The sequence below is a fragment of the Rossellomorea vietnamensis genome (assembly GCF_025398035.1).
Lineage (GTDB): Bacteria > Bacillota > Bacilli > Bacillales > Bacillaceae_B > Rossellomorea > Rossellomorea vietnamensis_B.
Genome location: NZ_CP104558.1, coordinates 401853 through 459523, shown reverse-complemented (window position 1 = coordinate 459523; position 57671 = coordinate 401853). Strand labels below are relative to the sequence as shown.

The 57671-nt window shown below is 42.0% G+C and carries 62 protein-coding genes, 1 other RNA gene and 1 riboswitch (1 of these 64 only partly in view); of the genes, 19 read left to right on the top strand and 44 right to left on the bottom strand.

Translation table 11 applies throughout. From position 1 onward, the window contains the following. Nucleotides 1–17: 17 nt before the first annotated feature. The 5 genes from N5C46_RS02470 to speD all read right to left on the bottom strand — a co-directional run bounded on the left by N5C46_RS02470 (nucleotide 18) and on the right by speD (nucleotide 4036). Nucleotides 18–413 (bottom strand): DsrE/DsrF/DrsH-like family protein, encoded by a 396-nt coding sequence (locus N5C46_RS02470; RefSeq protein ID WP_224519904.1) that lies wholly within the window; start codon nucleotides 411–413, stop codon nucleotides 18–20. Nucleotides 414–485: 72 nt separating this feature from the next. Next, nucleotides 486–785, bottom strand: coding sequence for a rhodanese-like domain-containing protein (locus tag N5C46_RS02465; protein WP_224519903.1), 300 nt, complete (start codon nucleotides 783–785; stop codon nucleotides 486–488). A 129-nt stretch (nucleotides 786–914) separates the two neighbouring features. Beyond that, nucleotides 915–2009, bottom strand: a complete 1095-nt coding sequence (locus N5C46_RS02460) for a PRK06851 family protein (protein ID WP_261750774.1) — start codon at nucleotides 2007–2009, stop codon at nucleotides 915–917. A gap of 268 nt (nucleotides 2010–2277) precedes the next feature. Next, nucleotides 2278–3075 carry a TIGR00266 family protein gene (locus N5C46_RS02455; protein WP_034759112.1) on the bottom strand — a complete coding sequence of 266 codons (798 nt, stop codon included), beginning with the start codon at nucleotides 3073–3075 and terminating at the stop codon, nucleotides 2278–2280. A gap of 148 nt (nucleotides 3076–3223) precedes the next feature. Then, a complete protein-coding gene (gene speD, locus N5C46_RS02450; protein WP_261750773.1) occupies nucleotides 3224–4036 on the bottom strand; it encodes an adenosylmethionine decarboxylase in 813 nt (270 codons plus the stop codon). A 191-nt stretch (nucleotides 4037–4227) separates the two neighbouring features. Between speD and N5C46_RS02445 the strand changes: the two genes are divergently transcribed. Further along, complete coding sequence (locus N5C46_RS02445; RefSeq protein ID WP_261750772.1) at nucleotides 4228–5358, top strand: CAP domain-containing protein; 1131 nt, start codon at nucleotides 4228–4230, stop codon at nucleotides 5356–5358. Between the two features lie 115 nt (nucleotides 5359–5473). Here the strand turns inward: N5C46_RS02445 and N5C46_RS02440 are convergent, their stop codons facing one another. The 4 genes from N5C46_RS02440 to N5C46_RS02425 form a co-directional block, all read right to left on the bottom strand. After that, nucleotides 5474–6193: a DsbA family oxidoreductase gene (locus N5C46_RS02440; protein WP_261750771.1), complete on the bottom strand. Its 720-nt coding sequence runs from the start codon at nucleotides 6191–6193 to the stop codon at nucleotides 5474–5476. Nucleotides 6194–6278: 85 nt separating this feature from the next. Next, nucleotides 6279–8855, bottom strand: a complete 2577-nt coding sequence (locus tag N5C46_RS02435) for a helicase-related protein (protein ID WP_261750770.1) — start codon at nucleotides 8853–8855, stop codon at nucleotides 6279–6281. Between the two features lie 164 nt (nucleotides 8856–9019). After that, nucleotides 9020–9466: an SRPBCC family protein gene (locus N5C46_RS02430; RefSeq protein ID WP_261750769.1), complete on the bottom strand. Its 447-nt coding sequence runs from the start codon at nucleotides 9464–9466 to the stop codon at nucleotides 9020–9022. 163 nt (nucleotides 9467–9629) lie between these two features. Continuing rightward, the gene (locus tag N5C46_RS02425; RefSeq protein WP_261750768.1) at nucleotides 9630–10421 is read right to left on the bottom strand and encodes an HAD family hydrolase; all 792 of its coding nucleotides are present in this window, start codon (nucleotides 10419–10421) and stop codon (nucleotides 9630–9632) included. 150 nt (nucleotides 10422–10571) lie between these two features. On the opposite strand from N5C46_RS02425, the gene N5C46_RS02420 reads away from it, so the two are divergent. Next, nucleotides 10572–10868: a DUF948 domain-containing protein gene (locus tag N5C46_RS02420; RefSeq protein WP_261750767.1), complete on the top strand. Its 297-nt coding sequence runs from the start codon at nucleotides 10572–10574 to the stop codon at nucleotides 10866–10868. Nucleotides 10869–11009: 141 nt separating this feature from the next. Beyond that, nucleotides 11010–11660, top strand: a complete 651-nt coding sequence (locus tag N5C46_RS02415) for an MtnX-like HAD-IB family phosphatase (RefSeq protein WP_261750766.1) — start codon at nucleotides 11010–11012, stop codon at nucleotides 11658–11660. A 247-nt stretch (nucleotides 11661–11907) separates the two neighbouring features. Here the strand turns inward: N5C46_RS02415 and ssrS are convergent. Continuing rightward, nucleotides 11908–12095: non-coding RNA, 6S RNA (ssrS, locus tag N5C46_RS02410), on the bottom strand. A 97-nt stretch (nucleotides 12096–12192) separates the two neighbouring features. Further along, a complete protein-coding gene (locus tag N5C46_RS02405; protein WP_034759086.1) occupies nucleotides 12193–12630 on the bottom strand; it encodes a peptidylprolyl isomerase in 438 nt (145 codons plus the stop codon). Nucleotides 12631–12819: 189 nt separating this feature from the next. Between N5C46_RS02405 and N5C46_RS02400 the strand changes: the two genes are divergently transcribed. Next, nucleotides 12820–13116, top strand: a complete 297-nt coding sequence (locus N5C46_RS02400; RefSeq protein WP_051758260.1) for a phage holin family protein — start codon at nucleotides 12820–12822, stop codon at nucleotides 13114–13116. Between the two features lie 58 nt (nucleotides 13117–13174). Here the strand turns inward: N5C46_RS02400 and N5C46_RS02395 are convergent, their stop codons facing one another. Further along, nucleotides 13175–13696 carry a type 1 glutamine amidotransferase domain-containing protein gene (locus N5C46_RS02395; protein WP_261750765.1) on the bottom strand — a complete coding sequence of 174 codons (522 nt, stop codon included), beginning with the start codon at nucleotides 13694–13696 and terminating at the stop codon, nucleotides 13175–13177. A 413-nt stretch (nucleotides 13697–14109) separates the two neighbouring features. Further along, nucleotides 14110–14991 carry an NAD(P)-dependent oxidoreductase gene (locus tag N5C46_RS02390; protein WP_261750764.1) on the bottom strand — a complete coding sequence of 294 codons (882 nt, stop codon included), beginning with the start codon at nucleotides 14989–14991 and terminating at the stop codon, nucleotides 14110–14112. Nucleotides 14992–15159: 168 nt separating this feature from the next. Between N5C46_RS02390 and N5C46_RS02385 the strand changes: the two genes are divergently transcribed. Then, on the top strand, nucleotides 15160–15420 hold the full coding sequence (locus N5C46_RS02385; protein ID WP_261750763.1) for a hypothetical protein: 261 nt from the start codon (nucleotides 15160–15162) through the stop codon (nucleotides 15418–15420). A gap of 43 nt (nucleotides 15421–15463) precedes the next feature. Here N5C46_RS02385 and N5C46_RS02380 read toward each other — a convergent pair whose 3' ends face one another. The 5 genes from N5C46_RS02380 to N5C46_RS02360 form a co-directional block, all read right to left on the bottom strand. Beyond that, nucleotides 15464–15820: a YidH family protein gene (locus N5C46_RS02380; protein WP_034759077.1), complete on the bottom strand. Its 357-nt coding sequence runs from the start codon at nucleotides 15818–15820 to the stop codon at nucleotides 15464–15466. 87 nt (nucleotides 15821–15907) lie between these two features. After that, the gene (locus tag N5C46_RS02375; RefSeq protein WP_261750762.1) at nucleotides 15908–17035 is read right to left on the bottom strand and encodes an MBL fold metallo-hydrolase; all 1128 of its coding nucleotides are present in this window, start codon (nucleotides 17033–17035) and stop codon (nucleotides 15908–15910) included. 107 nt (nucleotides 17036–17142) lie between these two features. After that, nucleotides 17143–17439 carry a rhodanese-like domain-containing protein gene (locus N5C46_RS02370; RefSeq protein ID WP_034759071.1) on the bottom strand — a complete coding sequence of 99 codons (297 nt, stop codon included), beginning with the start codon at nucleotides 17437–17439 and terminating at the stop codon, nucleotides 17143–17145. 39 nt (nucleotides 17440–17478) lie between these two features. After that, nucleotides 17479–17844: a rhodanese-like domain-containing protein gene (locus N5C46_RS02365; protein WP_174523045.1), complete on the bottom strand. Its 366-nt coding sequence runs from the start codon at nucleotides 17842–17844 to the stop codon at nucleotides 17479–17481. Between the two features lie 155 nt (nucleotides 17845–17999). Further along, nucleotides 18000–18371: a hypothetical protein gene (locus N5C46_RS02360; RefSeq protein ID WP_261750761.1), complete on the bottom strand. Its 372-nt coding sequence runs from the start codon at nucleotides 18369–18371 to the stop codon at nucleotides 18000–18002. 236 nt (nucleotides 18372–18607) lie between these two features. On the opposite strand from N5C46_RS02360, the gene N5C46_RS02355 reads away from it, so the two are divergent. Together N5C46_RS02355 and N5C46_RS02350 are read left to right on the top strand one after the other, a co-directional pair. Next, on the top strand, nucleotides 18608–19288 hold the full coding sequence (locus N5C46_RS02355) for a response regulator transcription factor (protein WP_261750760.1): 681 nt from the start codon (nucleotides 18608–18610) through the stop codon (nucleotides 19286–19288). Next, nucleotides 19285–20688, top strand: a complete 1404-nt coding sequence (locus N5C46_RS02350) for a sensor histidine kinase (RefSeq protein WP_034759063.1) — start codon at nucleotides 19285–19287, stop codon at nucleotides 20686–20688. The genes N5C46_RS02355 and N5C46_RS02350 overlap by 4 nt, the downstream gene beginning before the upstream one ends. 37 nt (nucleotides 20689–20725) lie before the next feature. On the opposite strand, the gene N5C46_RS02345 is transcribed toward N5C46_RS02350, so the two are convergent. The 12 genes from N5C46_RS02345 to N5C46_RS02290 all read right to left on the bottom strand — a co-directional run bounded on the left by N5C46_RS02345 (nucleotide 20726) and on the right by N5C46_RS02290 (nucleotide 30831). Further along, on the bottom strand, nucleotides 20726–21646 hold the full coding sequence (locus N5C46_RS02345; RefSeq protein WP_229592774.1) for a DUF1002 domain-containing protein: 921 nt from the start codon (nucleotides 21644–21646) through the stop codon (nucleotides 20726–20728). A 242-nt stretch (nucleotides 21647–21888) separates the two neighbouring features. Beyond that, nucleotides 21889–22665: a sulfite exporter TauE/SafE family protein gene (locus tag N5C46_RS02340; RefSeq protein WP_034759056.1), complete on the bottom strand. Its 777-nt coding sequence runs from the start codon at nucleotides 22663–22665 to the stop codon at nucleotides 21889–21891. A 78-nt stretch (nucleotides 22666–22743) separates the two neighbouring features. Next, nucleotides 22744–23871 (bottom strand): MBL fold metallo-hydrolase, encoded by a 1128-nt coding sequence (locus N5C46_RS02335; protein ID WP_261750759.1) that lies wholly within the window; start codon nucleotides 23869–23871, stop codon nucleotides 22744–22746. Nucleotides 23872–23895: 24 nt separating this feature from the next. Beyond that, complete coding sequence (locus tag N5C46_RS02330) at nucleotides 23896–24468, bottom strand: sulfurtransferase TusA family protein (RefSeq protein ID WP_261750758.1); 573 nt, start codon at nucleotides 24466–24468, stop codon at nucleotides 23896–23898. 49 nt (nucleotides 24469–24517) lie between these two features. Continuing rightward, nucleotides 24518–24997: a DsrE/DsrF/DrsH-like family protein gene (locus N5C46_RS02325; RefSeq protein WP_098440256.1), complete on the bottom strand. Its 480-nt coding sequence runs from the start codon at nucleotides 24995–24997 to the stop codon at nucleotides 24518–24520. A 49-nt stretch (nucleotides 24998–25046) separates the two neighbouring features. Then, entirely contained in the window at nucleotides 25047–25274 is a 228-nt protein-coding gene (locus N5C46_RS02320) for a sulfurtransferase TusA family protein (protein ID WP_034759045.1), read from the bottom strand. A 75-nt stretch (nucleotides 25275–25349) separates the two neighbouring features. Then, nucleotides 25350–25610, bottom strand: a complete 261-nt coding sequence (locus N5C46_RS02315) for a metal-sensitive transcriptional regulator (protein WP_261750757.1) — start codon at nucleotides 25608–25610, stop codon at nucleotides 25350–25352. A gap of 181 nt (nucleotides 25611–25791) precedes the next feature. Beyond that, a complete protein-coding gene (locus N5C46_RS02310) occupies nucleotides 25792–27045 on the bottom strand; it encodes a M24 family metallopeptidase (protein ID WP_261750756.1) in 1254 nt (417 codons plus the stop codon). A 131-nt stretch (nucleotides 27046–27176) separates the two neighbouring features. Next, nucleotides 27177–28136, bottom strand: a complete 960-nt coding sequence (locus N5C46_RS02305) for an ArsA family ATPase (protein ID WP_261750755.1) — start codon at nucleotides 28134–28136, stop codon at nucleotides 27177–27179. A 19-nt stretch (nucleotides 28137–28155) separates the two neighbouring features. Further along, a complete protein-coding gene (locus tag N5C46_RS02300; protein WP_034760674.1) occupies nucleotides 28156–28413 on the bottom strand; it encodes a cory-CC-star protein in 258 nt (85 codons plus the stop codon). A 70-nt stretch (nucleotides 28414–28483) separates the two neighbouring features. Next, nucleotides 28484–30223, bottom strand: coding sequence for a carbon starvation CstA family protein (locus tag N5C46_RS02295; RefSeq protein WP_261750754.1), 1740 nt, complete (start codon nucleotides 30221–30223; stop codon nucleotides 28484–28486). 203 nt (nucleotides 30224–30426) lie between these two features. Continuing rightward, the gene (locus tag N5C46_RS02290; protein ID WP_261750753.1) at nucleotides 30427–30831 is read right to left on the bottom strand and encodes a sporulation protein; all 405 of its coding nucleotides are present in this window, start codon (nucleotides 30829–30831) and stop codon (nucleotides 30427–30429) included. A gap of 133 nt (nucleotides 30832–30964) precedes the next feature. Between N5C46_RS02290 and N5C46_RS02285 the strand changes: the two genes are divergently transcribed. Continuing rightward, nucleotides 30965–31300, top strand: coding sequence for a YckD family protein (locus N5C46_RS02285; protein WP_261750752.1), 336 nt, complete (start codon nucleotides 30965–30967; stop codon nucleotides 31298–31300). Nucleotides 31301–31363: 63 nt separating this feature from the next. Here N5C46_RS02285 and N5C46_RS02280 read toward each other — a convergent pair whose 3' ends face one another. Next, nucleotides 31364–32383: a threonine aldolase family protein gene (locus N5C46_RS02280; RefSeq protein ID WP_261750751.1), complete on the bottom strand. Its 1020-nt coding sequence runs from the start codon at nucleotides 32381–32383 to the stop codon at nucleotides 31364–31366. Between the two features lie 228 nt (nucleotides 32384–32611). Here N5C46_RS02280 and N5C46_RS02275 point away from each other — a divergent pair, with 228 nt between their 5' ends. The 8 genes from N5C46_RS02275 to N5C46_RS02240 all read left to right on the top strand — a co-directional run bounded on the left by N5C46_RS02275 (nucleotide 32612) and on the right by N5C46_RS02240 (nucleotide 43537). Further along, entirely contained in the window at nucleotides 32612–33868 is a 1257-nt protein-coding gene (locus N5C46_RS02275) for a helix-turn-helix transcriptional regulator (protein WP_261750750.1), read from the top strand. Nucleotides 33869–34126: 258 nt separating this feature from the next. Continuing rightward, entirely contained in the window at nucleotides 34127–35359 is a 1233-nt protein-coding gene (locus tag N5C46_RS02270) for an aminopeptidase (protein WP_261750749.1), read from the top strand. A 225-nt stretch (nucleotides 35360–35584) separates the two neighbouring features. Then, entirely contained in the window at nucleotides 35585–36421 is an 837-nt protein-coding gene (locus N5C46_RS02265; protein ID WP_261750748.1) for an alpha/beta hydrolase, read from the top strand. Between the two features lie 111 nt (nucleotides 36422–36532). Further along, nucleotides 36533–37726 (top strand): class I SAM-dependent rRNA methyltransferase, encoded by a 1194-nt coding sequence (locus N5C46_RS02260; RefSeq protein ID WP_261750747.1) that lies wholly within the window; start codon nucleotides 36533–36535, stop codon nucleotides 37724–37726. 146 nt (nucleotides 37727–37872) lie between these two features. Further along, nucleotides 37873–38409 (top strand): D-glycero-alpha-D-manno-heptose-1,7-bisphosphate 7-phosphatase, encoded by a 537-nt coding sequence (locus N5C46_RS02255; protein WP_261750746.1) that lies wholly within the window; start codon nucleotides 37873–37875, stop codon nucleotides 38407–38409. A gap of 125 nt (nucleotides 38410–38534) precedes the next feature. After that, nucleotides 38535–40709 (top strand): MMPL family transporter, encoded by a 2175-nt coding sequence (locus tag N5C46_RS02250; protein WP_261750745.1) that lies wholly within the window; start codon nucleotides 38535–38537, stop codon nucleotides 40707–40709. Between the two features lie 165 nt (nucleotides 40710–40874). Beyond that, nucleotides 40875–42791 carry a DUF294 nucleotidyltransferase-like domain-containing protein gene (locus N5C46_RS02245; RefSeq protein WP_261750744.1) on the top strand — a complete coding sequence of 639 codons (1917 nt, stop codon included), beginning with the start codon at nucleotides 40875–40877 and terminating at the stop codon, nucleotides 42789–42791. Continuing rightward, nucleotides 42791–43537, top strand: a complete 747-nt coding sequence (locus tag N5C46_RS02240) for a 3'-5' exonuclease (RefSeq protein WP_229592742.1) — start codon at nucleotides 42791–42793, stop codon at nucleotides 43535–43537. Before N5C46_RS02245 ends, N5C46_RS02240 begins: the two co-directional genes overlap by 1 nt. A 55-nt stretch (nucleotides 43538–43592) precedes the next feature. On the opposite strand, the gene N5C46_RS02235 is transcribed toward N5C46_RS02240, so the two are convergent. From N5C46_RS02235 to N5C46_RS02180, 13 genes are all read right to left on the bottom strand, one after another. Further along, nucleotides 43593–44855, bottom strand: coding sequence for a glutamate-5-semialdehyde dehydrogenase (locus N5C46_RS02235; RefSeq protein WP_261750743.1), 1263 nt, complete (start codon nucleotides 44853–44855; stop codon nucleotides 43593–43595). Between the two features lie 75 nt (nucleotides 44856–44930). After that, a complete protein-coding gene (gene proB, locus N5C46_RS02230; RefSeq protein WP_261750742.1) occupies nucleotides 44931–46040 on the bottom strand; it encodes a glutamate 5-kinase in 1110 nt (369 codons plus the stop codon). Nucleotides 46041–46161: 121 nt separating this feature from the next. Then, entirely contained in the window at nucleotides 46162–47007 is an 846-nt protein-coding gene (gene proC, locus N5C46_RS02225) for a pyrroline-5-carboxylate reductase (protein WP_261750741.1), read from the bottom strand. A gap of 462 nt (nucleotides 47008–47469) precedes the next feature. Continuing rightward, nucleotides 47470–48420: an LCP family protein gene (locus N5C46_RS02220; protein WP_261750740.1), complete on the bottom strand. Its 951-nt coding sequence runs from the start codon at nucleotides 48418–48420 to the stop codon at nucleotides 47470–47472. A gap of 163 nt (nucleotides 48421–48583) precedes the next feature. Further along, nucleotides 48584–49312: an ATP-binding protein gene (locus N5C46_RS02215; protein WP_261750739.1), complete on the bottom strand. Its 729-nt coding sequence runs from the start codon at nucleotides 49310–49312 to the stop codon at nucleotides 48584–48586. A 44-nt stretch (nucleotides 49313–49356) separates the two neighbouring features. Then, nucleotides 49357–49938 (bottom strand): cob(I)yrinic acid a,c-diamide adenosyltransferase, encoded by a 582-nt coding sequence (locus N5C46_RS02210; protein ID WP_261750738.1) that lies wholly within the window; start codon nucleotides 49936–49938, stop codon nucleotides 49357–49359. A 14-nt stretch (nucleotides 49939–49952) separates the two neighbouring features. Beyond that, nucleotides 49953–50381, bottom strand: coding sequence for a bifunctional adenosylcobinamide kinase/adenosylcobinamide-phosphate guanylyltransferase (locus N5C46_RS02205; protein WP_261750737.1), 429 nt, complete (start codon nucleotides 50379–50381; stop codon nucleotides 49953–49955). Beyond that, nucleotides 50333–50950: a histidine phosphatase family protein gene (locus tag N5C46_RS23280; RefSeq protein WP_420720448.1), complete on the bottom strand. Its 618-nt coding sequence runs from the start codon at nucleotides 50948–50950 to the stop codon at nucleotides 50333–50335. Before N5C46_RS23280 ends, N5C46_RS02205 begins: the two co-directional genes overlap by 49 nt. Beyond that, entirely contained in the window at nucleotides 50920–51708 is a 789-nt protein-coding gene (cobS, locus tag N5C46_RS02200; protein WP_261750736.1) for an adenosylcobinamide-GDP ribazoletransferase, read from the bottom strand. Before cobS ends, N5C46_RS23280 begins: the two co-directional genes overlap by 31 nt. Continuing rightward, nucleotides 51705–52259, bottom strand: coding sequence for a bifunctional adenosylcobinamide kinase/adenosylcobinamide-phosphate guanylyltransferase (locus N5C46_RS02195; protein WP_261750735.1), 555 nt, complete (start codon nucleotides 52257–52259; stop codon nucleotides 51705–51707). Before N5C46_RS02195 ends, cobS begins: the two co-directional genes overlap by 4 nt. A gap of 36 nt (nucleotides 52260–52295) precedes the next feature. Then, nucleotides 52296–53747, bottom strand: a complete 1452-nt coding sequence (locus tag N5C46_RS02190; RefSeq protein WP_261750734.1) for an adenosylcobinamide amidohydrolase — start codon at nucleotides 53745–53747, stop codon at nucleotides 52296–52298. Beyond that, nucleotides 53744–54802 (bottom strand): FecCD family ABC transporter permease, encoded by a 1059-nt coding sequence (locus N5C46_RS02185; protein WP_261750733.1) that lies wholly within the window; start codon nucleotides 54800–54802, stop codon nucleotides 53744–53746. The genes N5C46_RS02190 and N5C46_RS02185 overlap by 4 nt, the downstream gene beginning before the upstream one ends. Then, complete coding sequence (locus tag N5C46_RS02180) at nucleotides 54765–55730, bottom strand: ABC transporter substrate-binding protein (protein WP_261750732.1); 966 nt, start codon at nucleotides 55728–55730, stop codon at nucleotides 54765–54767. Before N5C46_RS02180 ends, N5C46_RS02185 begins: the two co-directional genes overlap by 38 nt. A gap of 135 nt (nucleotides 55731–55865) precedes the next feature. Continuing rightward, a riboswitch (cobalamin riboswitch) is annotated at nucleotides 55866–56065 on the bottom strand. Nucleotides 56066–56284: 219 nt separating this feature from the next. On the opposite strand from N5C46_RS02180, the gene msrA reads away from it, so the two are divergent. From msrA to N5C46_RS02165, 3 genes are all read left to right on the top strand, one after another. Continuing rightward, a complete protein-coding gene (msrA, locus tag N5C46_RS02175; protein ID WP_261750731.1) occupies nucleotides 56285–56815 on the top strand; it encodes a peptide-methionine (S)-S-oxide reductase MsrA in 531 nt (176 codons plus the stop codon). Between the two features lie 53 nt (nucleotides 56816–56868). After that, nucleotides 56869–57021: a hypothetical protein gene (locus N5C46_RS02170; protein ID WP_224519829.1), complete on the top strand. Its 153-nt coding sequence runs from the start codon at nucleotides 56869–56871 to the stop codon at nucleotides 57019–57021. Nucleotides 57022–57115: 94 nt separating this feature from the next. Further along, on the top strand, nucleotides 57116–57671 hold the 5' portion of the coding sequence (locus N5C46_RS02165) for a glycosyltransferase family 2 protein (RefSeq protein WP_261750730.1). Its footprint extends 560 nt past the window's final position; 556 of the gene's 1116 nt are visible here — the first part of the coding sequence; the start codon lies at nucleotides 57116–57118; its stop codon lies beyond the right edge, outside the window.

Sequence of the window (57671 nt, the reverse complement as noted above, 5' to 3'; positions counted from 1 at the left end):
TGATTTATTTCAATGGATTAGAATGTTAATGTGACATCTGCGTCCTTTGCGAATTCAAGGAATGTGACTGCTCCACCCACTTCGATTCCATCCACAAATGCTTCTTTATCCAAGCCCATTACATCCATCGTCATTTGGCAACCAATAAAGGAAACCCCCATCTCTTGCGCCATTTCCACTAACTCGGGAATACCGGGTACATTGGCCTTGGCAAATCCCTCTTGGAAGTGTTCTTTTCCTTCGGGCATCGGAAGCTGTTTGTGACCTTCTTTATGGATAAGATTTAATCCTTCAAATGTAAAGAAAATGGCTACTTCCTGATCGGTGGCTGCCGCCGCAGTTGCAATATTAAATACTTTATACGCATCAAATAATCCACCGTTACTTGCGATGATCGCTACTTTTTTACTCATTTTCCATTCCTCCAGATTTCGGTTTTATTCTTCCTAATTTTTGTTGTGACCCTGTGGTTTCAATAAAGAAGATTATTTCGTAGGACCTTCCCAAGACATCATTCCACCGGTCATATTAATGACATTGAACCCCTGACTCTCAAGAAATTGTGAAGCTTGTCCACTTCTTCCTCCAGAACGGCATACCATGATATATTCTTTCGTCTTATCTAACTCACCCATACGACTTTCAATCGAACCCAACGGAATATGTTTAGCAGCCGGAATCATTCCTGAAGCGACTTCTTCATCTTCACGAACGTCTATTATGTTTAAAGATTGATTGCCTTCAGTTACTAATTCTTCAACTTGTTTTGCGGTTAATTCTTTCATAATGATTCCTCCCAATTCTCTGATATGAATAACTGTATGTACATATAATATACCTGCATGGGTATTTTGTCAACCCAATAAAAGCGTGATGACATAATGATCACCACGCATGGCCCTTTCCTCTATACCCTACTTCTTTATAAACTCACTTATTTCCTGAAAGATTTCTTCTCTAATCATATTAACCTTTGCAAAGTCCATGGCCCCTATATAAATGGATTCGAGTTGTTCACGAAGCTTCTTAGCTTCTTTTAAATATGAGATTGCTTCATTCATTTTATCCTTATAGGCTTTTGTCGTCCGTTCGATATCGCCAGCATATTTTTCATCTGTCCCCTCGGTAATACATCTTTCATACATATCGATGATTTCGTCTGATTCCCGATCAGGAAAATATTCATGTGGTGCGGTGCTATCAAATATAGCGATCCCTATTTCTCTGATGATCAACATATCAAGACTATTCGGGTCAAAACCGCAATGATAAACTTCTACGTCAAATCCTTTCTCTTCTGCAGCAGAAGCAATTTTCTTTAACATCGTTGACTTTCCGGAACCTGCACGCCCTTTGATAAAGTAGCGCTTCCCGACATCCTCCGTTAAATTCTGAATGTAGTCAACTGCCCCATCAGGAGTAGCGGCACCCAAGAACCGATGTTTGACTGTGGAGGATTTAGGAAGGCTGTCTTCTTCAAAAAAGAGTGAAATCAACTCGTTTGTCAATTCATTGGCTTTTTCGAAGTCCATGTTCGCAATGTAGATGTCTTCAATGTCATCATGGGCACTCAGGGATGACGCAAAGGTATGATACGCTTTCTGAAAGAGTGAGGCAATGTGATCATTTAAGGCAAGGATTTCTTCCTTGTGCCCGGTCAGTTCATTACGGTCCCATGCCACTCCTAAATTCACATACTCTTCGATCACGCCGGGTGCTTTTGGTTCAATAATATGAGGAGCTGTCCCATCTACAATCCCCACACCGAATTCAGGGAGGAGAACACCGTCGATGGATTGATTATCGGAAGCACAATGCAAATAGTCTACGTTTAACCCAATTTCTTCAAACCGTTTTCCAATCGTTTTCATCAATGAGGATTTCCCTGTTCCAGGACCACCCTTTAAGATATATACCCGCTCTAATCCAGCGAGTACTGAATCATATAAACTGTAGAATCCTTTTGCCGTATTCCCTCCAGCATAATAATGACGAATCTTCCCTGTCATGAAATCACCCTTTCACATCATTTATTTAAACATATGATGCGGGATCTAAATAGGTGAATACCCACACCTAAAGCGGAAGCGGCTTGAACAGAGGCGACCAGCATAAGGCTAACATGCCGGAAAGGCGCCCTTTGCCTTTTTGGCATGTTAGCCTTATGACCTCGAGCCTCTAGCCGCTGGAGCTGGATGAAACTAAAGCGGAAGCGGCTTGAACGTAAAAAAAGCACTTCCACGAATGGAAATGCTCTTTTATATGATTATACGTGAATCAATCATCTCCGTTTAGGAAATCCCCGATTCCACCAAGTATACTTCCCTCACCCGTCGAACGCCCCCCACCTGGAGCGTTTGCATAGATCCGTTCCGCTAACCGGCTGAACGGAAGAGACTGTATCCATACCGTACCCGGTCCACGGACAGTAGCAAAAAACAGACCCTCTCCACCAAGGAAAGCCGATTTGATTTTGCCGACATATTCAATGTTGTAGTCCACTTCTTTTGTCATGGCCACTAAACAACCCGTATCCACCCGCAGCACTTCCCCCGGCTGGAGCTCTCTTCTATAAATCGTTCCCCCGGCATGAAGAAAGGCTAAACCGTCCCCTTCAAGTTTCTGCATAATGAAACCTTCTCCCCCAAAGAAGCCGGTTCCCAATTTCTTTTGAAAATCGATTCCGACAGACACTCCCTTAGCCGCACAAAGAAAGGCATCCTTTTGACAAATCACTTTACCGCCTAATTCACTTAAATCGACCGGAATGATTTTTCCCGGATAGGGAGCCGCGAAAGAGACGTGCTTCTTGCCCATTCCTTCATTGGTGAAGACGGTCATGAATAAGCTTTCGCCCGTCAGTATTCGCTTACCCGCTCCCACAAGCTTGCCAAGAAATCCTCCTGTACCGCTTCCTTTTGCTCCATCCCCAAAGATCGTTTCCATTCCGATACCGTCTTCCATCATCATCATACCACCAGCTTCGGCTACGGCACTTTCACCTGGATCCAACTCTATCTCGACAAACTGCATATCATCCCCGTGCAATTTGTATTCTATTTCATGTGAATTCATTCCCTTTTCCTCCTCTATTTACATGCATATTAACCTATTCTTCAAGAGGGGGGGATTTCCCTTCTCAAATCCCATTTTCATAATAATTAGAAATCATGGAGAAAACCCCTTTGCGCTAATGGTCGCAAAGGGGTTTCAAAGATCACTTTTACGGTCGGGGAATATTTTTACCGTAAAAGATTTCATCCATTTCCATTTTTAGTTTGTCTGTAATCTCGTCGACCTCATCCTCTTCCAGTTTGTCCTTTGTATAGCCGAATAAGTAATTGTTCAAATCAAATTCTTTCAATTTGCATTTTGTGTGGAAGATGTTTTGAGGATAGACATTCACATCGATCATGTCATACTCATCCTTAATTTCTTCCGGAATGTAATTCTGAATGGAATTGATGTCATGGTCGATGAATAGTTTTCTTCCATTAATATCCCTTGTGAATCCTCTCACGCGATAATCCATTGTCATGATATCGGTGTCGAAGGAGTGAATTAAATAATTCAATGCCTTCAGGGGAGAAATTTCCCCGCATGTAGAAACATCGATATCTGCCCTGAATGTAGAGATCCCTTCATGTGGATGATACTCCGGGTAGGTATGGACCGTAATATGGCTTTTATCAAGATGCATCGTCACAGTTGAAGGCAAAGGACCGGGTGATTCATCAAAATGCTCCGTCGGCACTTCGACGATCGGCCCTTCCGATACCAGGATGGTGACACTTGCCCCCTGGGGAACATAGTCCTGTTTCGATACGTTCAGTACATGTGCCCCGATGATATCCGAAACATGGGTGAGGATTTTCGTCAATCTATCGGCGTTGTATTGCTCATCAATGTATTCAATATAGGCTTCCCGTTCTTCACGGGTCTTTGTATAACAGATATCATACATATTAAAACTCAACGACTTCGTTAAGTTATTGAATTCATGCAGTTGAATCCGTTCTTCATGAGATAATTTCATTGCTATTTTCCCCCTTTATGTAAATGGTGAAGATACCCTATTTAATTATCTTACCCAGAGCCATCCAAACTAAAACAGGCAGACCTGATTGAAAATGGTGTAGAATGGGTACTGAGCAAAGAGAGTAGCCTTTCTCTTTTTACTTCTATATTATTTTGGATACAATGGAAGGTAGAATGGAGTGTTAGCATTTGAGACGATTATTTATACTTATCATGATTATTGTGGTTGCCTATATATCAAAACCCGCCTGGGAAGAGAAAGTGGAAGCGTCAGGTTTTGACACTGTCCTCTCCAAAATCGAAGAAATGAAGAACAACCCTAAGGTTCAGGATGCCTTTGATCAACTCTATCAGGAAGTGAACCTGCTCCTGGTAAAGCTGGACGAGTCGTTCCGTGACCTCGAGAACACCTCTGATACCAAGAAAGAAGACCCTGTGGAGAAGCCTGCTTTAACAGTCCCAAGCGATCAAACGTTTTCAATCTATAATATTGAACTCGGGGATTCCAAAGAAAGTGTGGAGGAAGAAGTAGGCGAAGCCAAGAGAAAATCCAGCAATGAATACGGGGTTTCATGGTATGCCTACCATGAAAATTATCGGAACTTCTTCATGGTCTCCTATGATCAAAACCAACAGGTAAATGGACTGTTCACGAATCAAGATCTTCTCTCCTCTGATTCAGGGATCAAGATGGGTGTTTCCAAAGAGGTGGTACAGAATGAACTTGGTGAACCATTGACCAATATCCGGAAAGGACTGACATTATATCAGTTGCAAAATAACGGGGAACAGGATGTGTACCAGATCGATGGGAGCTATGTGACGATCTTTTATGATAAGCATGAAAATGATACCGTAACCGCCATCCAGATCATCGACGGGAACCTGGAAACGAATAAGAAAAACTTCTATACGGTGGGAAGCTCTGAATTGAAAGAAGGGTTTGAATACCAACTCTTCGACCTTACGAATGCCACCCGTGTAGAGAAAGGACTGAATGTCCTATCATGGGACAGTTTGGTGAGGGATACAGCACGTAAACATAGTCTGGATATGGCGGAACAGGATTATTTCAGTCACACGAACCTAGAGGGTCAGTCACCATTTGATCGCATGGAAGAAGATCAGGTAGCCTTTCGCACTGCTGGGGAAAACCTCGCCTACGGTCAGTTAAGTTCGATTTTCGCCCACGAAGGGCTGATGAATTCCAAAGGTCATAGAGAAAATATCCTCCAGCCACACTACGAACATTTAGGTATAGGGGTAGCCTTCAACGAAAAGTCCCAGCCTTATTATACAGAGAATTTTTATAGTAACTGACATTATTTCGAGCGCCTTTTCGTCCCTGGCCGCTGGAATTTCATGAAAACCAAAAAACACAAGCGGGTGCATTCTCCCGCTTGTGTTTTTTGGTTTATTAAAAGTGGTGTAAAGATCATGACTTGGATGGAGGAATCTCACATCCGTTTTCATCACATGCCATTCCATCCGTTCCAAGGGGCTGTAGAGCTGAAGGTTCATTTTCCTCTTCCCACACCTTTTGTATGGAATTCAAAAACACATCACTTGGTTGAGCACCTGAAATCGCATACTTACGATTGATAACAAAGAACGGCACACCTTGGACACCGATTTGCCTCGCTTCTTCCTCATCCTGGCGAACCTCTTCTGAGAAATCACTGCCTTCAAGGACGGAAACAGTCTCCGCTTCATCCAGTCCAGCCTGTTTTGCTAATTCCACGAGCGTTTCTTTGTCACCAATATGTTTAGAAAGAGTAAAGTGGGCATACAACAGGATTTCAGTCATCTCTGCTTCTTTCCCTGCTGTTTTCGCATATTTAGTCAGGCGGTGGGCATCAAACGTATTAGTCGGTATGCTTGAGTCAAACCGGAAATCAAGACCGACAGAGGCTGCTTGCCGGCTCATGCCATCGGTCATGTTTTTAGCTTCCTCAAGAGATGTTCCGTATTTTTTGGAAAGGAGTTCTTGAATACTATATTCTGTGTTGACCGGAGCGCCGGGATCGAGTTCAAAACTTTTGTATTCAATTTCAACAGTATCCCTCTGAGGGAAATGCTCCAATGCCTTCTCTAAATGACGTTTTCCTATATAGCAGAATGGACATACATAATCTGACCATACTTCAATTTTCAATCTTACCACCTCTATCATCGTTTTCAGTTCGTACTAGATCGTATCACATAACCTTTCATCTTACATAAGATTTGCTCACGATTCACTAATATCGCGGTTTCCCCTTCGTTCTTCTTTTAACCCTCACGGCATGACAGCGATCACAGATAGGAAAACCGAAGTTCGGAGGAAGTTTTTTTCCGCATTGCCTGCACGATGTTAAACTTGTGACTTCTGTCCGCAGGCTTTCGTGAACACCATCGGCAATTTCACTCCTGATCCGTTCCCAATAGTAAGCTTCCGTCTGTCTGCCCAATCGGTATAAAAATAATAGATGAAGCCCGACAGCTTTATATGAAACTTCTTTTTGCTCTAGGTTCGTACTCTTCAACTGTGGTTCAGGCAGTTCTTCACCCTCTACAATCGCTTGCATGCACTGGAGCCACTGCTCCGTTAACTGTGTTTCCTTCTTGGAGAAAGGAAGATGGAGAAAGCCGTATAGGTCATTTAATGAAAGTTTAGCCTCGATTTCAGTTCCACGGATCAATTCATATAGTTCCCTTTCTTCAAAAAGGGTCGCTTTTTCCGTGCCGAATGGACTTTTGAACTTGTCCCATAAGAAGAAGAACGTGTCCATATCATGGTAATGTCTTTGAAAACGTTCAAACACACCACTCGTGGGGGCGATGGCAAACGTTTCGAGGGCTTGGTCAGGCTTTTCGAGGAGCTGCTTCATCACCTTAATATCCTTTGAGAAAGCTACTTTCCCCTCATTGTAAATTCCTTTTCTTCCTGCGCGGCCGGCAATTTGCTTAACTTCCTGTGAAGTCAGCCTTCTCCTCCTCGTCCCATCAAATTTATCCGTTTCCAGGAAGACGATTCTGCGTATGGGCAGGTTCAGTCCCATCCCGATTGCATCGGTCGCAACAATCATATTCGTTTTCCCTTTAATGAACTGCATCATCTGCCTCTTCCTTGTTTCAGGAGGCATACTTCCGTAGATCATGCTGACTTTATGTCCATTATTTTGTAATCTTGAAGCGGTATCCAACACTTTCTTCCTTGAAAAACAAACAACTGCGTCCCCTTTTTTAGCATGTCTCAATTGAAATTCTTTTGATTCGACCTCAAGGGGGATGTCTCGTTTGTAATGATGAATCTCGACGTTGCCTTCCCCGACCAATCCCATCAGTAGATCCCGGACGTTTTCACTCCCGATGATATGGACCTCTTTGGCTCTCGCCTTTGTAATGGCACGATACCAGGAGAATCCTCTATCCTGATCGGCAAGCATTTGGGCCTCATCGATCACGATCACTTCATATTCATCTTTTTCACGAAACATTTCAACTGTTGATGAAACATGGTGTGCAGAAGGAACTTCTTTCTCTTCTTCGCCTGTTTTCAGATTACACGGGACGCCGTCTGCATTCAATGTATCGAATACTTCCAGAGCGAGTAAACGGAGGGGGGCCAAATACATACCGCTTCTGGCTTCTTTCATCCGGCTGATTGCATGATGCGTTTTCCCTGTGTTGGTTTCACCGATATGAAGGATATAATGGATATCACCTCTGAACGAAGGGCTATATTCCCGTCCAAAGATTTCTTCCAGTATTCGTTCTTCTTCCTCTTGCTTCCGTTTTAATTCAGCGAGTTCAGCTGCTTTTCTTTCCTCGCGCTTCTTGAGATCTTTTTCATATAATGAAAGATGAACATCTGTATCAAAAGGAATTTCTGTCAGTCTGTATAAATCATCCATATACTCCTCTTGAATCTTGCTGAAAAAGTTGGATTTCAGCGTCAGGAGAAAATGGTGACTGAGCCTGCTCAACCTTTCTTCTGTAAGTTCCTGGCCGTACACCGTCTCATATCCCTTCCTTAATTCTTCGGGCATAAGCTCGGATAAGGACCGATAGACCACCTGCTCTGTGTGATAAAAGACAAAGCGTTCATAGGGATAGAAATAGGTTTCATATTCCCACACATGTCCATCCCAATGCTCACTCTTTTTGTGAATCGAACCCGTGAATTCTGTAAGAAAATCGGAAACGGTGACAAAGGAGTCCTTCGTATAGCGTCCCTCTTCTTCTAATTTCACTTCCAACATATACGGTTCAACCGATCGGAATTTGGTTTTGGTCCGTATATCACTCATCCATTTATTGGCGAATAAAAATCGCAATTCCACATACCAATGAGTCTCTAGCTTGTCCATTTGTTGGCTGATGAAAGAAAGAGTCTTTTTTTGACTCTCTTTTTGAAGGACCGCCTTCTTTTTTTCTTCTTGATTCTTAACAAATGTCTTTCGGACCTCACGATGTCGTTCTGTCCAATCTTCTTCGGATATAGGATGATCCTGTATCCAGGTTAAAATATGGAAAGGTTGATACTCTCTGATTTCATTCCGGAACAATTTGTTGATCAATTTTTTATCCGTACCTTCAATATCGTACCCTTTATCTCTGAGAAATGCTTTTTTATGACTCCGCAAGACATCATTGGTTACTTTATTAAGCCAAATATTCAGCCATATTTGATGAAAGAAAGCACTCCTTTCCTTCAAATAATCCTGAAATGAAGGACATTTTTCGTGTTTCTCCAGGAAAAGTGTCATATCCTCCTCGATTTTTCGTTTCGTTTCCTCTATTGCTTCTTCTCGAAGTATGTGAAGCTTTTGCATAATAAGACCCCTTTTTATCGTGATACAGATTCCGCTACTATTTACTTTATAGTGTATGTATTTCTTCTCTATCTAACAATTCACTTGCTCAAATAAGTCATTATATCACATATGCAAATCATCTATCATTACTATTTAGGTGCCTGCGTGAAGATTAAAGTGCATCAGGTTTTACTTCTTTCAATGGCTTCTCCCACGGCAACCGTTAGTTCCCTGGTAAGTTCGGCAACCATTTTATCGAATGCATGTTGCAGCATCTTTGCCACCGGGCTGGTGGATACAATGGATAGGCTTCCAGTCATGCTTGTGACAAAGGTGTCTACTTCTTCCGCTTTGAAAAATCCTGAACCCGTGAACCTTTGATTTATACCCTTTAACGTGAACTTCACTTCAGATGGTTCCTTCCAATCTGTAATTCTCACATTCACATGGATCTTTTTTGTCACCATCCCATAATGAACGGTGAATTTCCACGTTGATTGATTATTGGAATAAATAGTATGCTCCCTGTATCCCGGCACAAGTGGCGCCCAAGCATTCATATCACGAATAAAAGTCCATACATCCGATCGCGATGCATGGACTTTGACTTGATGTATTCCATTTCCCATAAGTCATCTCCCCCTTTTTAGAATGAAATCATTTCCTCATTCAACTCATTTCTCCCGTATAGGTTGCCGGGACTTTGATGAATAGTATGAATGGGAATGGATCATTATGACAGGTGAACCTAATAAATAGAGAGGCACCGACAAATCGGAGCCTCTCTCATTGTTATTTGATGATATTCTGGACAATGCGGGGCACTTCTTTCAGTGCCTTCACTTCATAATCCGGGACAACCTTTTGTGGTGTTTGCCCCCGTCGATTAATCCATATCGTTTTGATACCGATTCTTGATGCCCCCAGGATATCCGTGTTTAAGTTATCTCCAACCATAATCACTTCATCCTTATGAAGCTTCAACCTTTCTAATGCATGATGGAACATGGCAGGATCCGGTTTTCCTTTACCGACATCCCCGGAGATGATGATTTCTTTGAAATAAGGGAGAAGTTCAGGAGTTTTATCGAGCTTTGTATTTTGTAAATGAGGGGAACCATTCGTTAATAACAACAGTTGGTAGTTTTCCTTCATTTCATTTAAAACCAGGAACGTATCTTCATATACATATGGTCTTTGTTTTCGTTCCTGTCGAAATTTCTCGGATAATTCTTCACCAAGTACGGAATCCGTTATACCCATAGAATTCAATCCCCTGGTCCATGATTCTTTGCGGTAGGAAGGGACGGTTTCTTTCATCTTCAGGAAATTCTCATCATGTTCATCGAGGAAGTCCCCCCAAAGGCCTTCAAAAGGGTTAATTCCAATATTCTGCGTGAACTCATATGTATCATATGTTGCATACAGCTCCCTGGCTGCTTCCCTGACGCTTGACTCCAGCGCTTCTGGATCGGTTCCCGCCTTCTGATGTGCATAGTGGCACGTTGCTTTGAAGGCTTCTTCAATGCTTTTCGAATCCCATAGTAAAGTGTCATCTAAATCAAACAGGATGGCTTTGATCACTCTCATCTCTCCCTTAACGTATTCAACTTATCATTTAGATTACTAGCTAAATCTGAAATAGTAAACCAGAAGGATAAAATAATTTATGCGTTATTTTCAACAGTATTAGGGAATATAACTAAAAACAGAGTAAAACGAGGTGAAATCAATATGTGGATCGTTTATGCAAGCATTGCCTTATTTGTCATTTCCCTGATTATGCTGGGTGTGGCATTGATGAGGACCGTCAAGACCACACGTCCCATTGTGAATGAAATGAATCAAAGGGTAGCCACTATTCAATCGAGGATGGAAAAAATCTCTTCAGAATCAACTCAGCTACAGGAAACCCAGGGAGAGATTCAACATGATATCGAATATAAAAAGTCCACTATTACGGATACCATCCAAGAGGTAAAACGTACGCCTGAAGTATTAAAAGAATTTGTAAAGAGTATGAAAAGATAGTGTTCTGTCACCTTGCTTGATGCAGGGTGATTTTTATTCCACATAAAGTTTACATAATATTATTATGATTGATAGAGTTCCTTTCTTCCCCCCACGTATTCATGATACAATCGACTACATTCGTTACGAGGAGGAAAAGCTGTGAAAAAATGGGCATTTGTTTCAGACTTCGATGGAACCATTTCTAAAAAAGATTTCTACCATCTCGTCATGGAGAAATATTTTCATGAAGGAGAGGCCTTATATACCAAATGGAAGGCTGGTGAAATGAAGGACATCGATTTTTTGTCTACCGTCTTTTCATCGATTCATCAAGACGAAACTCAAATTATTGAGGATATCCATTCATTGGAAATCGATGAACATGTCACTGCCTTCATCCGTAAAGTCCAGGCTCAAGGAGGGGATTTCTATATCCTCAGTGCGGGAACGGATTATTATATCCACCATATTCTTCAAAAATACGGAATCACGGATGTGAAGGTATTCTCAAATGAAGGCTATTATATGGAAAAGAATGTACACATGAAGATCGATCCGGATCATCCCCATTACTCAGAGCGTTATGGGATTGACAAGTCCACAGTGATTTCTGAGCTTAAAGAAGAGTATGAGATGATTTACTTTGCCGGTGATAGCGAGCCGGATAGCCACCCGGCTGAGGTGGCGGATGTCACCTTTGCCATGGAAGCACTGCAGGGGATCCTTGAGGAACGCGGGACCCCATTTATTAAAGTAAATGATTTCTATGACATAGACCGTCATTTAACAGAAAGAGAGGTATTAAAGTAAACCACTTTGCACTTTTATTTCATGCATGATACACTTAATCTGCCTCTCCCGGACATTCGCTTGTTGCGGGACACTTAACCATGTACGGACGGGAGGGGCCTCGATATACTAATACAAAGACTGAGTCCATCATTTTTGGATTCAGTCTTTTTTAGTTGAATGGCCTACTTATTATGGTGTTGCTAGCATTTAACGCAATAAAATAGAAAAGCCAGCCCCCGATTGGGAACTGACTTGAGATACTAAGGTTTGAGCCACAGTTGCCGTAATGTGATATAAGAAAGTTTTAAACCACCACTCCTCAAAGTGGGTGTTTGCAGAAGGTTTCCTGTCGTCCTCAGTCGTGGAGGCTTGACATTCCAACTTCAATGTAAAACTCCCTATTACAGTTTAAAGGTTAAAACTTCGTTATGATTACGAACAACGCAGCCTGTATTAGTATGATACAACATCAATTGTATTATTTCAACTGTTGTTTTTCTTCTAGTTGATTCAGAGTGATGCGAACGAAGCAAGGTCCGTCCCTCAACAATTATGCATCAAATACTTCGACTTTCTCCATTACGTCGCCGTTTTTCATTGATTTGGCGATGTCGATCCCTGAAGTCACTTTTCCGAAGACAGTATGAACGCCGTTAAGGTGAGGCTGTGGCTCATGTACGATGAAGAATTGGCTGCCTCCTGTATCTTTACCGGCATGGGCCATTGATAAAGAACCTTCTTCATGCTTATGCGGATTCCCTTCTGTTTCACATTTGATTGTGTAACCAGGACCACCCATACCGTTACCGTTCGGGCATCCTCCTTGGCTTACGAAACCAGGGATGACACGGTGAAAGCTTAAACCGTTGTAAAAACCTTCGTTTGCCAATTTTTCGAAGTTTGCCACTGTTCCAGGTGCTTCATTTGGAAATAAATCAAATTCAATTTTTTCACCTGTTTGGAATTGTATGTATCCTTTTTTCGCCATATTAAACAGCTCCTTTTTTATTATAGGTCAATCAATATAATATCATTGAACATTTCTCATGTCACTTTAAAGGTTAGCCTGCACCCAATCGTTTTTATTTTGTCATTCAGCCAAACTGGTTGTCATGAAGCTCCCGGGGGTGTGAATAAGCTATATAGAAGTCATTTATCATTATAGGGAGTGGACCAAATGATTGAAAACTTATTAAGCGGCATTTCCATTGATCCTCAAGTCACCGTGCTCGTTCCCGTGTTATGGGTACTTGGGTATGCTTTGAAGCGGACCCCCCATATCCCGGACTGGCTCATCATCTGGATTCTTTTACTGGTGGGTGTTGGAGCGAGCGGATGGACGTTAGGATTTGACTTTAACGGGATCGCAAATGGATTTATCGCAACGGGGGCTGCCATCACCACCCATCAATCAGTCAAACAGACCTTTTTCGAAAGGGTGAATGATCGAAATAAGAGAGACAAGAAGAAATAAAGAAAAAAAGACTGGCCTACAGGGAACGATCAGAGTTCCCCCGGCCAGTCCTTTTTCATTATTTAGCCAGCGTGTCAATGAATTCTCTCATATAATCAGGCAGATCAGGTGGTCTTCGACTGGAAACGATATGGCCGTCTGTCACGACCGGTTCATTCATCCAGATAGCCCCTGCATTTTCCATGTCGTCCTTTATTCCAGGTGTGCTTGTGACTTTTACACCCTGAAGAATCTTCGCTGAAATCAAGACCCATCCTGCATGGCAGATTTGGCCGATTGGTTTCTTACGTTCATCCATGGATTTCACCATGGCAATGACCTCTTCATACCGACGAAGCTTATCCGGGGACCAGCCTCCCGGAACAAGAATGGCATCATAGTCCTCCGGGTTTATGTCTTTAAATGCATATTCAGAAACAATCGGCACTCCATATTTCCCGATATACTCCTCATTGCCCTTTTCTCCGACAATATGAACCGTCGCCCCCTCTTCCCGCAGACGCAGGACCGGATACCACAGCTCCAGGTCTTCGAAGTCTGCACTGACCAATTGGATGACTTTTTTTCCGACTAACTTCATTTGATTCCCTCCTCTATTATGTACACGATTATTGGAATCAGCACATTTTGCAACCGATAACCTTAATTGTATGGACTATATTTCTTTATCGCTTTAATGATGGTTTTCGTTTGGAAGTAGGAGACAAAGAAGGCAACCACGGTCATCATGGTACCAAATATGTATATCAACCTGGAAAATTGCCTGAATGAATTTTTTTTCAAGAGAATCACCATACTTTCAGTAAATTTATGCATGCTCACCTATTATTCCCATATTGGATTGAAATATAAAGGGAAACAGACAATGTTTTCAAGCATATAGTGCAGCCCACTAGTATCCTGACTTATTCGGAAAAATTCAAAAAACACCCCATAAAAGTTAGATTGGTTTCTAACTTTTATGGGGCAGTTCATTTCCTGAAACGTTTTATATTAAGCTTCCAATAGTTTGATTAATGCTTGAGTGCCACTATTTTCTTCGCCTTCTGCAGCAAGCTGCTCATATAATGAGAGAGCAAGTTCAAGACCAGGTGTCCGGAGTTCCATCTCTTTTGCTGAATGAAGGGCAATCTTAAGGTCCTTGATAAAATGTTTAACGTAAAACCCTGGAGCATAATCCTGCTCGATCATGCGGGGAACCAGGTTACTGAGGGACCAGCTGCCCGCTGCCCCTGATGTAATGCTTTTCAGTACAGTGTCTGGGTCCAAGCCGGATTTCTTTGCGTAAAGTAATGCTTCACTTACTCCCATCATGTTCGAAGCAATGGTGATTTGGTTACACATCTTCGTATGCTGACCCGCTCCTGGTTTTCCTTGATAGACAACATTCGTACCCAGGAGTTCCAAAAGTGGTTTTACCAGATTGAACGTGTTTTCTTCCCCTCCCACCATAATGGAAAGCCTTGCTTCTTCAGCTCCGATATCCCCTCCCGAAACGGGAGCATCCAATATCGATATACCCTTCTCCTTTCCCGATTTAAAGATTGCATCTGCGAGTGCCGGTGAAGAAGTGGTCATATCAATGGCAACCGATCCCTGTCTTAAATGGTGCAGTATGCCGTCCTCACCAAGGTACAGTTCTTCAACATCAGAAGGGTAACCAACAATCGTGATAACGAGATCTGAAGCTTCAGCAAGCTCCTTTGGTGTGTCTGCCCATTTTGCACCACGATCTATGAGATCCGAGGCTTTATGTTTTGTGCGGTTATAAATAACAAGCGGAAATCCTGCCTCCAGAATATGACCAGCCATACTTTTTCCCATTACTCCTGTTCCAATAAATCCGATGACCGTCTCTTTCGTCAGTCTTTTCATTCCATCCACCCTCTCTTTGTCTACCATCCATGTTTATTTTCATCCATATTGAGAAGATTGTCCACTCCTTCATTATTTTGGCACCACTTCCCCATGTTTAAATTCATGTGCGTCGGGAATACAAAGAACATACTAAATAACGAATCACTTGAATGGAGGAGAATGAATATGAAAGTAAATAAAACGTTACTTGTTGGTGCAACCGTTACGGCTGGTTCACTTGGATGGATTCTATCATCGAAAGAAAAACGTAATCAGCTGCACAATGTGAAAGAAGGATTGGTTACGAAGTTTAAAAAGAGAAGAAAAGAAGACCTGCCCGTTGAAAAAGGCGGAAATCCGGATCCTTCAAATATAGAAGACAACTCCATGGTAAGTGAAGGTGCCATGACATCCGTTCAATACTACAATGAACAAAAACAGGATTAAAATAAGCTGAACGCAGGGATTTATCCTTTTGCGTTCAGCTTTTTTAATTTAATGAAAAGAAATAAACAGTCACAAGTAAAAGGACGATGGTGGCCACTACTGTCATCATTTTGATAAAGACATCTGCTGACACGAATGTTTGTGTATTGATATGCCTTCTAGTTCTGTAATAATTGATGGTAGAGCCAATGATGATGGCAAACCCGATGAAAATCGAAATCACACTTATTCCGGCGGCAATCCTATCTTGAACAGGGTTCCCTTGAAGGGAATTAAAATGTAAACTTGTCGTTAAAAATCCAATTCCGATTATGGCAATGGCTGTACGGATCCAAGCCAGGAACGTCCGTTCATTAGCCAGGTGCTGCTGTATATATTTTGATTCATTTATTTCATTCATGCTGCTCACTTCCTCAATTCTACCATTGGGCAAACATCCCATTAAGTTGGGATGTTTGCCTTCTTTACATATTACGTATCAATCAGATCAGCGCACGGCACATCTATTTGGGCCTGTTTCCATTTCACGTTTTGCATCTTCATCAGGATTGATTTTACCCATATTCGTTTCACGGATTTTCTGATAGCTGTTTGGTTGAGGAGGGAGGTTTTCTGTGACTGTTTTTCTGAATTCCTCTTCGTCCTCTATGTTCAATCCATGATTCTCTTCATATAAGTCTCTCAGACGATGTGAGATCGATCCGTCATCATTCATTTCATTTATCGTCATATAGTGGGCCGGCAGGACAATCAAGTCATCGTTAAGGTTCTTATATCTTGAATACAATGTTTCCCGCAAGTCCCCTACCCAGTCCTCTGCTTTACCGGCTAAGTCAGGTCTCCCAATGGAATCAATAAAGAGAATGTCCCCAGTGAGTAAATAGTGCCGATCGACAATAAAAGAGGTACTTCCGATCGTATGCCCTGGCGAGTATACTGCTTCAATCATTGTATCCCCCACTTTGATGCCAGTTTCATCTTTGACTTCTTTATAGGTGTACTGGACTTCTTCTGCATCTTTCGGTGGCAAATAATATGGTGCATCAAATTCGTTACTTAAAGATCGGCCACCGGAAATGTGATCTGCATGGAGATGGGTATCCAGTACTGCTATTACTGATAGATCGTGATGTTGAATGAACTTCTTATAGGGCTCTATCAGGCAGCTGGGATCAATGAAAGCAACCTCGCCTTTGGATACAATCGCATAAGATAAGCACCCTTTCCCTATCCGTATGAATTGATAAAGGACACCACCAGACACATCACCGATTTTTACTGGTTCAAGGTATTCGCTCCATGCCTGCATTCCACCTTCAACGGAATAGATATTATTCATTCCTGCACCGGCAAGCATCTCAGCCGTTTTAGTCGAAGAATTCCCTTTTGCACAAATGACATAAATGGCTTCATTGTCTGGTAAAATGGATTGAACCGATTCAAGATTGTCCTTCAACTCTGAAAAGGGTTTGTTGATGATCTTCACGTTTTTCCCTTCCACTTTCCAATCGTCAAATGCGTCCTTGGGACGAACATCCAAAATGAACATTCTGTCTCCATTCATGATTTTTTGGGTAAGTTCCCCTGCTGTCAAATTCTTTACTGAAGTTGTCATAACCTATTTCCTCCCTTAGATTTATTATTTTCTCTTCGTATTTACATTATCCTAAAGTTCAACTTTTAAACCTGTAGGGGTATTTGATAAGGAATCGAGGAAGAGGCTTACTCAACTTTCCCTTCCCATGCTAGCATACCGCCTTCCAAGTTGGTGACCTCATATCCGTGATAAGCAAGAAACTTCACGGCACGGCTGCTTCTGCCCCCTGATTGACAGACTATGATGTATTCTTTTTTCTTATCCAATTCATTCATACGAAATTCGAGCAACCCTAAAGGAATATTGGTGCTCGTAGGGATTTTCCCATTCAGCACTTCAGCCGGCTCCCGTACATCAATGATATTAACTTGTTCCCCCGCAGATAATCTCCGGTTTACTTCATTGCTCAGGATCGTTTTCATATTAAAATTCCTCTCTCTCCATAATGGTTTTCATTACACTTAATGGGACCAGGAATTCATTCCTCCCTTAACGTTCGTTACAGAGGTGAATCCTTTCTTTTTAAGAATTTTGCATGCATTTGCACTTCTCATACCACTTTGACAAATGACAATGATTTCTTTGTCTTTGTTTAGAGTGTCAGCGGTTTGATGTAACGATTGTAACGGCATATTTTTAAATTGTTTAATATGCCCGTGATTGTATTCCCCTGGTGAACGTACATCGATGAATTGCCTGTTCTTATCTCCTAAAGTCGTTTTCAATTCACTTGTAGATAGTTGCTTGATATTCTTACCTGGTTTCTTGATCAATACATACACATAGATAAGTATGACTAACATAATTAATCCGAAAAATTCCAACATAAGCACCTCATTTCTTGATAAGCATGGACAATGTCCACTTGCTTTCTACATCTAGAATATACCCATACAGGTATTATGTCAAAGAAGATATCTATTGTAAAAATGAACGGAAACATAAAAAAACCGGCTCAATAAGATGAGTCGGTTTAATCACTTTACCAATAATAATAGTAGCGTTTATGGGGACCTTTAAACGGGGTGTTCACTAGCTGTCCCCCGAGAAACCCTAAGCCCAGTCCAATCAATCCTGCTCCGATGGGGTTTATACCATACCCATAACCACCCGCCGGACCATAGGGGACAGGACCAAAGCCCGCCTGCGGGTATCCTTGCGGCGGATAACCCTGTGGACCGTAAACTTGCGGTGTGGCATAAGGTCCTTGAAAATAGGGTGTGTTTTGAGCCCCCACAGGACCATATCCCTGTGCCCCGCTGAGATAATCCCCTCCGTTCCCAAGGTTAGGGAAAGAGCCTGAGTTAAAAAAGGCCATTAAATTCTTTCTGTATATGGTACTCCTCTCATACATGTTCGTCACTCCTCTTTATTAGCCTATTATGAAACGGAAAAAGGGGAAGGGCAAATGCCCTTGTTTTTGGAAAAGTATAGGACAAAGCGGCAAAAGTTCAACCTCTCAGTTTTCCATGTTAAAATGTTGGAAGAAATACAAATCAAAAAAGACTGGAATCTCACAAATAATTCACTATTTTTATCTATAATATAATGTGATGCAATTTCTACGTCATAAGGCTGGGTGTGAAGATGATGAAAAAATGGAATGTACTGATTGTAGATGATGAACCGGAAATGAGACAGCTGATCTCACTGTATTTAAACAGGGAGAATTATTTCTGTATTGAAGCCGAAAACGGTTTGGCTGCTCTTGATCAATTGAATAAAACACATGTCGATCTGATGATCGTGGATATAATGATGCCGTTCATGGATGGTTTCCGATTGCTGGAAGAAGTAAGGGAGAATAGTCAAATCCCCTTTATCTTCCTATCTGCCAAGGGGGATGACCTGGACAAGGTAAAGGGTCTTAAACTTGGTAGTGATGATTATATGGTTAAACCCTTCAACGCTGATGAGCTTGTGGCGCGCATTGAAACCATTCTAAGAAGATCATATGGTGTACAGACACGTTCCATGGTCGAAAGGTTTGGGCCTGTTACATTTAATTTGGCATCCAGGACCGTGTCCGTCGGTGATCATACTCCCCGTTTGACTTTAAAGGAATATGAACTTTTCTTATTTCTCGCACGGAATCAGGGACGGGTATATAAAAGGGATCAACTTCTAGATCAAGTATGGGGAAGAGATTACGAAGGAAGTGATCGAACGGTTGATACCCATATAAAAACTTTGCGGCTGAAATTAAAAAATTACGGGCCGTTGATCGAGACGGTATGGGGACTTGGTTATAAATATGAGGGATCTCTTTGAAAAACGTAAACCTGACCCTCAATAAAAAAGTCTCTATCCTGTTGTTAAGCAGTTTATTTTTAACGATTGTCTTTTCGTTTCTTTTTATTCACTATCTCTACAAAGACCTTTATATAGGGACCGTGAAGGATTCACTCCTTTATCAGGGGCAGAGGACCGCTGCCCACTATCATTATGGGGATGTAAGCGGGAATATCAAGGACAAGATCCTCTGGTATAACGTCATCTCTCCCTATGAAGTATCGGTTGTGGAAAACCTTGATGAATTAGGGAAGAGCTTCCCTTTTCTAATTGATCAAAAGCCCCTCATCAACCGTATGGATCGAAAAGAATTGGCGAAGGGCAATCATGTCATGAAAGAAGGATATGTTGACGAATTCAATCGGAAAGTGATAGGAGCCGTTTTTCCACTTATGAATGAGGATAAGTTAATGGGATATTTGTTCATTTATATCCCTCTTGCTGAAATGACGGAAGTGTTCAGCAAAGGCATCCCCATTTTAATATTGGCAGGGGTCATGTTTTATTTTGTGCTTTTTTTGATCATTCAGTCTTCATTGGACTCCTTGTTCAAACCTGTCAGGGAAATGCAAAGGTTCTCTAATCAGGTGGCCAACGGAAACTTTACGGAGCGTCTGGAGGTCACCACTAAAGATGAAATGGCTGAACTGGCACTCACATTCAACAGTATGGTTGACTCTTTGCAGCACCAGGAGGATCGTAAGAGGCAATTCCTTTCAAATGTCGCCCATGAACTAAGGACTCCCCTCACGTACATCGGAGGGTATGCAAAAGCGTTGACCGACCGGGTACAAACAAATCCGGAGGAAATAGAAAAAAGCTTACACCTGATTCAGAAAGAGTCGGTGCGGATGCAGAAATTGATTACGGAACTCCTTGAATTGAATAAATTGGAAGATGCTGCATTTTCATTGGATATTGAACCGATGGTGCTGTCCCAATTCATTATGGACTCTTTAACACTGATCCGTCCGCAAGCAGAATTGAAGCATATAGATATTAAACATACTTTAAATGAGGAATCGATCATTAATGGAGATCCAAACCGGGTGATGCAGGTTTTTTACAATATTTTGGACAATGCCCTGAAATATTCCCCGGAACGGACCTCTATCTCCATCCACTCGTATGAGAAAGATGGTAAAGCGGTTGTGAAGATTAAGGATCATGGGATTGGCATTCCGGGAGACTCATTATCCCAAATAGGTGAACGATTCTACAGATCTGATCTGTCAAGGCAAAGGAACACCGGTGGGTATGGACTTGGTTTATCCATTGCCAAGGAAATCATGCATAAGCATAAAGGTTCCTTCTCCATCGAAAGTGAAGAAGGCAAAGGAACGACGGTATATCTAACGTTTCCTTTGCTGGAATTATAAAAGACTGAGTCGGATGACTCAGTCTTTTATCTTAGCATTATCCAAATAAATTTTTGATTGATTTAAAGAAATTCCCAATTGCCTCTAATAACCCGGTAAAGAAATCTGACACTTTCTGTCCGAAACCTTCATCGTTCACAATATCCTTAATGGTCGTTTGAATATCCTTCGTTAAGTCATCCAGCTGCTGTTGAACATTATCAAAATTTATATCAAGGGATCTCATCTTTTCAAATAGATCGATCAACAACTGACGATCCTCTGGACTTAGTTCTATATTCAAAGATTGGAGCTTGTCTTCGACGATCTTCTCGACTTCCTCTTTCGTCGCAGGATCTTGTTCAGCAATTTCCTTTTTGATCTCGGTTAACAGTTTACTGACTTCTTCCTTATCAATACCTGACTCCTTCGCGAGTTCAGTAGCAACGGATAATTCTTCATTGGCCACTTCCATCCGAACCGTATCAAGCTTCTCTCCACTCACATCATACGCTTTATAAATACCTACTAAAGCGGAATGACCGCTCACCTTAACCGGGGAGGCAACATCCACTACTGCATTTTCGACTCCAGCTGTTAATAGTGCATTTGAATACATGGAATTCGTAACCTCGGTAATATTCTCCGGTGTCACAATATTTACCTTTAATCCTTCACCTTTTTCCTTACGGGTGATCATGGCTGAAGAGAACATGCGGGCGTTCCTGTTTTCTCCGTCAATATATTTCACTAGATCCTCACCAGTGGCCGTAAACTCCTCCACTTCAGTTCCCTCATCCATACCCAATTGTTTTTGAACCTCTTTTTTTTGCTGGCTGGAGAGTGTTTCTCCATATACAACGATGGGCAGTCCGAATTTTTCATTAATGCTTGCTTTATCATTATCCGCAGCTGATGCCGGTTGAAGTCCGCTAACCATTAATGAACATAGTAAGATGATACCAATAAGCTTTTTCATGTGTATTCTCCCTTTTTTTCATGATGAATAAAATCTTAGAACACATCCGTTCATACATTGTACCGGTACTCATGAATATGTTCATCCATCCAGAGTCTTATTTCTATCTATTCATTAGACGAAAGAAACCTTCAGAAAGTTACAAGCCCCATTGATACATTACCACAAAAAAAAGCTTAGCTCCATGTACCACGATTCTTCTTCTGTAAGAAGAGTCACGGTATACAGTGCTAAGCAGCATTCTATAGGATATCAATCCAGATCTTAATAGCCGTTCCTAATATCAATAATGCTAATATCATTTGAAGAATCTTGGTGTTCATTTTCTTCCCTGCCATCGCTCCAAGTGGAGAGGCAATCAGACTTGCCACTACCATGATCATGGCTGGCAGGTAATCCACTTGCCCGGTGGTGATTTTTCCAACAGTCGACCCGATGGAAGAAATCAACGTAATGGCAAGAGAGGAAGCAATCGTCATTCTCGTCGGTATTTTCAGCACAACAAGCATGATGGGAACTAATAGAAAGGCACCTGCTGCACCTACAATACCTGCACCCACTCCCACGATGAGGGCTAGTATGGCAGCGAGCCATTTATTAAAAGAAACATCTTCCAGCTTCACATCATCTATCCCTTTTTTAGGAATGAACATCATGATGGCTGCAATAAGAGCAAGAATTCCATACACGATGTTAATTCCCGCTTCACTCATGAATTTCGAGCCATACCCACCAATGAAACTACCGATTAATATACTTACCCCCATATACGTAATGAGTGATTTATTCAGGTAGCCCCCTTTTCGGTATGCCCACACTCCGCCAAGCGTTGCAAAGAATACTTGAACGGCACTGATGCCGGAAACTTCATGAGCGGAAAATGTAGCTACTCCCAACAAAGGCGGAATATATAAGAGCATTGGATATTTAATGATACTTCCTCCGATCCCAACCATTCCTGATATATAAGAACCGACGAAGCCGATTAGAAATATAGTTAAAATAAATGCCAAATCCATTGTGAGCCCTCCTCTTCTAATAAAATGGGAACCGCTCATGCAAGTTCCCATTGAAAATATTTATATCATCATCGTATATTATCGAACAGCACAGCGATTTGGTCCGATTTCCATCTCCCGCTGTTTTTCTTCATCCGGCGTCACTTTTCCCATATTGGTTTCACGTATTTCCTGATAAGCATTCGGTTGTGGAGGCAGATTTTCAGAAACAAGACTTCTGAATTCATCTTCGCTCTCAATGTTCAGTCCATGATTCTTGGCATATAATGTGCCAAGTTTCTCACCTACAGAACCGTCATCATTTAATTCTTCAATAATCATGAAGTGAGCGGGTAAAACGGTCAGATCCATGGAAAGGTCTTTGTATCGTTTGTACAGACTCTCTCTTAAGTCCCCTACCCAATCTTCTGCTTTTCCTGCAAGATCAGGGCGTCCGATACTATCAATAAACAAAATGTCACCTGATAATAGGTATTTCTCATCAATCACGAATGAGGTAGAACCAATTGTATGCCCTGGTGAGTATAGAGCATTAATATCGATGGTTGTATTTCCGATCTGTACTTTATTTCCATCTTCCAGTGCCGCATATTCAAATGTTACCTCTTCAGCATCTTTGGATGGTAACCAATACGTTGCTCCGGTTCTTTCTGCAATGGTACGCCCACCAGAAATATGATCCGCATGTAAGTGTGTATCGAATACATTTGTGATCTTTACATTTTTTGCTTTAGCGAAATCGATGAACACATCGGCCATACGTGTGGCATCCACAATCGCGGCTTCACCATTTGATACGACCATATAGGAAAGACAGCCTTTACCCAGGCGCACAAATTGATAAAGCTCTCCACCGTTCGATAGGTCCCCTACCTTAACCGGCTCTAAATGTTCACTCCAAGCCTTCATGCCACCCTCCAGATAGGACACGTCCTTCCCCTCATCTGAAAGCATTTCTGCAACCATGATGGAAGAGCCTTCTTTAGCACAGACCACTAGAATATCTTTATCTACAGGCAGTTTATCCAGGATTTCTTCCACGCCGTCTAAAAGGTCGAAATAGGGAATATTCAAATATTCAATGTTTTCACCTTCGATTTTCCAATCTTCAAATGCATCCACGTTACGAACATCTAAGATGAATAATTCTTCTTTTTTCATTACTTTTTGTGCTACTTCTTTTGATTTCATTGGTGTTACAGCCATTATTTAACCCTCCTGAAAAATGAATTATTTAATATCCGACTCCAAGTCCCCAGACCAATCGCTCATACCCGGAACCACATTGAATACATTCGCAAATCCTTTTTCATCTAATAGTTGAGCTGCCATGTCACTTCTGTTTCCTGTACGGCATACAACATAAACTTCTTTGTCTTTATTCAATTCATTGACACGGTTTTCAAGTTCCCCAAGGGGTATCGAAACAGCCCCTGGAATATGATTAAAGGCATATTCCGCTTTTTCACGGACATCCAGAACGATCACATTTTCATCGCTTAATTTCCCTGCCAGTGTGGCGTTGTCTGTAACAGCCTCGTGTTTACGCTCAACTGCCTCTTCACCGCTTGATTTTCGGACGAAATGCTTAAGGACATCCCCTTCTTCGATGGTGCCTAAATACTCATGACCGGAACTCTTTGCCCATGCTTGAAGATCCGCCTTTGATCCTTTATCGGTAGCCTGAATTTCAATCACATGCCCTGCTTCCAGGTTATTCATCGCTTTTTTTGTTTTTACAATCGGCATGGGACAAGCAAGTCCCTTTGCGTCTAATACAAAGTTTGATTCAATGGTGTTCATATAAAGACCTCCAATTACCGCGTAGGGTATATTTGTTTTCAAAAAAAATTTAGATGAACAAGTTCACATTTCCGTCCTCAGCATCTGCTAAATAAGCTGCTACTCCAGCGTATTCAATTTCTTCCAACAGTTCGTCTTTGTGTAGACCCAGTAGATCCATGGTCATGGTACATGCAACCAATTTAATTTCCTGTTCTCTTGCCATGTCGATCAAATCAGGCAGAGGCATGGCATTATGCTTTTTCATGACACCTTTGATCATTTTTGGACCCATGCCCATAAAATTCATATTTGATAACCCCATTTTATCAGCTCCACGAGGCATCATTTTACCAAACATTTTTTCCATGAATCCTTTTTTAACGGGTACCATTTCTTCTTTTCTCAATGCATTCAATCCCCAGAACGTATGAAAAATCGTTACTTCATGATCATATGCTGCAGCACCGTTTGCAATGATGTAGGCTGCCATCGCTTTATCGTAATCTCCACTAAATAGAATGATATTGGTTGTTTTTCTCTCTGACATTGTGTCCCCTCCTATTTACTACAGGGGGTATATACCCCCTCAAAAAAATTTAGCCTTTTTTTATCCAAAATGTAAATACATCATTTTCTTCATTCGAATCGAGTAATTCATGTCCAGTCGATTTAGCCCATGCTGTAAGGTCACTTTTTGCACCTTTATCTGTTGTTTGAACCTCCAGGATTTGGCCGGATTCGATTTCTTTAATAGCCTTTCGGGTTTTTACGATTGGCATCGGACAAGCAAGTCCCTTTGCATCTAATACTTTATCTGCGTTCATGTGTGTTTCCTCCTCGTTTTTTAATACCCATAAGGGTATAATATATAATATAAAAAAAGATGTCAATCTTTTTCTTTATCGACTTTTCACTAATAAATTCACCGCTTCTTTCACGAGTGCTTCTGTACTTTCCCCGGATTCATGGGAGTCCCTTACACACTCAACAAGATTCATGCTAACAATCAAACCTACGGATCGGTCAAGAGCTGTTTTGGCTGCGGAAAGCTGCGTGATGACGTCTTTACAATCTTCCCCTTGCTCCATCATTCTTACAACCCCCCGGAGCTGCCCTTCCACACGTTTGATTCGATTCTTAATTTGTGCATTGTATTCCATCCAGACACCTCCTGTTGGCTTGTTGTTTTCTTGCTACATTCACTATAATATACCCTACCAGGTATTAAGTCAAGGGGAGAATCGCATTTTTTTCAAATTGATCATTATTAGACAGGAGCATATAAGACTGATTGCAATCATACCGTTCAATCAGTCTTATTTCTCCTGTAAGGGATACTGATTAGATCAGATAAAACGTGGTTTGCCTTTTTGCCATATATTCCAGTCGGTGCTGGATGAATGCAACCGGCTCCTCCAGATATATGGGGATGATTTGATCCCACTCAGGAATATATTGTTGTATATTAAACTCCAGTGCATAACAGGTATTGGCGGTGAGAGGAAGATCACCTTTGATGGGAATATCACTTTGCTGATCATATAAGCCGATTAAGGCACCGGCTTCATGACAGTGATTCCCTAGTGGATGAGAATACAGCATCGCCTCGATTTCTTCCTCCCTTGCCTTTTTCATCGCTCTTTGAAACACTTCATTCCCGGTTCTTCCGACTTTCATTTCCCCAGTTATGATATCCTCAAACCTTAAAGCGGTTTGGAATGCAGATTGAAGTCCTTCAGGAGCTTGCTCCTCACCTGGATGAAGGACATATGCAAGTTGTTGGGTATCCGTTGCGAGCCCCAGGTATCGAATACCGAAATCCAGATGCACGATATCTCCAAAACGAATTATCTCTCCTTCTAAGCGATCCATCACCGATCCCTTTCTTTGGAGATCCACAGTAGGATAAAAGGAGGTTTCCAAACCAGCGTCTAACACCCGTTGCCGTATCCATTCAACAACATCTTCGGTAGTGGTGATTCCAGGGTGAATCACTCTCCGTGATAACGCTTCTTCCGCTATCATCCTCCCAAGCTCGGCAATTGCAGGGTATGCCACTAATTCCTTGGTGGTTCTGATCGATAGCCAATCCACAATGACATGTTGAGCAGATACAAATTTATGTGAGTGCTCATCTAACAGCATGCTCAGCTGCTGATAACAGGAATGACTCAAACCATCCGCTGCGGCAAATGTCGATGAATAATTCAATGCGATCGAATCAGGATTGTATTCATCCACTAGACGTTTAAGGCATTCCCATTGATCACACTCTTCCGGATTCCATGCTCTTTCATAAAACGGCTCGAAATTCGGATTGGGATGCAGTACCCATTTCTTCAGGTGCTGGCCATCCTCCAAATAAAATACAAGGATGGTCAATCTTCTCGAACCATCAACTGAAGTCGGGTAGAGACTCATCAGTACAGGATCTTCGTTATATTCCCTTCCTGCCGTGATCCACATGTCTACCTTGTGTTTTTTCATTAAAGCAGGTAACAGGGTATTCAGACGATGAAACAGCCAGCGATTTTGGGTTTCTTCCCTCTTTTTTAAGGGGAGAATGGCAGATAAATATTTATTCTCACTTTCCATGTGAACGACTCCCTTGTTTTATTGATATGTACACTTTCGACAGAATCATCTATTTCCCCTTCCCAACGCAAAAATGACCATTGAAGAACTTTCCCAATGGTCACTCTCACTAATTATGTATACCTCCCGAATCAGTAGATTCCCTCTTCTTTGTAAATGGATTTCTGAAGATGGGATGCAAACCCTTCGAGATGAGAAAGCGTACAGATATCTTCTTCTAATAGAGGGATTTCGTATAGTGATTGCTCTGTGAATCTTTCCTGCATCATACGCAAGTAGACTTTTTCCTGTTCTCTTCTTTTCTGCAAGAACTCTCCATCCGCCTGATTCGGCAGGATTTTATTCACAATCAGCACACCAATAGAAAGTGAATGAGAGGACATCAATTCAATCGCTTTTTCTGTTTCAAGAATCGGCAGTCTTTCTGGTATAAGAACGAAAATAAAACCTGTTTTTTTTCGATCAAGCAGAATCTCTCTTACTTTCGAAAACTTTTCCCGGCGTTTTTGGAGGATATCGTAAATGGGGTCCTCAACCGGTTCACCATCATTCAAAAGCTGTGAATAATTTTTATTTGTCTTCTTTCTTCTCTCAAGCATTCCATCCATCCAGACTCCCATTAATTCCGGTAGAGATAATAGTCGGATCGTGTGTCCTGTAGGGGCTGTGTCGAAAATGATTTTATCATATTCATTTCCTTCTTCCAGGATGATCGAAACGATCCGATCAAATAAGGCAGCTTCTTCAGCCCCTGGTGCTGAAGAAGCCATATCGATTTGCCGGTGGACTTCACTCACCATATTTGACTTTACCATCCCTTTAAGATTCCCTTTCACCCCGTTGATGTATTGACGTGTTTCCGCATCTGGATCAATTTCGATCCCCCATAGATCGTCCGATAACGGAGTCGCATACCCGTTAATTTCTCTGTGAAATATATCCCCAAGGTTATGAGCGGGATCTGTCGAGACAATCAGCGTTTTCTTCCCCATCTTTGCAAACATGACGGCCAGTGCAGATGCCGTAGTCGATTTTCCGACTCCTCCTTTGCCCCCCACAAATAGAATGGATTGATTCAGTAAATCATTCATGAATTCCCCTCCTTTCATTTTAGCAGCATCTGATTCCATCCAGTGGAGAATGTTCCATCCCCATTCGTAAATGCCAATCATGAAATTTTTCGATCATATATGGATAGAGTTCCAGCGTGTAATAAAATACAGGATTGGGTATCCCGATCATATCCGAATAGAGCAGCAATAAGAATAAATCCTCTTCGTCCCTCAACTCCCTGGCGATTTCCGTTTTGTGGGGAAGACGGATCATATCATCATATAATTTCATTACCCTTTTAAATTTGTCCATCATGGTTGTATCCAAATGACCCCTCCTTCCTACTAAAAAGGGGACCCCGATTCGAGTCCCCTGACTTCCATGCTTACACCGAGAACTGAGAAGGATCATCACCTTTTTTAGACAGGGAAGATGCTGCTGTGATGAGAATCCACAGGGTAAAGATCAAGATGATGCTTCCAAAAATGAAAAGGAGCATATTCCCTTCCGATTCCCCGGCACCTGACCATTCAAAGACAACCTGATTGATCATGGCCCAAAGAGTCATAAACATCAGAAACAACATCGGGAGCAATGTAGCCAGGTAATTTCTCCCCTGTCGCTTGAGCCAAATGGTAATCAGAAGTAGACTGATCCCCGCCAGCAACTGATTCGATGTTCCAAACAAAGGCCAAAGGAGATATCCGCCTGATCCGAATCCTTTAGGGCCCTGCGGCAATAATGTCAAAGCCGCACTTGAAACCACTGCAATCGTTGTCGCAACGTGTGCGTTCGTTAATGAAAGTACTTTGTACTCCTCTCCCAATTCAGAGATGATATATCGCATCAAACGGACGGATGAATCCAGGGTTGTGGCCGCGAAGCTAACAATGATGACGGAAACGATCGTTGCGGCAATATCCGCCGGAATCCCCACTCCTGTCGCAAGTTGTCCAGCACCTTTAATGAAAACGCCCAATCCCGCTCCGCTTGCTGCTGCAAATCCACTGTAGGTCGCTTGGAATTCTTCCACATTAGGGAAAAATGTAATGCAGGCAATGATGGCAATCAGGGCAAGTGCCCCTTCCCCTACCGCTCCTAAATAACCGACGAAGCGGGCATCTGTTTCCTTGTTCAGCTGCTTCGAGGAGGTACCTGATGACACCAGTCCGTGGAAACCTGAAATCGCACCGCACGCAATCGTAATAAATAATAAAGGGAACCATGATACATCCGCTGATCCATTGGTCATCGGTGCAGTAATCTCTGGATTAGTGAAAAGTAGACCGAGATACAGCAATCCGAGACCCACGATCAGTTGATGTGAATTGATATAATCACGAGGCTGTAATAGTTTCCATACGGGAAGAATGGAAGCTATGTACACGTAAATCATCAGAATAACGATCCACACAAGGAAAGCCATGCTCGTGGAGCTTAAACCGAATAATGAAGTCGCTTCCTGCCCACCGAAATATCGGACCAGATCGATTTGCAGAAAATCTACCCGGCTTGCGATGACCGCTGATGCATACATGACACCGAGAGCCACGATTGATGGCAATAACATGCTCCCATTACGTTTGTAGACGGAATATCCGATCCAGACAGCCAGCGGAATTTGGATAAACACTGATAATACACTTGCTGGGAACGTAATGAATAAATTCGCAATGACCCAGGCAAAAACCGCATTCACCATTAACACCAGAATTAAAATAATGAATAAAAAAAGTACTTTTGCCCTCTTTCCAATCAACTTATTAGCCAATGAACCAACGGATTGTCCTTTATTTCGAACCGACAGCACCAAAGTCCCGAAATCATGGACACCTGCGGCAAACACGGTTCCGAAAATCACCCAAAGAAAAGCAGGAAGCCATCCCCAATATACGGCTATTGCCGGTCCTACGATAGGAGCAGCACCTGCAACGGAAGTGAAATGGTGACCCCAAAGGACAAATTTATTCGTCGGCACGAAGTCGACTCCGTCTTTATACTGGTGAGAGGGTGTCACGTAATTCGGGTCGAGCCTGTACACTCTTTCCGCAATAAGAGTTGAATAATATCTATACCCTAACAGAAACACGATACCTCCTATGACCGCTAACCAAATTCCTCCCATCAAATTCCTCCTTTATCCAATAGTATTACATACATTAAATGTCTGAATTTTTTGAATGTATGCGCTTACTACATTTTACATTGGGTTTTTATGGATTTCAATAAGAACTTAGTACTCTTTGTCATGACATTCATTACTCCTGCATCCATTAAAACATTCAAAAAAGGACCGATTCATTTGGAGAATCGGTCCTTTTTCTGGAATCATCGGACAAATATACTGTCCTCATCTGTGGGATCCACGGCTTGGGGTATATCCACCGTTGTCCTTAAAATGGTTTGTTCCGTATCAGTCGTCTTAGGGTGTCGGGCATTTGTAGGGAATTCAAATGGAATCCTTTTTTCCTCCCCAGCCTTAATTGTCCCTATGCTGTCCAGTATGATCGTATTTAAATCCTTCTCATGATAAGAAAAATCACTATCCTGTTTATCTTGTTCATACTTTAGGAGAAGTAATAGTTGAACTTCGTTTACCGGCTGATCGGCCATTCCCCCTTTTAAGACGACGTCCCCCTTGATGTGGTCGCCAGGTGAAATCTCTGTCGTGTGCACGATGGTATCCACCTTCACATGACCTATACCGATACTTGATAAAAACTTATTTAACATTGATCCTAACCCCCTCATTCTGGTTCTCCTCCATGTAATACTAGCAATTCCCCTGCCGATTCGTCCACTCTTACATATTCTTCTAATACACTGCAAAGAATATAAGTGAATCTTCAGGAAGGAGGAAATAAATATGAAAAAAATAGTGGTTTCAATTGCAGCTGCCCTCATCATCAGCTTTGGATTCAGTTCCATCGTCTCTGCAGAAGGTCAAGGTCAGGCGCCGGGACAAAAGGTGAATCTGACAGAAGACCAAAAAGCAGAGCTTGGTAAATTGCACGAACAGATGTATTCAACGAAAAAAGAACTTGTGAAGAAATACGTGGAGTACGGTGTCTTTACCAAAGAACAAGGCGATAAAGTGCTGAACATGATGGAAGCAAAACATCAAAAGCTAAAAGAAAATGGTTATATGATGAGATGGCATCCTCATCCTCATCATGGAAAACAACTTGATCACAAAGAATAAAGGTGGAAATAGGGCAAGGCCTGCCCTATTCCTTTTCCTGAACCAGCCACAGGAAATGATTGGCTAAAATTGAGCCTTAAGTATCCGGGACACTTCCCCTATGTCCTCCATAGAGACATCATAATGAGTCGTGAAACGGACCAGGGTCGGTCCAAACGTCACGGCCAATATTCCTTTTCTCTCTAATTCTTCTACAAACTGTGCTGCTGTCATCCCTGTGCCTGATACATCAGCCACCACAATATTAGTATCCACTTCATTGATAATTTCAATCCCGTTACATGTTTGAAAGGTTTCTTTGAGGAATCTTGCTTTCTCATGATCTTCTGACAAACGTCCTCTCATCTTGTTCAAGGCAATCAATCCTGGAGCCGCAATCAACCCAGCTTGTCTAAGTCCCCCACCCAGACGTTTTCTCCACTTTCTAGCCTTCTTAATAAAGTGTTTGTCACCTGCAATGATTGAACCCACCGGTGCACCCAAGCCTTTCGATAAACAAATTTGAACGGTATCACAGTGATCCGTGAACTCCTTTACGTCACGACCACTTGCGGCAACAGCATTAAAGAGCCTGGCTCCATCAATATGTACCGGAATGGAGTGCTTCCTGGCAATGGTATGAATGGCTTGCATGTTTTCCGGTGAAACGATTGCCCCTCCCGCACGGTTATGGGTATTTTCCAGACAAATCAAACCCGTTTCAGGAAAATGCTGATCTTCCGTACGAATGGCAGCTTCTATTTCACCGGGGTCCATTTCACCATTGGTCCCTTTAATCGTCCGGGTTTGAACGCCTGCGAAAGCCGCAACTGCTCCTGATTCGTAGTAAAAGATATGCGAATCCGTTTCTAATAGAATTTCATTTCCCGGTCTGGTATGGGTCAATACCGCAATCTGGTTCCCCTGGGTCCCGCTTGTGACGAATAATGCTTCCTCTTTCCCAAGAAGACGTGCTGCTTCCTTTTCAAGCCTTAGGATAGTAGGATCTTCACCATACACATCATCCCCCACTTCAGCCTCATAAGCTGCCCGTCTCATTTCCTCCGTTGGTTTTGTTACCGTATCACTTCGTAAATCAATCACAATGACCATCCTCCTTAATAACTTTCACCAGATTCATTATAACAAAGGATATTTATGAGTGAATCATTGTGAAATAAAACCATTCAAGTAGCCAAATCCCTCCTTTATACCCATTAAAAAATATAATTATAGGAATATTCCAAATATTTTAGCTTCATTTATGTTATTATGTACAATATTCTGGTCCATAGGTTGGAACTTTATATCCTTCAAGAGGAGAAGAATCATATGAAGATTGGTTCTAAGATTCGTTTCCACAGACTCAAACAAAAGTTAACTCAAGAAAATCTATCTAAAGGCATCATTTCAATATCTTATCTATCGAAACTCGAAAATAACCAAGTGACACCTTCAGATGATATCGTCCATTTGCTGTGCGAGCGCCTGGGTTTAAATCATCCAGTTGATCGCCCTAACCAGTTGAATGAGCTTCTCGAAAAGTGGAATCATGCATTGCTTTGGAATAAAGAGGATGAAGCACGTTCCACTCACAAGCTCATCCAAAGGGATCTTGATCAAACCGATGATCTATCCCCCCATTTTTTTTATAAAATCCTCTGCTTCCGGGTTCAATTATTAAGGGGTGATTTAACGGAAGCTTTCAGTCATTTCAGTCATATTCAATCGAATTATAAGGACCTATCCGACAAGCATAAATTTTACTTTCATAAGTATAAAGGAAATTACTACTATCTAATGAAGGAATATGAAAAAGCTAAAGGTGAATTGAAAGAAGCCGAAACTTACTTTGTGCTTGGAAATGTTGTAAACGAAGAAGAAAGGGCAGATTTATACTATCTATTCAGTTTAGTGCTGACACGTTTACACATGTATCGTTTAGCCATTTACTACGGTGAGAAAGCCCTCTCCATTTTTCAGGGTGTCTATTACCAGAAAAGGTGTGCAGAGGTTCATTTACTGTTGGGCATCTGCTATCGGAGAATCCGGAATAGTGAGGACGCCGTAAAGCATTATGAATGGGCTAATTTCATTTCCCAGTCCATTGAGTATACGTCTTTGCATTCCAAGATCGAGCAAAATTTCGGATACCTTAAATCTTTCATGAATAAAAGTGATGAAGCCATCCAGCATTTTGTGAGGAGCATTGAATTAAAGGAATCTGATGATGAAGGAAAACTCTATTCGATTCTTTCCCTTGTCAAAGAGCATTATAAACTGAATCAACGTTCAGAAGTTCAATTCTGGTTATCAAAAGGACTGGAGCTTTGCTCAAAAGAAAGATATCCCGATAAATTTTATCAATTATCTTATTATCAATTTGCACTGAATGAATTTCCTAATGGATTTGAGAATTTCATGAAGGAGTATGCCCTGTCTTTCTTTAAGAAAAACGGCTCTCTTCTATTATATGCTGAGTATTCTAAATTCCTTGGCCAATATTATCAAAGAATGAGGAAATACAAACTTGCTGCATTCCATCTAAATGAAGCCAATATCATTTATGAAGAAATGCTGCCTTTATAAGGAGGTGGTTAAAAAATGAAAAAGCTGAGAAAATTATTGATCATCACCAGCCTCACCGCCATGGCCCTTTCCGGTGTGATCGTCGTCAACTCAAACGAAGAAGAATTCCCGCCGTTCTCAACTAAACTATAAACATAATCAGCACTGGTCCAGTTATGGACCGGTCTTTTTTATATTAAAATATAATCTTAATCGATGAAATTTTCCGAAAAAAGAGATATAGTTATGTTTGAATACATATATTAGGGGGATTTACTAATGAAACAAGCATTTGAGAGAAACTTAGGAAGATATGCAGATTTGATTGTAGAAGTCGGATTGAATCTGCAAAAGGGACAGGAACTGATGATATCAGCACCTATAACATCATACGAGTTTGTCCGTCTGATAACAGAGAAAGCATACGAAGCAGGAGCACTGAATGTGTTAACGGATTTCTATGATGATGAATTGAAAAAGATCCGCCTGGAGAAATCTGCCGAAGAAGGATTGAAAGAGTTCCCTGGATGGAAGGCAAAAGGATATATTGAAATGGCAGAGAACAATGTGGCGTTATTGAACTTAGCTGCCCCGAATCCTTCCCTGTTAAGGGACTCAGACCCTGCGCGTGTCGCTATGTTGAACAAAACTTCTGCAGAAGCGATGAAAGACTTTTCAGCTTATATCGGAGGAGGAAAGATCAGCTGGTTGATCGCTGCGATACCAACAGTGGAATGGGCTCAAACCGTTTTTCCAGATCTTTCTCAAGAAGACGCTTTTACCAAACTGTGGGAGAACATCTTTTATACCACCAGAACGGATCAGGAAAATACCGTCGAATTATGGGAAGCTCATATCGATAACCTTAATGAAAACGCCGATCGTTTAAACAAAGGGAAGTATAAAAAGCTTCATTATAAAGGACCTGGAACAGACCTGAGCATCGAATTCCATCCTAAAACCAAATGGATCAGTGCTCAATTCACCAATGATAAAGGGATTCCTTTCGTTCCGAACCTCCCGACGGAAGAAGTGTTTTCAATTCCAGATAAATATGGCGTGAATGGTGTTGTTTCGAGTACAAAGCCTCTTAATTATAGTGGCACACTTATCAAGAATTTCTCGTTGACCTTCAAGGAAGGGAAAGTCATTGATTATACGGCAGAAGAAGGCTATGAAACGTTAAAGAACTTACTCGAAACGGATGAAGGTGCATCTTATTTGGGGGAGGTAGCATTGGTACCTCACGATTCCCCCATTTCCAATACAAATATCGTTTTCAACAACACTCTTTTTGATGAAAATGCATCTTGTCATATTGCACTGGGCAGGGCTCTTTCTGTATGTGTAGAGGGTGGTAAGACGATGACGCCTGAAGAGTTGCAGGAGATTGGTTTTAACGAAAGCATGATCCATGTGGACTTCATGATCGGCTCATCCCAATTGGATATAGACGGTGAAAAGGCGGATGGCACGATTGAACCGATTTTTAAAGCTGGTGATTGGGTTTAAATTTTACTATTAATGGCAAAATAACGTTGGAGGCTTAAATGTTCATTTAAGCCTTTTTCTTATGGTCCTTGCTTTTACAGACTAGAGGAAATGAGGAAACAGAAACATAGTACCAAATGAGGTAAAAATTACATATAATATGACAAATAAATTTCTTTTTTAACATATTCAATACTTCACGAATCCCTTACAATAGAAGTATACCTTTTTAAAGGAGCGATTTTCTTGTCAATAAAGTCAAAACGATCATTTTTCTGGAGCGGGCTCTTTATCATTGCCTTCTTCACTTTATATACTATTTTCCGGACGACGAATGTCCAATCAAGTGAAAAACCTTTAACCGCCGAAGAGAAATATCCAACCGTCTTCGTGCACGGATACAAAGGTACATATAATTCCTTCAGGACCATGTTGGACCGTTTTGAGAACAGGCATGGATGGGGTCAAAAAACGCTGGAAATTTCCATATCAGATTCCGGCAGTATAAGATACAAAGGGGCTCTCCCTAAAAACCCGAGTTCTCCCCCACTTGTTCAAGTCATATTTGAAGACAATCGGGCTTCCTTGGATAAACAGGCCATTTGGCTAGAAAATGCCATGAAGCTGCTGCACCATCAATTCAATGTTTCTACTGTCAATATTGTCGCCCACTCTATGGGTGGCCTTGCTTCAACCCAATATTTAGAGAATACCGGTAATGAATCGTTTGTTCCAAAAACCCATAAATTCATTACGATTGCCACTCCTTTTCAGGGAGTCACGAAAGAATCTTACGGGCAAATCAATACCGGTGCAGCTGTGATTGATTTAAAGCCTGGATCTCGTGCATTGAAAAAAATGTATCTCAATCGTCATTTGATTCCTTCTGAAATAAGAGTGCTATCCATCGCCGGTTCAGGTGATGACGTGGTAAATGTACAAAGTGCACTGGAGAGTCGATCATTTTTCGAAAAAAATCCTTTTCAGTCCAAAATAGTATATGATCCAACGATTTCTCATAGCGGATTACATGAAACGATGAAAGTGGATCGTCTTGTAGGAGATTACCTATGGAGTAAATAATTCAAAACCTTTCCCCTCTTCGGACCTGAGGGGATTTTTTTATGCAGTTGCGTAAACGCCCGTAACGTTCTATACTACACAAGACTAAACCAATAGGTTAGGATGAGTGGAATGACGAAAGAAAAAATCGTAAAAGCAAGCCCTAAATACATACAACCATTTCTAAAAGGGTTTCCTCTTTTAAATAAAGAAAATGTCACGACATCGATTGAAGATGCACAGGACGGTGACATCCTGAAGCTTGTAGATACCAATGGTCGCTTTATTGCAAAAGGGTACTACGGACTCCAGAATAAAGGGATAGGCTGGCTTCTGAGCTGGAAAGAACATGAAGATATAGACAAGGAGTTCATTTATAAAAAGATCCAGGCTGCCATTAATCAACGTCTCCACTTCTACTATAGTGAAGATACGACCGCATTCAGGGTGTTTAATGGAGAAGGAGACGGTTTCGGGGGCGTAACCATTGACTACTTTGATGGATATTATCTCATTCAGTGGTATTCAAAGGGTGCCTATTCTTTTCATGAAGAAGTGGTGCAATCGATACGGGAATTAACCGAATATAAAGGTATTTACCAGAAGAAAAGGTTTGCACAGGAAGGGAAATACGTTGAAGAAGACGATTTTGTCGAAGGTACACGCCCTTCCTTCCCTCTCCTCGTGAAAGAAAACGGCGTACAATTTGCCATCTATTTAAATGATGGAGCGATGGTGGGGGTATTTCTCGATCAACGCGAAGTGAGGAAAAGGATTCGTGACGCATACTCAGAAGGCAAGAGGGTATTGAATACCTTCTCTTACACCGGTGCATTCTCTGTGTATGCTGCTCTCGGCGGTGCCTCTCACACCACCAGTGTTGACCTTGCAAATCGCAGTTTAAGCAAAACGATTGAACAATTCAGCATTAACGGAATCGATTATGAGGCTCAAGATATCATTGTGGAAGATGTCTTCAAGTACTTCAAATATGCTGTCAAAAAACAGCTTTCATTCGATGTGGTGATATTAGATCCACCAAGCTTTGCCCGTTCCAAAAAACACACATTCAGTGCTGCAAAGGATTATAAGGATTTGTTGAAAGAAGCGATAGCCATCACTGAAAAGAACGGGACCATTGTGGCTTCCACAAACTGCAGCACCTTCAATATGAAAAAATTCAAGGGGTTTATTGATACAGCATTCAAGGAAACCAACGGGGAATATAAAATACTCGAAGAATATACTCTTCCTGAAGATTTTAAAACCCTCAGTCAATACAAGCAAAGCGACTACTTAAAAGTCGTTTTTATCCGCAAACTATAAAGGAATGGGACGGACCTTCCGAAGGTCCGTCCCTACCGATTAAGAACAAATGACAGAATACTCTGTCATTATTTCCTCGGAAACCGCATGAAGCGACATATACACAGTGTTTCTTGATGAAAAATATCGAATAAGGAGGATTTATGATGAATAAAGCTGTTTTTCTTGACCGTGATGGGGTAATTAACGAGGTAAAAACCAATAGAGTCGGCTTTGTGAACCGGCCTGATCAATTTTATTTCCTGAAAGGAGTCCCCGAGGCCATAAAGGCTTTATCTGAATCCGGATTCCTTCTTTTTGTCGTTACAAATCAAGGTGGTGTTGGATTAGGCTATCTTTCCCATGATGAGCTGGACTCCATCCATGATTATATGGTACATGAAATCACACAAGCAGGCGGTTTCATTCAGGAGGTTTCCTGCTGCACTCACAAACCCCATGCGGGTTGTTCATGCAGAAAGCCCGAACCCGGAATGCTTCTTGAACTGGCAGAAAAATACAGGATTGACCTTGCTGGATCATTCATGATCGGGGATCGTGATGTAGACATTGAAGCTGGCAACAAAGCTGGATGCACCACGATTTTACTGAATGACAACCCTTCCCCAACGTATAACGCTGATTACATATTTCCTGATTTATGGAGCGCTTCGACATTCCTCCTCAACACGAAGGGATCTTAATGATCGTTACTTTATCATCTATTCGAACATTTAGTTATTGCACCGGCTGACTGCACCTATTAAACTGAATGAGTGATTCTTTTTTATTGTAAGAAATAGTGGAAAGTCAGGATGTAAGACTTTCAATGAGGGAGTGTGATGAGATGGACCTGCTCGGTAAAGGGATCACCCGACGGTATAAATGGATCATTGTACTTTGGGTGATGATAGCGGGGATATTCGCTTATTTTGCAACAGACTTACCCACCATACTAGGCGGTGACGGATTTAGGACAGACGGACAGTTTGAAAAAGTGAACGATGAATTGACCGATTCGTTTGATTTTCCCGAATCATCGATTTTGCTTCTTATGGAAAAGCAGGATGCCCAATCTGCAGAAGGGTTCCAGGCATCCATGAAGAAAACGATTGAGAGCATAGAAAACCTGGGTGTCACCTCTTCTATACAATCACCGTTACAAGATGAAAACCTGGTGAAAGACGACGTGGCTTACGCCGTTTTATCTTTCGATGAGTCTGATATCACCAACGAAACAAAAAAAATTAAAGCACTAATAAAAGAAAATCCAGGTCAATCATTGACCGGGGCTTCCATTATTAGTTCAGATATTAATAAGGCCAGTCAGGATGATCTGAAACGGGCCGAATTGATAGGATTACCTTTCGCTCTCCTTGTCCTGTTATTTGCATTCGGTTCGGTTGTTGCTTCGCTTGTTCCCATCATCATTGGAGTGGTGACGGTCGTGACGGCATTCGGAATTCTCGCTCTGATTGGCGGCAGCATGGAATTATCGGTTTTCCTGCTGAATGTAGTCCCAATGATTGGTCTTGCCCTGAGTATTGACTTCTCTCTCTTGTTCATTAACCGCTACCGTGAAGAACTGGCAACGAGATCCATACCGGAAGCGATCCATATCACTATTCAAACGGCAGGAAAATCGATCATTTTCTCTGCATTATGTGTTTTCATCGGTTTAGGGGCGATGATGCTTATTGAAATCGATATATTCCAGACGATTGCCATCGGAGGCATGGTTGTCGTCATGCTTGCAGTTGTATCTGCATTATCACTCCTCCCTTCCGTTCTTCTGCTCCTCGGGCAGTCTATAAATAAATGGACACTGATTAAGCAGAAGAGAAATGACAACGGGAAATGGAGGGTATTTGCCGGATTTATCATGAAAAGGCCCGTGGTGCTGGCCCTCCTCGCCCTGATTGTCTTAGTGATCGGCATTTTGCCTGTCCGCTCTATGAATCTGGCCATTCCTGATACGGAGGCATTACCTGCTACATTTGAATCCCGTCAGGCGATGGATACCATTCAGGAGGAGTTTAAGACAGATGAAGGCAGTACGGTTTATGTGATTGCCAAACGGGAGAATGGCTGGAAGACCAAAGAGGGATTGGAGGATTTGAATGAACTCCTTTCCGAATTCAATCAGGAATCAGCTGTGGCGTCAGTGGACTCTATCTTCAAAGCCACCAATATCGAATCTCCGGAAAAATTATTCGGTGCCATTCAGCAGCCGGAATCCAAGGAGAAGACTGATCCTGCACTGAATCGTTTTATCCAGGGAGACAAAGCACTGATTCCAGTTCACTTGTCATTGGATTCATCTTCATCCGCTGCTCAGGAACTGGTGAACGAATGGAGTCAAAAAGAATGGTCACACCTCCTCCAGTTTGGGGGACAGGTGAAATTCAATCAGGAAATCTTTGATGAAATCTATGAAAAAGTAGGATTATGCCTACTCATCATTTTAGGTTCTACCTACCTGATTCTGATGATTGCATTCCGCTCCATCATCATTCCATTGAAGGCCATTTTGATGAATATCATCAGTCTGACATCGACATTCGGAATTTTAGTATGGATTTTCCAGGGAGGTCACTTTGGAATCCCTGAATCGGACATTGCCCTTGTGCTTCCGGTGCTGGTATTCAGCCTCGTGTTTGGCCTTAGCATGGACTATGAGGTATTCCTTATTTCCAGAATCCATGAAATTTATCAAGAAACCGGTGACAACACACGTTCTACCATTGAAGGACTTACTTCAACAAGTAAGATCATCACCTCGGCTGCTCTTATCATGATTGTCATAACGGGGGCTTTCGCTTTTACAGGTGTAATGCCCGTCAAACAGATCGGGGTCGGGATTGCCATCGCCATTTTCATCGATGCAACCATCGTCAGAATGATTCTGGTCCCCTCGTTAATGAAGCTCCTTGGTGACTGGAACTGGTGGATGCCTTTCATGAAGAAGGAAAAACAGATAGTAAAAGCTCATAAAGCTTCTTGACCCCGGATTTATTTAAAATCCTGCTGATAGAGAACCAAATCGAATGTGAACAAGACACCCTGATATCGGGGTGTCTTGTTCTGTATAACGGCCTGTTTTACCGTTTTCAAATTAGGGAATTCTATGGTAAAGTACTATGGAACCAGCATGAACGGGAGGTATTTGATGAACCAGCAGGAATTACTACATATTATTCGAGATCACTATCCATTTGATGTCCTATCAGCGGAACAGCTGGATTATATTATTTCCGGTTCAACATACACAACTTTCAAGAAGGGGGAATTTCTCTTTCATGAAGATGAAACGGTGGAAGAACTGGATATTTACTTCCTTGTCTCCGGACTCGCCAAGAATGTCCTCCATCGTTCCAGTGGAAAGCAATATTCCCTGCGCTTCTATTACCCCGGTGACTTGATTGGCATCATGATCATGCTTACGAGCGGTCAAATGACTTTTTCAGTCCAGGCAATAGAAGATTGTACGGTATTCCGGATTCAGAAAGACCGTATTTTAGAAATCATGACCAAAAACAATGATTTTTCAAAAATCATATTTGAAAGCATCGGCAATCGGATGAAGACCCTATACGATGAAATCAAGGTAAAGTCAGCCACTGAAACCGATGATGAGAACATCAATCTGTTCCGCACAAAAGTCCATACTCTCATGGACAGCCCTACGTTCATCGATGGAAATGCTACCATCATAGACGCAGCCAAAAAGATGAAAGAACAGGACACGTATGGGTTGGTCGTGGTAGATCAGAATAAAAAAATGCTTGGCATCCTTACGCAGCGGGAAATCCTGTCTTATCTAACCAATCCATGTAACGCTGAAAAGGTGAAAGACTGGATGAAGGAAAAGCCTTTTTGGATCAGGGATGAGTCCTTCGCTTATGAAGCCCTCTCCTACTTTAAACATGAAGAAGTGGATTTCGTCCCTATCATTCGCAATGATGTAGTAGTTGGAATTCTAACCAGTACATCATTTCTCAATATTCAGGATTCTAATTATCTGGATCTTTCATATAAAATTCAAAAGGCCGTGTCAAATGATGAACTGGTTGAACTGGCTACGGTGAAGAGCGAGACGTTCCAACAGTTCATTCAAGACCTTCTTGCACAGGATAGCTTTGGATTCGATATTTGTGAAGTGATATCCAACTACAATGATCGGCTCCACCGGAAAATCATTCAATTGAGCGAAAAGGAAATGAGACAGGAAGGTTACGGTTCTGCTCCGATTAATTATTGTTTCATTGTTATGGGCAGTCAGGGACGAAGTGAACAGGGATTCCATACCGACCAGGATAATGGGATCATCCTTGATGATTATAATCATTTGTCTGACCTGAAAAAAGTTGATCTCTATTTTCAGGCCTTCACCGAGAAGCTCAATTTAAAGCTTGCTGCATGTGGTTTCCCTGAATGTACAGGCGGAATCATGGCGAAGGAACAAAAATGGAAGAGATCGTATACGGACTGGAAAAAGGCCATTGATGAGTGGCTCCACGAAATGGATGCACAGGAAATCCAGAACATCACGATGTTCTATGACTTCCGTCCAATTTACGGAGACTACTCCATCGCAGAAGAGATCAGGAATTACCTGACTGAAAAATCGAAACGATCCCTGAATATGCAGCAACTCTTACGAAAAGATGCCCTTCGTTTCAAACTCCCTGTTGGTCCATTGGGCCGGGTAAACTTGAAGCCGAAAAACCATCTATTCAACATCAAAAAGTCAGGACTCTTACAAATCGTCAATATGATCCGGATTCATTCGGTAAAGTATGGGATAAAAGAAGTGAACACCATCAAAAGGGTACAGGCATTGAAAAAGTTACAAGCCTTTCACCCAAGGGATGCCGAAAACGTTAAAACGGCCATGCATATCCTCCTTTCCTTGAGAACGCAACAGAATCTGCGTGAACTTAGTGAGGGAAAGCCTTTAAGTAATGACATCGATGTCCGCACCCTTTCGAAAGAAGATCGCCAAAAATTAAAAGAATCCATCCAGATTGCCAACCGACTGCAGCAAGTGATGGAAATCAGTTTCAATAGGAACCGGGTGGTTTAATGGATAATATAGGTATTAATGTAGGCTACCGGATACTGAAGTATTATTTATGGCAGCGATTCATCTTCCGCCATCAAGTGAAGCGGGAAAAAGAAAAGCTTTCCTATCATAAACTTTCCCGTGGCCTTAAACAATTTGAAGAAGAAAAACCGACTCTTCAAAAAAAGCATCTCTTCCATTGTACCTTTACGATTTTCGACCTTGAAACCACTGGTTTTTTTCCTGAAGTGGGAGATGAAATCATTTCGATAGGAGCTGTAAAGCTGAAAGAAGGAAAAGTTCAAAGGGACGAGACATTCTATCAGGTGATCGACCCTCTTCAAACGGTGTCCAGGGAAACGAAGAGGTTTACGGGACTAAGACGTAAAGATTTTTTAAATGGTGTGACGCTGCCTATAGGGTTGGAACGTTTTTTGGAGTTCAGTAAAGGGACGATTCTGGTGGCACATCCCGCGAGCTTCGACATTAACTTTCTCCAAAAAAGGATAAATAAGTGGGAGCTGCCTTCTTTCGATCCAGAATTTGTCGATTCCTTTTCATTGGCTAATAGCTTACTTGGCAGGGATGACTGCTATTTGGATGTTCTTATAAAGAAATTCGATATTCAAGACAGGACCCGCCACCATGCTTTAAATGATGCGATCATGACGGCCGAGATTTTCGAACGACTTTTGACATTATGTTATCAACAAGAAGTTCATACGATCCGTGGATTGCATGAATTCCTGCTTCAGGATTCAGGCTGACAGTCGAAGGAATATAAAAAACGCATGAGGAGTAGACCTCATGCGTTTTTACATATTATCGAATTTGTCCGGTTCCATGCATCATATACTTCACTGTGGTTAGCGCCGGAAGACCCATCGGACCTCTTGCATGCAGCTTCTGGGTTGAAATGCCAATTTCAGCACCGAATCCTAATGCTCCTCCATCTGTGAAGCGTGTGGATGCATTATGATATAAAGCAGCAGCATCAACCAGCATCATGAACTTTTTCGCCGTTTCATTGTTTTCGGTCACAATCGCTTCTGAATGTTTGGTACCGTATTGTTCAATATGATCCACGGCTTCATTAAGTGAAGACACCACTTTCACGGCAATATCAAGACTTAAATATTCGTTTGCCCAATCTTCTTCACCTGCAAGTTTAGCATCTTTGATCACTTCAACCACTTTTTCGTCCCCATGAATGGAAACATGATGCTCTTTCAGTTTTTCAACAAAGGCATCCTTGTGTTCATCAAACCATTTCTCATGGAGAATGACGGTTTCAGCCGCATTACAAACCGCCGGACGGTCCGTTTTGGCATTTATGATGATGTTCAATGCTTTTTCCAGTTCAGCTTCCTTGTCGATGTAAATATGACAATTCCCTACACCTGTCTCGAGGACAGGAACCGTTGCGTTATTGACGACAGCGTTGATCAATGCGCCACCACCACGGGGAATCAGCACATCAATATGTTCTTTCATCGTAAATAATTCACTTGTTGCCTCACGATCTGTTGTGTTGATGAATTGTACGGCATCTTTTGGAATATCTGTTTTTTCCAACGCCTCATGCATAACGTCCACAATGGCTTTATTCGACGTTATGGCATTCGATCCACCTTTCAGGATGATGGCATTACCTGATTTTAATGCAAGACCTGTAGCGTCCACCGTCACGTTCGGGCGGGCTTCATAAATCATTCCGATGACACCGAGCGGAACGGTCACTTTTTGAACTTGCAGCTGATTTTCCAGGGCCCAATCAGAAACTACTTTACCAGTCGGATCTTCCAGGTCAGCCACTTGGCGAAGACCGTTTGCAAAGTCTTCAACCCGTTCTTTAGAGAGAGATAAGCGATCCATAAAGGCTGCTTCAAATCCTTTTTCCCTGCCTCTATCAAGGTCTTTTTCATTCTGTTCTAGAATGGACCCGTAGTTTGTCTCTAAATGGTCGGCAAGAATATGAAGGGCTTTATTTTTTTGTTCCGTTGTCAGCATGCTTAAGGTTTTAGAAGCTTTTTTAGCCAATATCGCCTGTTTTTTTACATCGGTTTTTTCTACAGTTAAAGTCATCAAATACCTCCTGATTATTTTGTAAAGCTATATTCTTAAATGAATCATTTAAATCATTATTATCTTTGGAATCAATTAAACCCCTACTGGAATGGGAACTTCTACATGACATACGAGCTGATCAATTTCTACTGCGATCTCATCTGCTTTTATATCTGTAGGGTTCTTCAGTTGACCAGAGCGATAGTTGACCATTCCAAGACCGATTTCCTCGTTGCGGTTATCCAGGATACGTACGACTGCACCCTTATCAAAACGGCCTTTCACAGTATAAATATCATCGATCGTCAAACTTTCTTTCCGCTCTAAAATACGGTCTTTCGCATCTGCATCGATGGTGATTTCACCTTCTGGACCGGAATTGAACGCAATCCATTGCTTTTTGGAATCGAGATTGACCGAATCTTCCGTCGATTCAAAATAGGTTCCTTTAGCCGTATGCTGGACAGCATCATAAATGATGTTAGAATGTCCTGATTTACCCAGGAACGCAGGGATGCCTGATGCCATTGTAATCTTGAATGCATCGATCTTTGATCTCATGCCGCCGGTACCGACTGAGCTACCCGGCTCTCCCGCCATGTCTTCAATATCTTCCGTGATTTCAGTCACACTCTCCAGCAGTTCAGCATCTGGATTTTTGCGGGGATCTGAATCATATAGCCCGTCTATATCTGATAGGATGATGAGTTGATCAGCATCCACGAGTGCTGCGACTTTAGCGGATAGTGTGTCATTATCTCCAAACTTCAAACGGTCAATCGTTACGGTATCATTTTCATTTACAATCGGAATAATCCCTCTTTCGAGCAGGACATTAATCGTATTTCTGGCATTATTGTATCGATCTTCATCAGAAAAATCACTACGAGTGATCAGAATTTGAGAAGCCACATATCCATTTGAAATTAATAGATCAGAATACGCTTCGATTAATAGCCCTTGACCAATAGCTGCTGCGGCCTGTTTCTCAGGCAAAGAACTTGGGCGTGTCAAGCAACCCAATTTACGATAACCTGCAGCAACTGCTCCTGATGAAACAAGCAAGACTTCATGACCGTCATCCTTTAAACGGACAACCTCATCCACAAGTCGCTCAAGCTTCCTGCGGCTCATTTCTCCATGTAAGCTTGTCAATGAACTACTTCCAATCTTAATCACGATACGTTTCTTATCTTGGGACATTCAATCACTCCTAGTAATGAGGTCCGTCCCTTGCCCCTCTTTCTATATGCAGGGACGGACCTGTATTTCATGTATGGTTGGTAACATAAATTATATGAGGTGTTTGGTATTCGTTGGGTTATTAGCTTGTGACTAATTCTTTGGACTGTAAGGATGAGCTGATTTCTTTCGAACGCTTTTCTGCTCCTTTAACAGCTTCTGAGATGGCTTTACCTCCACCGAACTGAGCTAATGCATCAAGTCCTGCAGCCGTAGTACCGTTTGGGGATGTTACATTTTCTCTAAGTTGAGTAGGTGATTCTTCTCGCTCCAGCATCATTTTGGCTGCTCCGAAAATGGTTTGAGCTCCGATTTTACGAGCCAATTTTGGGTCTAACCCTGCTTCAGCACCCGTCTTTTCGATATGTTCCATTAAATAGTAGAAGTAAGCTGGACCGCTCCCGGCAATTCCAGTGAAAATGTCCATCTGGCTTTCTTCGATGACGAATACTTCTCCGATGCTTGATAATAACTCTTCTGCGTTCTGCATATCTTCTCTTGAAGTGAACCTTCCGGCACTGATAGCCGTTGCAGATTCCTTCAGCATACTTGACGTATTTGGCATGACACGGATGACAGGCTGACCTCCAGGTAACTGTTCTTCCATATGAGAAGTCGTAATCCCTGCCAGTACCGACATGATCACCGTATCGTTCCTGACAAGATGATTGATGGAATCTAATGCCTTATCGATATCCTTTGGTTTCATGGCAAGAATGAGGATATCTATTTCATCAAAGGGCAGATCGTCTTTCGTTATTGCAGTGATATCATATTTAGCTTTCATTTCTTGAAGTCTTCCGTAATTGCTTCGATTGGAAACAATGATTTGCTCAGCTGGAATCTTGCCACTCTGTACTGTCCCAGAAATCATTGCTTCAGCCATATTACCTGCACCAAGAAATGCTATCGTTTTATTATTTAACAATCATATCCACTCCCGTTCCTTTTTTTATAGTAAGTTTTTTTCAAAACACTTTTTTCGTTTTTAGTTGAACATTTAATGTAATAATCAAGAAAAAATATTTAAGATAATGGATGTTTCATGTCGCCAAAAACCTTGATTGGCGTGTGTTTTGTTCACAACGCTTATAATCGTAACATGCTGATGAATGATATCAAGGGCATTATAGGAAGTAGTAAGGAATTAGCCGAAATAGCTAGTGGAAGCGTTATCATTACCATTTATGTTATTCAGATTCCTTCTGAAGGCTCTAGATTGGCTGAGAGAGCGTATAATCAGAATTTATACTTTCAGGGTTTGATTGGAAATGGATCCATTATTGGTACTGACCCCTGTCAGCCCAGTTCCAGAGCCCGTTCCATCAAGTCCATTCTAAAAGCAAAAAAATCCCGTTAAGCCTTCAGAGCCTTAACGGGATTTTCAGATTTATTCGTTTGTAGTGTCGTCCGGGGTTTTTCCACTCAGGAAGTCTTTTAAAGCTTGAATATTTTCCTCGAAGTCTATTTCGAGCACAGATCCAACTCCGCTGTAACTTCCATTCGTATATGAACCTTCTACTGGCAAGGTTAGCTTGTCCATGTCACTACTATTGCTTAGCAGGATATCTTTCGCGATTGAGATTTGATCCAGCTTACTCATATTCGTCTGAATATAGGGCTGAATGGATCCTGCCATTTTCGGAAGCTTTGTTACGCCTCCGATGGATAAGGCTTCATCTTTAAGGGCCGCAATCACTTTTTGCTGTCTTTCAACCCTTCCGAAGTCACCATTTTCATCATGACGGAATCTGGCATAGCCGAGTAATTCCTTTCCGTTCAGGTTTTGGACACCAGGTTCAAGGGAAACACCGATGTTTTCTGACATCGCCTTTTCAACATCCATTTCAATTCCTTCTGGTGCAAGGATGTCGACTGACTGTTCAAAACCTTTAAAATCAACAATCATATAATATTGAATATCCAGATCAAAGTTCTGCTTGATCGTCTTTCGAAGCAATTCCGGTCCGCCTAAATAAAAAGCGGTATTTAGCTTATAGTTTTTATATCCAGGGATTTCAGCATAGATATCCCTCATAAACGAAACGAGTTTGGTTTCATTCGTTTTTGGATCGATCTGCGCGAGCATCATTGTATCTGTCCTTGATTTCTCCTCGCCCCTGCTATCGACTCCCAATAACAAAACGTTAACCTTCCCGTTTTCATCTTTAACTCCATTAAATTTATAGTCCTGCATCTGGTCTTCACCAGCCATTTTATAACCACTGTAAAATTGAAAAGCAGCATAACCGATCAAACTGAAAATAAGGATTAATAATACCAAAATCACTTTTCTACCACGTTTTTTCCTTTTGGTCTTTCGATCTAGTCGTGACTCCATTTCTTCACCTACTTTTATGACATTCATGATGAACCGATGATAATATGAAATAGTACTCTATACAATTGAAATTGACAATCACAGAATACTGGATAAACTAACACTTTTCTCCATACCGGTTCACCCCGAGAATATAGTTTACCACAAATATCTATAAAAGTATTTAGTTGTTACCGTCAAATAAGATCAAGGATTGAAAATGACCACCGGTAAGTTTCCTTATATTCTGTTCTTCTTCCTTATTGTAGGAAATGATAAATGAAGTGGCGGGCCCGCTTGATTTATCCAAGTCTTGCGTGGAGTCTACATCTCCCCTTTTCAACGGTTTCCCAATAAGCAGAGACAGTTCATGACGCACACCTTTTGAACCTACAGGTAAAATATCGATTATGGAAGGATGGTGAATGCACGTATGAAACAGACTCAATGGGGCTATGGATGATCTATATACTAATACTTCTTTCCCTACTAAAGGAATGCCGATAAGAGCATATGAAAGATCTTTTTGCGGAAGAAAGTGCCGCTCCTTCCTTCTCATACCAATACAGGTTACACCGAGTGCAGACTGGTTTAGATTGAAATTGGATTCTGAACTTCCCGTTAGGGGAATATCCTCCATATCAAGTTCCTTCAAACCCATCCGCACTCCCGAGGCATACCCCTCCCACACGCTGTCTCCTGTGAAGTTCATTAATTGAACTGCCATGAGGCGGGCACCGGCTGATAAACATTCCATCACAGCGACTCGAAAACCGAAATATCCTACAATGTCAGGATCAACCTGTACCTCGTCCCCCTTTTTCCTTCCGATTCCTCCACTGCAATCAGACGCTAGAATCAGTTCAAAATCTTCGTTAATGGAAACCGACAGGGCATCCCTAAGTTGAACCATCTTATTTCCTCCTTTCCTTTATAAAGAAAGAGAACCTTATAACACTACTTATTATTTTTCTTGATGTTACCGAATACGTTGGCACTGCGAAGGTATTCAACGTCTTTGACACTGCTTCGGTGATTGATCACACGTGCCAGAGCAAAAAAGTAGTCTGATAATCGGTTGATGTATTGCAACGAAGCAACCGGAAAGTCCCCGTCTGTCTTTGATAGGGTAACCATGCATCTCTCTGCCCTTCTCGCAACGGTCCGTGCAATATGAATACTCGCAGAAGCTTTTACACCACCCGGCAGTATGAATTTTTCAAGAGGTGGAGCTTCTCTGACCAAATCGTCTATTTTTTCTTCCAAAGCGAGGACGGAATCCATTTGAAGCTTGCTCCTTCTCTTTTTTGAGACATTGGATAAATCTCCCCCGCAGTCAAAGAGTTCATGCTGAATCGTAACTAAGTCCTTTACGATATCGTCAAACCGCTCATGATTTAATTCACTAATAGCCTGACCGATGAAACTATTGACTTCATCCAGTGTCCCGTATGCTTCCACCCTGATATCGTCCTTATCGACCCTACCCCCGATTAGACTTGTCTGACCTTTGTCTCCGGTTCTTGTATAAAGTTGCATTATTATTTCCTCCCTTACCCTTTTATTGAAGTAGCCATGCCATACCAAACAAGCCATACCTTATGCGACTTTTGGGCAAGGTCCTGATAAATCCAGCCCGTCACATCTCTCCATTCCCTTGAAATGTGGTCTATGGGTACAATTCCTTTCCCTATTTCTGACCCGATCCAGATCACTTTTCGTTCTGGATGTTCTTCTTCCCACTTCTTCAACTCCTCCATCCGTTGGAAGAATTCTTTCCTAACGTCGCGCTCCCCACGTAAAAGGGCAGATCGAACGGCATACTCAAGCCCCTCCAACACGAGGATGGGCTTTGATGGATGGGCTTCTTCCATCCCTTCTGTAAATAACCGGACCCATTCCGTGTCGCTTCTCTTCAAACGAAAATGCTTTCTTACCCATTGGCCCTTGCCATTAAAGGAACCTCCCGTAATGAAGTACAATTCTGGTCCCTCCAATTCTCTTCTGTTTTCCAACCCAATTCATATCCGTTTCCGTGGTAGACCTCCCAATCCCAAAAAGATCTAGGATCACTTTTGGGGGAAAGAGAAGTTAACAGGTGCCGAATGACTCCACCATGGGTTATGACTGAGTACCGATTCCCATTAAGTGAATCGATTTGTCCTTTGATTTGCTCCCAGGCAACTTCGACTCGTTTTATAAATTGATGTATCCCTTCCCCTCCTGGAGGAGAATTAGAGGGATCGGTTAACCAATACTGATACTCTTCATTTCCCTTCAAATCCTCGTAGGTCAAGCCTTCCCATTCTCCAAAATGTAATTCTCTTAATAGAGGAGATGGAATGATAGAGGCTTCAGGAAACAAAAAATGCGAGGTTTCCAAACATCGGTTTAGGTCGCTTGAAAAACATCCCTCATATGGCTTGAAGGATCGCTTTATTTGTTTAAGCTTACCGATTCCTTTTCGTGATAAGCTCGGGTTCGACCAACCGATGTATTTCCCTCTCTCATTTGCATCTGTTAAACCATGTCGAATGAAAGCAATAGCCATATAGTCATCCATAAAATCGACTCCACCCCTTCTACACTTGCTCCGACTGTGTCACCAGTCATGCCTCCAAACCACTTTATGCTCTTCGAGTAAACAAACAGGCAAAATCCGACCGTTACAATCGTGAAGGCAGCATAAAGAAAAAGGCTATTCAGGAAAACGCCTGTCACTATGATCCCTATCAAAGAGGCCAGCATCCACAAAACATCGTTCCATTTCGTATCTTTACTGAAGCTATACCCCATACCGGAATTATGGGCCGCGGGGATAAGAATGAGACTAACTCCCATGAGGATACGGCTGAAAATGGGGATCGACAGCAGAATCAAACAAATCACAGCAGTATTAGAATAGTGGACGGATTCATATATGAATAAAAAGCGGGAGGAAAGCAATACCACAAGAGATAGGGCACCAAATGCACCGATTCGGGGATCTTTCATGATCTCTAAGCGCTTCTTTAGATCCCGGTAGGAAAAGTAGGCGTCGCTTGCATCCATATAACCGTCCAAATGAATTCCACCGGTAAGGAGGATGGGCATCACCCAAATATAAAATGATAATGCCAATGAGCTCATGGGTGTAAAGGATGCCAGTAACACATAGCCACTTGAGAGAAACATTCCGATCAATAAACCCAATATAGGAAATGTGCGTACCATCCATCTCATTTCACTTTTTCCAAGCGAGAATTCTTTTCGCACTGGAAGTACCGTAAAAAACTGTAAATTAAGGAGTAGACTCTTTACTAATCTCATTTCATTGAAATCCCTTTCTTCATAACCGGGATTCCAACCGTCATATCGATTGCTATATACGACTTCTCCACCAATCTTCTATGTAATCTTCCCAGCATCCTTTGGAATTGGAGTATTTCGTCTGTTTTCGGTGGAATGTCATGAAATAATTCATTACTTACAACAAGTAATGCTTTTACTTTATCTGCTAACTGAATGACAGACTCATAGATACGATCCTCTACATTCCTTCCCCCCTCCATACCCCCGTTGAACAATTCGTTTGTCAGCAGAGTCGTGAGACAATCTAATAGAACAATGGCATTGGACGGTATAGTATCGACGATATCCCCGATAGCCAGTGGCCTTTCAATGGTCTTCCACTTTTCATGAGAAGATTGGCGATCCAGTCGGTGTTTTAAGATCCTGTTTTCCATTTCCCGGTCCGTACTCACTCCACTCGCAAGATAGATCAAAATTTCATTCGATGTTCTTAGTTCCGACGCAAGCCTTTCTGCATAGGAACTTTTCCCGCATCTAACCCCTCCGGTTATGAAAAAAAGTCTTCCCATGAGAAATTGTGCCTCCTTACTATGAAAGTCCTTTTATTAACCCATATAACGTTGGATGGCTTTTTTTGTGACTTCATAGACTCCTTTGCCGATCAACTTACCTATCGGAGTGATCGGTCCTGCAAATGGTTCGATCTCCCCTTTTTGACTGGAAGCAATCAGAATGCTGTCTGTAGGCGTTCCGGTTGCTAGGTTACCGTTTCTTTTGTCCCTTACTTCCATATCATTCAGAGCTTTCACCTTTGCCTCCGTGGAAGTGACGAGGGCTTCGATATAGGCCTCATCAGATAAATTCCCATTAATGAACACCCAGGTGTTGATCGTACCCGGTTTAGAATCAATATCATATTGAAAGCTCGTTGATACATCCATGGCATTTCCGACACCGGCGGTCACGATGACGAAAACCGATTTCCCCATCATCTCAAAACGCTCACATATCATGTTAGACAAATCGAGAGCCGTCATCATACCGACAGATAAAGACGGATCCAGTTCTTTCGTAATGAGATACTCCTTCATATCTTGTTTGTAATCCCGGCAGTCATAATCAACGGGTACCCGTCGGTTCATGAAGTGAGAGTACCAACCAATTCCTGCTCCGATAATACCCGAGGACATACACTTCAACGGGAATGGTGCAGAATAAAGGATGCAATCTTCGGTCAATGTCATATACCTTTCATCTAATACCAGGTTTTCAGTGAGGGATCCTTCGGGCACGATCACCATCTGAGGTTTGGCCACCAAAGGATGAGCCTGTTTCTGAACCTTTGTATGATAGACTTCTTCGATATGTTCTTCTTTCAACACTTCTTCCGGATGATTGAGAAGTTTCGTCGTACCCTGGTCCAATAGGAGTAAACGGTCACAGTATAGGCTCGCTAAATTCAAATCGTGAAAAATGGCCACGACCGTTAATGTCCCCTGATCTGTTTGATTTTTAATCAAATCCAATAGTGACTTCTGATAGGAAAGATCAAGGTGATTAGTGGGCTCATCCAAAAGGAGGAGGTGAGGTTCCTGGGCAAGAGCCTGTGCCAGGAACACCCGTTGCCGTTCACCACCTGACAATTCATGCAGGTATCGGTACTGAAACGAAGAAATTCCCGTCTGCTCCATCACCTTGTCCACCATCTCTTTGTCCCGGTCGGTCGTACCCTTAAAGAAACCTTTCTGGTGAGCATATCTTCCAAGCATCACCGTCTCCCTCACCTGATACGAAAATGCTTCAGTCGATATCTGGGGCAATACCGCGACATGGGTAGCCAATTCTCTCGAAGAAAACTGATGAAGCGGCCTTCCCTTCAATGTAATGACCCCAGCCATTAAAGGAAGGAGACCTGTCATCGCTTTCAGTAACGTCGTCTTACCACTTCCATTTGGGCCAAGTATGCCAAAGAACTCTCCCTTGTCAATATGAAAATTCATGTCTTCCACGATCTTTTGATCGCCGTATCCTACTGAGACCCCGTTTACATCGATCATGTTGAAAGACCTCTTTTCTTTAAAAGAATATAAGCAAACATCGGTGCACCGATCAAGGCGGTGATCACTCCAATCGGAAGTTCGGTCGGAGCGATGATCGTTCTGGAAAGCAGGTCGGCGAGTACAAGGAACCCTCCTCCTACAAGGATTGATAGGGGGAGGAGATGCTTGTGATCATGTCCGATCATTCTTCGCAGGAAATGAGGAACCACAAGGCCGACAAATCCGATCGTTCCTGACACGGCCACCGCTGCCCCCGTCAGGATGCTTCCGGCTATCAAAATGATCAGCTTCCTTTTTTGAACCGAGATGCCGATATGACGGGCCTGTTCCTCTCCGAAGCTCATGCCGTTCAATTCCTTGCTGTTCAGTATGAGCAACACCACCCCAATAAGGAAGAAAGGCAAGATGATCGCAACGTAATCCCAGCCTCTCATGGATACACTTCCAAGAAGCCAGCCGATGATCTGCCTCAGTTCCTCACCTGTGAGTGCGATCATCAATGAAATCACCGAGCCCAGAAACGAGCTGAAGATGATTCCTGTCAATATAATGGTCTCGACCTTCATGGTCCTTTCAACCTTTTGTGCAAACCATAATACGAGAAATACGGTGATGATCGAACAAACAATACTGAAAAAGGGGAGCGTAAACTTCCCGATGAAAGGGATACTCCAATGGAAAAATAATGTGATGACTGCCCCCACCGATGCACCTGATGATACTCCCAATGTGTAGGGATCAGCCAGAGGATTGCGTAGCAGCCCTTGGAAGGAAGCCCCTGCAATGGCTAAGGAGCTACCGACCAATAGAGCCAACAATACTCTTGGAAGTCGGATCGTATAGACGATGTTCACAAACATGGGATTAACTGTATCAGGCATTTGAAAACCGAACCACTTATAACCGATGATGTAAAGGATATCCATCGGTGGAATTGATATCGTACCGATCGAAACACCTGCAAGCACTGCTATGAGTATAAAAATCCCTGCCAATCCGTATGTGATCCCTATCTTATTCTGCAAATACCTCTGGATAGATCGACTTTGCAATTTCCTCTACTCCTTCAACCAATCTTGGACCTGTCCGTGTGACTAAATCAGAATGGACATCGTGAACATCCCCATTCTTAACTGCCGTCACATCTTCCCATCCTTTTCTTCCCATTATCTGTTCTTTCGGATTTTCACTGTAATAACCATATGTAGTGATGATTGAATCAGGGTTAGACGAGATGACAGCTTCCTGGTTCACCTGTACCCAGCCTTCCTGCTCACTCATGACGTTTTCAGCATTGACCATAGATAGCATTTGATCGATGAACGTGTTCTTACCTGTTGAATAAATGTCAGGGGAAGGGGAAACTTCCACATAGACTCTTTTCTTTTCAGTTATTTCACTTGCTTTTTCCTGAATGGATTTTAAATCTGATTTCATTTCAGAAACAACGGAATCTGCCTGATCTTTTTTACCGACAAGTGTCCCGATGTCCTGAATTGTGTTATATACTTCTTCAAAGCTTTTAGCGTCTTGAACGATGAATACGTTCACCCCTGCATCTTTCAGTTGATTCAAACCTTCTTCTGCTGACTTTGCTGTGGATTCATGGGCCAGGACCAGGTCCGGATTTAAGCCGACGATTTTCTCTACGTTAAACTCCATTCCACCGATTTTCTCTTTATCGGCGGCTTCTTTTGGGAAGTTATCAAAGTCTGACACCCCGACGATTTCCTTATTGAGCCCAAGCTCGAATAAAATCTCCGTATTACTGGGAATTAACGAAACGATATGTTTAGGTTGTTCTTCCAGGGTGACTTTATTATCAAGCGCGTCAGTCAATGATAAAGGATACCCGGATTCATTTTGGTTTACTTCGGCTGTTTCCTTTTTCTTCGTTTGTTCCCCGTCATTCGTTCCGCATGCTGTCAGGAATCCGATGGCTACTAACAATGCAAGTAAGGCTTTTACTGTGTGTTTCATTTCTTATTCCCCCTGTTGATTAACATTTTGACAGACAAAAAAACATCTCCAGTGGACTAGAGATGTTGTGTAAGATGCATATATAGGTTTATATTCAGTGAACCATGCATATTACACCTTTCTATCCGCGTAGAATTGGTGCGCTTAAAATCAGGCAGGTCTCCTGGCTCATGGTCATAGTTTGCTGATACCTTCCCGTGCATGTTTGCACAGTGGTAAATGTTCAGCTCACTACCATTTACAGTGGCGGGACCGCGTTGGATTTACACCAACTTCCCTATTAAGAAGCTAAGAAGAATCACATCTTACACTTCACCTGATTTCGTGACGTATGAAATTGTTCCGTTCAAAAGAATTATACACAAATTCCATCCGTTAGGAAATGAATTTTAATGAATTTGTTGAAAATTGTAGAAAAAGATTAATCGTAAAGTCGGCACAGCTGAAGCAGACAAGCTATTTTGATTGTTCCTTTTAAGCTTTCATGGTAGAATCTGTTCAAGCTATTGCTTTACTGCTTTAGAGGAGTACATATGGTACAGGAGGTTTGCTAAATGAATGATAGAGAAGTCGCTACTTTTGCAGGCGGATGTTTTTGGTGCATGGTAAAGCCGTTCGATGAGCTGCCGGGGATTATTGATGTCGTATCGGGATATTCTGGAGGTCATCTTGAAAATCCTTCATATGAGGATATTAAAGCCGGTGGCAGCGGACATTATGAAGTGGTTCAGATCACCTATGATCCCGCTCTGTTTCCTTATGAAAGGCTATTGGAGTTATACTGGCCCCAGATTGACCCGACTGATGACGGTGGTCAATTCCACGATCGCGGTGAACAGTATCGAACAGCTATCTTCTATCACAATGAACACCAGAAACAATTGGCTGAGGAGTCAAAACACACGATTGAAGAAAGCGGGCGATTCAAGAAGCCGATCGTCACCAACGTCCTTCCTGCCTCAACCTTTTATCCGGCAGAAGAGTATCATCAAAAGTTCTACAAAACGAATCCGGAGGAATACAAACAAGATCGCGCAAAGTCAGGGCGGGATGAATTCATAGATGGACATTGGAAAAACAAATAGTGGCATGAAAAAAACTTCTTTCGCCAAACTAATGGCTAGAAAGGAGTTTTTTTATGAAGAAATCCGACAAGGCGAAAGATGATAAAGAACAAGTGATAGGATTCTCTGGACCGGGAAAAGTAGTTAATTTCTTTGACCCTTATCCTGATGAGAAGGAAGAAAACGCAAATAACTCAGATACCGTCGATCCCCATCCATCCCAATGAGACATCAGCTAAAAAACGCCCTATGCGTATCACGGGTAAATATTATGGTTAGAATGGCGATACAGCAGAATTTTGTCAAAGAAGGTGAAAACAGATGTATTTCTGGATTGTCGCATTGGGCCTTACCATTTTCCTTTTTACGAGAATTCCGACCGTGAAGAATTCCGTTCATGTACGGAATAGTTATCTGGTCAAGAAATGTTCCATCATCATTCCTGCAAGAAATGAAGAAAAGACGATTGGGAGGCTTTTATCCAGTATTCGGATGCAGTTCATACAGCCATTGGAAGTCATTGTTGTGAATGATGGTTCAACAGATCAAACGAAGGCTATTGCCTTAAACGAGGGTGCAATTGTCATTGATGCACCCCCTTTGCCTAATGGATGGAACGGAAAATCATGGGCATGCTGGAATGGAGCGAAAGAGTCTAAAGGAGAATTCCTATTGTTTGTGGATAGTGATACCTGGTTCGAACAAGCAGGTCTGTTAAAGATATGCGAAACGTATAAAATGCAACAATGTCAAGGAGTATTGACCATTCATCCTTTTCATAAAATGGAAACCTTTTATGAAACATTCTCCATGCTGTTTCATTTAATGGTGTTTGCTTCAACCAGTATCACCCATCTCTTTTCATGGTTGTGCACTC

Coding starts and splice junctions, on each gene's coding strand:
- N5C46_RS02470 (WP_224519904.1), bottom strand. CDS start 413: ATGAGTAAAAAAGTAGCGATCATCGCAAGTAACGGTGGATTATTTGAT.
- N5C46_RS02465 (WP_224519903.1), bottom strand. CDS start 785: ATGAAAGAATTAACCGCAAAACAAGTTGAAGAATTAGTAACTGAAGGC.
- N5C46_RS02460 (WP_261750774.1), bottom strand. CDS start 2,009: ATGACAGGGAAGATTCGTCATTATTATGCTGGAGGGAATACGGCAAAA.
- N5C46_RS02455 (WP_034759112.1), bottom strand. CDS start 3,075: ATGAATTCACATGAAATAGAATACAAATTGCACGGGGATGATATGCAG.
- speD (WP_261750773.1), bottom strand. CDS start 4,036: ATGAAATTATCTCATGAAGAACGGATTCAACTGCATGAATTCAATAAC.
- N5C46_RS02435 (WP_261750770.1), bottom strand. CDS start 8,855: ATGCAAAAGCTTCACATACTTCGAGAAGAAGCAATAGAGGAAACGAAA.
- N5C46_RS02430 (WP_261750769.1), bottom strand. CDS start 9,466: ATGGGAAATGGAATACATCAAGTCAAAGTCCATGCATCGCGATCGGAT.
- N5C46_RS02420 (WP_261750767.1), top strand. CDS start 10,572: ATGTGGATCGTTTATGCAAGCATTGCCTTATTTGTCATTTCCCTGATT.
- N5C46_RS02405 (WP_034759086.1), bottom strand. CDS start 12,630: ATGGCGAAAAAAGGATACATACAATTCCAAACAGGTGAAAAAATTGAA.
- N5C46_RS02400 (WP_051758260.1), top strand. CDS start 12,820: ATGATTGAAAACTTATTAAGCGGCATTTCCATTGATCCTCAAGTCACC.
- N5C46_RS02395 (WP_261750765.1), bottom strand. CDS start 13,696: ATGAAGTTAGTCGGAAAAAAAGTCATCCAATTGGTCAGTGCAGACTTC.
- N5C46_RS02390 (WP_261750764.1), bottom strand. CDS start 14,991: ATGAAAAGACTGACGAAAGAGACGGTCATCGGATTTATTGGAACAGGA.
- N5C46_RS02385 (WP_261750763.1), top strand. CDS start 15,160: ATGAAAGTAAATAAAACGTTACTTGTTGGTGCAACCGTTACGGCTGGT.
- N5C46_RS02380 (WP_034759077.1), bottom strand. CDS start 15,820: ATGAATGAAATAAATGAATCAAAATATATACAGCAGCACCTGGCTAAT.
- N5C46_RS02375 (WP_261750762.1), bottom strand. CDS start 17,035: ATGACAACTTCAGTAAAGAATTTGACAGCAGGGGAACTTACCCAAAAA.
- N5C46_RS02370 (WP_034759071.1), bottom strand. CDS start 17,439: ATGAAAACGATCCTGAGCAATGAAGTAAACCGGAGATTATCTGCGGGG.
- N5C46_RS02365 (WP_174523045.1), bottom strand. CDS start 17,844: ATGTTGGAATTTTTCGGATTAATTATGTTAGTCATACTTATCTATGTG.
- N5C46_RS02360 (WP_261750761.1), bottom strand. CDS start 18,371: ATGTATGAGAGGAGTACCATATACAGAAAGAATTTAATGGCCTTTTTT.
- N5C46_RS02355 (WP_261750760.1), top strand. CDS start 18,608: ATGAAAAAATGGAATGTACTGATTGTAGATGATGAACCGGAAATGAGA.
- N5C46_RS02345 (WP_229592774.1), bottom strand. CDS start 21,646: ATGAAAAAGCTTATTGGTATCATCTTACTATGTTCATTAATGGTTAGC.
- N5C46_RS02340 (WP_034759056.1), bottom strand. CDS start 22,665: ATGGATTTGGCATTTATTTTAACTATATTTCTAATCGGCTTCGTCGGT.
- N5C46_RS02335 (WP_261750759.1), bottom strand. CDS start 23,871: ATGGCTGTAACACCAATGAAATCAAAAGAAGTAGCACAAAAAGTAATG.
- N5C46_RS02330 (WP_261750758.1), bottom strand. CDS start 24,468: ATGAACACCATTGAATCAAACTTTGTATTAGACGCAAAGGGACTTGCT.
- N5C46_RS02325 (WP_098440256.1), bottom strand. CDS start 24,997: ATGTCAGAGAGAAAAACAACCAATATCATTCTATTTAGTGGAGATTAC.
- N5C46_RS02320 (WP_034759045.1), bottom strand. CDS start 25,274: ATGAACGCAGATAAAGTATTAGATGCAAAGGGACTTGCTTGTCCGATG.
- N5C46_RS02315 (WP_261750757.1), bottom strand. CDS start 25,610: ATGGAATACAATGCACAAATTAAGAATCGAATCAAACGTGTGGAAGGG.
- N5C46_RS02310 (WP_261750756.1), bottom strand. CDS start 27,045: ATGGAAAGTGAGAATAAATATTTATCTGCCATTCTCCCCTTAAAAAAG.
- N5C46_RS02305 (WP_261750755.1), bottom strand. CDS start 28,136: ATGAATGATTTACTGAATCAATCCATTCTATTTGTGGGGGGCAAAGGA.
- N5C46_RS02300 (WP_034760674.1), bottom strand. CDS start 28,413: ATGATGGACAAATTTAAAAGGGTAATGAAATTATATGATGATATGATC.
- N5C46_RS02295 (WP_261750754.1), bottom strand. CDS start 30,223: ATGGGAGGAATTTGGTTAGCGGTCATAGGAGGTATCGTGTTTCTGTTA.
- N5C46_RS02290 (WP_261750753.1), bottom strand. CDS start 30,831: ATGTTAAATAAGTTTTTATCAAGTATCGGTATAGGTCATGTGAAGGTG.
- N5C46_RS02285 (WP_261750752.1), top strand. CDS start 30,965: ATGAAAAAAATAGTGGTTTCAATTGCAGCTGCCCTCATCATCAGCTTT.
- N5C46_RS02275 (WP_261750750.1), top strand. CDS start 32,612: ATGAAGATTGGTTCTAAGATTCGTTTCCACAGACTCAAACAAAAGTTA.
- N5C46_RS02270 (WP_261750749.1), top strand. CDS start 34,127: ATGAAACAAGCATTTGAGAGAAACTTAGGAAGATATGCAGATTTGATT.
- N5C46_RS02260 (WP_261750747.1), top strand. CDS start 36,533: ATGACGAAAGAAAAAATCGTAAAAGCAAGCCCTAAATACATACAACCA.
- N5C46_RS02255 (WP_261750746.1), top strand. CDS start 37,873: ATGAATAAAGCTGTTTTTCTTGACCGTGATGGGGTAATTAACGAGGTA.
- N5C46_RS02250 (WP_261750745.1), top strand. CDS start 38,535: ATGAGGGAGTGTGATGAGATGGACCTGCTCGGTAAAGGGATCACCCGA.
- N5C46_RS02245 (WP_261750744.1), top strand. CDS start 40,875: ATGAACCAGCAGGAATTACTACATATTATTCGAGATCACTATCCATTT.
- N5C46_RS02240 (WP_229592742.1), top strand. CDS start 42,791: ATGGATAATATAGGTATTAATGTAGGCTACCGGATACTGAAGTATTAT.
- N5C46_RS02235 (WP_261750743.1), bottom strand. CDS start 44,855: ATGACTTTAACTGTAGAAAAAACCGATGTAAAAAAACAGGCGATATTG.
- proB (WP_261750742.1), bottom strand. CDS start 46,040: ATGTCCCAAGATAAGAAACGTATCGTGATTAAGATTGGAAGTAGTTCA.
- N5C46_RS02220 (WP_261750740.1), bottom strand. CDS start 48,420: ATGGAGTCACGACTAGATCGAAAGACCAAAAGGAAAAAACGTGGTAGA.
- N5C46_RS02215 (WP_261750739.1), bottom strand. CDS start 49,312: ATGGTTCAACTTAGGGATGCCCTGTCGGTTTCCATTAACGAAGATTTT.
- N5C46_RS02210 (WP_261750738.1), bottom strand. CDS start 49,938: ATGCAACTTTATACAAGAACCGGAGACAAAGGTCAGACAAGTCTAATC.
- N5C46_RS23280 (WP_420720448.1), bottom strand. CDS start 50,950: ATGGCTATTGCTTTCATTCGACATGGTTTAACAGATGCAAATGAGAGA.
- cobS (WP_261750736.1), bottom strand. CDS start 51,708: ATGAGATTAGTAAAGAGTCTACTCCTTAATTTACAGTTTTTTACGGTA.
- N5C46_RS02195 (WP_261750735.1), bottom strand. CDS start 52,259: ATGGGAAGACTTTTTTTCATAACCGGAGGGGTTAGATGCGGGAAAAGT.
- N5C46_RS02190 (WP_261750734.1), bottom strand. CDS start 53,747: ATGATCGATGTAAACGGGGTCTCAGTAGGATACGGCGATCAAAAGATC.
- N5C46_RS02180 (WP_261750732.1), bottom strand. CDS start 55,730: ATGAAACACACAGTAAAAGCCTTACTTGCATTGTTAGTAGCCATCGGA.
- msrA (WP_261750731.1), top strand. CDS start 56,285: ATGAATGATAGAGAAGTCGCTACTTTTGCAGGCGGATGTTTTTGGTGC.
- N5C46_RS02170 (WP_224519829.1), top strand. CDS start 56,869: ATGAAGAAATCCGACAAGGCGAAAGATGATAAAGAACAAGTGATAGGA.